General features: G+C 65.7%; 52 protein-coding genes (1 of these 52 running past the window's edge). 25 read left to right on the top strand and 27 right to left on the bottom strand.

Annotated elements, in window-relative coordinates:
• From VRZ08_RS22015 to VRZ08_RS22005, 3 genes are all read left to right on the top strand, one after another.
• Positions 1–912 carry the 3' portion of an efflux RND transporter periplasmic adaptor subunit gene (locus VRZ08_RS22015; RefSeq protein WP_414533902.1) on the top strand. The gene continues 327 nt to the left of window position 1, outside the view, so only the last 912 of its 1,239 coding nucleotides appear in the window; the start codon falls outside the window, past its left edge; its stop codon occupies positions 910–912.
• 159 nt (positions 913–1,071) lie between these two features.
• Positions 1,072–4,194, top strand: a complete 3,123-nt coding sequence (locus VRZ08_RS22010; RefSeq protein ID WP_414533901.1) for an efflux RND transporter permease subunit — start codon at positions 1,072–1,074, stop codon at positions 4,192–4,194.
• A gap of 241 nt (positions 4,195–4,435) precedes the next feature.
• Positions 4,436–4,720 (top strand): hypothetical protein, encoded by a 285-nt coding sequence (locus tag VRZ08_RS22005; RefSeq protein ID WP_414533900.1) that lies wholly within the window; start codon positions 4,436–4,438, stop codon positions 4,718–4,720.
• 204 nt (positions 4,721–4,924) lie between these two features.
• Here the strand turns inward: VRZ08_RS22005 and VRZ08_RS22000 are convergent, their stop codons facing one another.
• The 3 genes from VRZ08_RS22000 to VRZ08_RS21990 all read right to left on the bottom strand — a co-directional run bounded on the left by VRZ08_RS22000 (position 4,925) and on the right by VRZ08_RS21990 (position 8,144).
• Positions 4,925–6,343 (bottom strand): TolC family outer membrane protein, encoded by a 1,419-nt coding sequence (locus VRZ08_RS22000; protein WP_107354970.1) that lies wholly within the window; start codon positions 6,341–6,343, stop codon positions 4,925–4,927.
• A 198-nt stretch (positions 6,344–6,541) separates the two neighbouring features.
• The gene (locus VRZ08_RS21995; RefSeq protein ID WP_107343783.1) at positions 6,542–7,321 is read right to left on the bottom strand and encodes an enoyl-CoA hydratase; all 780 of its coding nucleotides are present in this window, start codon (positions 7,319–7,321) and stop codon (positions 6,542–6,544) included.
• An 85-nt stretch (positions 7,322–7,406) separates the two neighbouring features.
• Positions 7,407–8,144, bottom strand: coding sequence for a hypothetical protein (locus tag VRZ08_RS21990; RefSeq protein WP_414533899.1), 738 nt, complete (start codon positions 8,142–8,144; stop codon positions 7,407–7,409).
• A 254-nt stretch (positions 8,145–8,398) separates the two neighbouring features.
• On the opposite strand from VRZ08_RS21990, the gene VRZ08_RS21985 reads away from it, so the two are divergent.
• From VRZ08_RS21985 to VRZ08_RS21965, 5 genes are all read left to right on the top strand, one after another.
• Positions 8,399–8,944: a sigma-70 family RNA polymerase sigma factor gene (locus VRZ08_RS21985; protein ID WP_107354972.1), complete on the top strand. Its 546-nt coding sequence runs from the start codon at positions 8,399–8,401 to the stop codon at positions 8,942–8,944.
• A gap of 2 nt (positions 8,945–8,946) precedes the next feature.
• A complete protein-coding gene (locus tag VRZ08_RS21980) occupies positions 8,947–9,585 on the top strand; it encodes an NrsF family protein (protein WP_414533910.1) in 639 nt (212 codons plus the stop codon).
• Between the two features lie 115 nt (positions 9,586–9,700).
• A complete protein-coding gene (locus VRZ08_RS21975; protein WP_234822347.1) occupies positions 9,701–10,045 on the top strand; it encodes a DUF2946 family protein in 345 nt (114 codons plus the stop codon).
• Between the two features lie 60 nt (positions 10,046–10,105).
• Positions 10,106–12,331, top strand: coding sequence for a TonB-dependent receptor domain-containing protein (locus tag VRZ08_RS21970; protein WP_414533898.1), 2,226 nt, complete (start codon positions 10,106–10,108; stop codon positions 12,329–12,331).
• Positions 12,332–12,363: 32 nt separating this feature from the next.
• Entirely contained in the window at positions 12,364–14,583 is a 2,220-nt protein-coding gene (locus VRZ08_RS21965; protein WP_414533909.1) for a TonB-dependent receptor family protein, read from the top strand.
• Between the two features lie 19 nt (positions 14,584–14,602).
• On the opposite strand, the gene VRZ08_RS21960 is transcribed toward VRZ08_RS21965, so the two are convergent.
• Both VRZ08_RS21960 and VRZ08_RS21955 read right to left on the bottom strand, forming a co-directional pair.
• Complete coding sequence (locus VRZ08_RS21960) at positions 14,603–15,712, bottom strand: DUF2336 domain-containing protein (RefSeq protein WP_107343789.1); 1,110 nt, start codon at positions 15,710–15,712, stop codon at positions 14,603–14,605.
• 37 nt (positions 15,713–15,749) lie between these two features.
• The gene (locus VRZ08_RS21955) at positions 15,750–16,910 is read right to left on the bottom strand and encodes a GGDEF domain-containing protein (protein WP_414533897.1); all 1,161 of its coding nucleotides are present in this window, start codon (positions 16,908–16,910) and stop codon (positions 15,750–15,752) included.
• Positions 16,911–17,297: 387 nt separating this feature from the next.
• Here VRZ08_RS21955 and VRZ08_RS21950 point away from each other — a divergent pair, with 387 nt between their 5' ends.
• From VRZ08_RS21950 to VRZ08_RS21920, 7 genes are all read left to right on the top strand, one after another.
• A complete protein-coding gene (locus VRZ08_RS21950; protein ID WP_012495371.1) occupies positions 17,298–17,867 on the top strand; it encodes a sigma-70 family RNA polymerase sigma factor in 570 nt (189 codons plus the stop codon).
• Positions 17,864–18,697 (top strand): hypothetical protein, encoded by an 834-nt coding sequence (locus tag VRZ08_RS21945; RefSeq protein WP_414533896.1) that lies wholly within the window; start codon positions 17,864–17,866, stop codon positions 18,695–18,697. The genes VRZ08_RS21950 and VRZ08_RS21945 overlap by 4 nt, the downstream gene beginning before the upstream one ends.
• A 480-nt stretch (positions 18,698–19,177) precedes the next feature.
• Positions 19,178–19,696, top strand: a complete 519-nt coding sequence (locus VRZ08_RS21940; RefSeq protein WP_414533908.1) for a TIGR03809 family protein — start codon at positions 19,178–19,180, stop codon at positions 19,694–19,696.
• Between the two features lie 442 nt (positions 19,697–20,138).
• A complete protein-coding gene (locus tag VRZ08_RS21935; protein WP_414533895.1) occupies positions 20,139–22,205 on the top strand; it encodes a methyl-accepting chemotaxis protein in 2,067 nt (688 codons plus the stop codon).
• A 315-nt stretch (positions 22,206–22,520) separates the two neighbouring features.
• Positions 22,521–22,862, top strand: coding sequence for a hypothetical protein (locus tag VRZ08_RS21930; protein WP_346297030.1), 342 nt, complete (start codon positions 22,521–22,523; stop codon positions 22,860–22,862).
• A 152-nt stretch (positions 22,863–23,014) separates the two neighbouring features.
• A complete protein-coding gene (locus VRZ08_RS21925; protein WP_414533894.1) occupies positions 23,015–25,324 on the top strand; it encodes a TonB-dependent receptor in 2,310 nt (769 codons plus the stop codon).
• Positions 25,325–25,491: 167 nt separating this feature from the next.
• The gene (locus VRZ08_RS21920) at positions 25,492–25,935 is read left to right on the top strand and encodes a four-helix bundle copper-binding protein (protein WP_414533893.1); all 444 of its coding nucleotides are present in this window, start codon (positions 25,492–25,494) and stop codon (positions 25,933–25,935) included.
• Between the two features lie 99 nt (positions 25,936–26,034).
• Here VRZ08_RS21920 and VRZ08_RS21915 read toward each other — a convergent pair whose 3' ends face one another.
• The 19 genes from VRZ08_RS21915 to VRZ08_RS21825 form a co-directional block, all read right to left on the bottom strand.
• Positions 26,035–26,274 carry a PilZ domain-containing protein gene (locus VRZ08_RS21915; protein ID WP_107343797.1) on the bottom strand — a complete coding sequence of 80 codons (240 nt, stop codon included), beginning with the start codon at positions 26,272–26,274 and terminating at the stop codon, positions 26,035–26,037.
• A gap of 129 nt (positions 26,275–26,403) precedes the next feature.
• The gene (locus tag VRZ08_RS21910; protein ID WP_414533892.1) at positions 26,404–27,762 is read right to left on the bottom strand and encodes a TIGR03808 family TAT-translocated repetitive protein; all 1,359 of its coding nucleotides are present in this window, start codon (positions 27,760–27,762) and stop codon (positions 26,404–26,406) included.
• A gap of 104 nt (positions 27,763–27,866) precedes the next feature.
• Positions 27,867–28,145 carry a hypothetical protein gene (locus tag VRZ08_RS21905; RefSeq protein WP_414533891.1) on the bottom strand — a complete coding sequence of 93 codons (279 nt, stop codon included), beginning with the start codon at positions 28,143–28,145 and terminating at the stop codon, positions 27,867–27,869.
• A gap of 66 nt (positions 28,146–28,211) precedes the next feature.
• Complete coding sequence (locus tag VRZ08_RS21900) at positions 28,212–28,862, bottom strand: pyroglutamyl-peptidase I (protein WP_414533890.1); 651 nt, start codon at positions 28,860–28,862, stop codon at positions 28,212–28,214.
• Positions 28,859–29,848 (bottom strand): methylmalonyl Co-A mutase-associated GTPase MeaB, encoded by a 990-nt coding sequence (meaB, locus tag VRZ08_RS21895; RefSeq protein WP_414533889.1) that lies wholly within the window; start codon positions 29,846–29,848, stop codon positions 28,859–28,861. Before meaB ends, VRZ08_RS21900 begins: the two co-directional genes overlap by 4 nt.
• 86 nt (positions 29,849–29,934) lie before the next feature.
• Positions 29,935–30,528: a beta-class carbonic anhydrase gene (locus tag VRZ08_RS21890; protein ID WP_414533888.1), complete on the bottom strand. Its 594-nt coding sequence runs from the start codon at positions 30,526–30,528 to the stop codon at positions 29,935–29,937.
• A gap of 194 nt (positions 30,529–30,722) precedes the next feature.
• A complete protein-coding gene (locus VRZ08_RS21885) occupies positions 30,723–31,508 on the bottom strand; it encodes a DUF3298 domain-containing protein (RefSeq protein WP_414533887.1) in 786 nt (261 codons plus the stop codon).
• A 61-nt stretch (positions 31,509–31,569) separates the two neighbouring features.
• Positions 31,570–31,848: a DUF86 domain-containing protein gene (locus VRZ08_RS21880; RefSeq protein WP_414533886.1), complete on the bottom strand. Its 279-nt coding sequence runs from the start codon at positions 31,846–31,848 to the stop codon at positions 31,570–31,572.
• Between the two features lies 1 nt (position 31,849).
• On the bottom strand, positions 31,850–32,164 hold the full coding sequence (locus VRZ08_RS21875) for a nucleotidyltransferase family protein (RefSeq protein ID WP_414533885.1): 315 nt from the start codon (positions 32,162–32,164) through the stop codon (positions 31,850–31,852).
• A gap of 35 nt (positions 32,165–32,199) precedes the next feature.
• Positions 32,200–32,601 (bottom strand): type II toxin-antitoxin system VapC family toxin, encoded by a 402-nt coding sequence (locus VRZ08_RS21870; protein ID WP_414533907.1) that lies wholly within the window; start codon positions 32,599–32,601, stop codon positions 32,200–32,202.
• A gap of 5 nt (positions 32,602–32,606) precedes the next feature.
• The gene (locus tag VRZ08_RS21865) at positions 32,607–32,864 is read right to left on the bottom strand and encodes a type II toxin-antitoxin system Phd/YefM family antitoxin (RefSeq protein ID WP_164637756.1); all 258 of its coding nucleotides are present in this window, start codon (positions 32,862–32,864) and stop codon (positions 32,607–32,609) included.
• 64 nt (positions 32,865–32,928) lie between these two features.
• On the bottom strand, positions 32,929–35,088 hold the full coding sequence (gene scpA, locus VRZ08_RS21860; RefSeq protein WP_164637754.1) for a methylmalonyl-CoA mutase: 2,160 nt from the start codon (positions 35,086–35,088) through the stop codon (positions 32,929–32,931).
• 62 nt (positions 35,089–35,150) lie between these two features.
• Complete coding sequence (locus VRZ08_RS21855; protein WP_164637752.1) at positions 35,151–35,615, bottom strand: GFA family protein; 465 nt, start codon at positions 35,613–35,615, stop codon at positions 35,151–35,153.
• Positions 35,612–37,483 (bottom strand): methylmalonyl-CoA mutase family protein, encoded by a 1,872-nt coding sequence (locus tag VRZ08_RS21850; RefSeq protein ID WP_414533884.1) that lies wholly within the window; start codon positions 37,481–37,483, stop codon positions 35,612–35,614. The genes VRZ08_RS21855 and VRZ08_RS21850 overlap by 4 nt, the downstream gene beginning before the upstream one ends.
• A gap of 157 nt (positions 37,484–37,640) precedes the next feature.
• Positions 37,641–38,132, bottom strand: coding sequence for a 2-amino-4-hydroxy-6-hydroxymethyldihydropteridine diphosphokinase (gene folK, locus VRZ08_RS21845; protein WP_414533883.1), 492 nt, complete (start codon positions 38,130–38,132; stop codon positions 37,641–37,643).
• A 1-nt stretch (position 38,133) separates the two neighbouring features.
• Positions 38,134–38,499 carry a dihydroneopterin aldolase gene (folB, locus tag VRZ08_RS21840; RefSeq protein ID WP_414533882.1) on the bottom strand — a complete coding sequence of 122 codons (366 nt, stop codon included), beginning with the start codon at positions 38,497–38,499 and terminating at the stop codon, positions 38,134–38,136.
• Positions 38,496–39,353 (bottom strand): dihydropteroate synthase, encoded by an 858-nt coding sequence (gene folP, locus VRZ08_RS21835; RefSeq protein ID WP_414533881.1) that lies wholly within the window; start codon positions 39,351–39,353, stop codon positions 38,496–38,498. The genes folB and folP overlap by 4 nt, the downstream gene beginning before the upstream one ends.
• A gap of 65 nt (positions 39,354–39,418) precedes the next feature.
• Complete coding sequence (locus VRZ08_RS21830; RefSeq protein ID WP_012495381.1) at positions 39,419–39,826, bottom strand: DUF4332 domain-containing protein; 408 nt, start codon at positions 39,824–39,826, stop codon at positions 39,419–39,421.
• 17 nt (positions 39,827–39,843) lie between these two features.
• Positions 39,844–40,212, bottom strand: coding sequence for a hypothetical protein (locus tag VRZ08_RS21825; protein ID WP_107343811.1), 369 nt, complete (start codon positions 40,210–40,212; stop codon positions 39,844–39,846).
• A 369-nt stretch (positions 40,213–40,581) separates the two neighbouring features.
• Between VRZ08_RS21825 and VRZ08_RS21820 the strand changes: the two genes are divergently transcribed.
• The 7 genes from VRZ08_RS21820 to VRZ08_RS21790 all read left to right on the top strand — a co-directional run bounded on the left by VRZ08_RS21820 (position 40,582) and on the right by VRZ08_RS21790 (position 49,464).
• Positions 40,582–42,192 (top strand): helicase HerA-like domain-containing protein, encoded by a 1,611-nt coding sequence (locus VRZ08_RS21820; RefSeq protein WP_107354995.1) that lies wholly within the window; start codon positions 40,582–40,584, stop codon positions 42,190–42,192.
• A gap of 184 nt (positions 42,193–42,376) precedes the next feature.
• Positions 42,377–43,783, top strand: coding sequence for a M20/M25/M40 family metallo-hydrolase (locus tag VRZ08_RS21815; RefSeq protein WP_414533880.1), 1,407 nt, complete (start codon positions 42,377–42,379; stop codon positions 43,781–43,783).
• 343 nt (positions 43,784–44,126) lie between these two features.
• A complete protein-coding gene (locus VRZ08_RS21810) occupies positions 44,127–46,421 on the top strand; it encodes a TonB-dependent receptor (protein WP_414533879.1) in 2,295 nt (764 codons plus the stop codon).
• A 111-nt stretch (positions 46,422–46,532) separates the two neighbouring features.
• Positions 46,533–47,267 (top strand): cobalt ABC transporter substrate-binding protein, encoded by a 735-nt coding sequence (locus tag VRZ08_RS21805; protein WP_414533878.1) that lies wholly within the window; start codon positions 46,533–46,535, stop codon positions 47,265–47,267.
• Complete coding sequence (locus tag VRZ08_RS21800; protein WP_408018765.1) at positions 47,264–47,545, top strand: DUF3649 domain-containing protein; 282 nt, start codon at positions 47,264–47,266, stop codon at positions 47,543–47,545. The genes VRZ08_RS21805 and VRZ08_RS21800 overlap by 4 nt, the downstream gene beginning before the upstream one ends.
• Before the next feature lie 60 nt (positions 47,546–47,605).
• The gene (locus VRZ08_RS21795; protein WP_414533906.1) at positions 47,606–49,180 is read left to right on the top strand and encodes a PepSY-associated TM helix domain-containing protein; all 1,575 of its coding nucleotides are present in this window, start codon (positions 47,606–47,608) and stop codon (positions 49,178–49,180) included.
• The gene (locus VRZ08_RS21790; protein ID WP_263991263.1) at positions 49,177–49,464 is read left to right on the top strand and encodes a DUF3325 domain-containing protein; all 288 of its coding nucleotides are present in this window, start codon (positions 49,177–49,179) and stop codon (positions 49,462–49,464) included. Before VRZ08_RS21795 ends, VRZ08_RS21790 begins: the two co-directional genes overlap by 4 nt.
• A 39-nt stretch (positions 49,465–49,503) precedes the next feature.
• Here the strand turns inward: VRZ08_RS21790 and VRZ08_RS21785 are convergent, their stop codons facing one another.
• Both VRZ08_RS21785 and VRZ08_RS21780 read right to left on the bottom strand, forming a co-directional pair.
• Complete coding sequence (locus tag VRZ08_RS21785) at positions 49,504–51,501, bottom strand: methyl-accepting chemotaxis protein (protein WP_414533877.1); 1,998 nt, start codon at positions 51,499–51,501, stop codon at positions 49,504–49,506.
• A gap of 465 nt (positions 51,502–51,966) precedes the next feature.
• Positions 51,967–52,749, bottom strand: a complete 783-nt coding sequence (locus VRZ08_RS21780) for a class II aldolase/adducin family protein (protein ID WP_107355003.1) — start codon at positions 52,747–52,749, stop codon at positions 51,967–51,969.
• 265 nt (positions 52,750–53,014) lie between these two features.
• On the opposite strand from VRZ08_RS21780, the gene VRZ08_RS21775 reads away from it, so the two are divergent.
• On the top strand, positions 53,015–53,884 hold the full coding sequence (locus VRZ08_RS21775; RefSeq protein WP_414533876.1) for a hypothetical protein: 870 nt from the start codon (positions 53,015–53,017) through the stop codon (positions 53,882–53,884).
• A 186-nt stretch (positions 53,885–54,070) separates the two neighbouring features.
• Positions 54,071–54,487: a MucR family transcriptional regulator gene (locus VRZ08_RS21770; RefSeq protein WP_011157358.1), complete on the top strand. Its 417-nt coding sequence runs from the start codon at positions 54,071–54,073 to the stop codon at positions 54,485–54,487.
• Between the two features lie 7 nt (positions 54,488–54,494).
• On the opposite strand, the gene VRZ08_RS21765 is transcribed toward VRZ08_RS21770, so the two are convergent.
• Positions 54,495–55,235 (bottom strand): SDR family NAD(P)-dependent oxidoreductase, encoded by a 741-nt coding sequence (locus VRZ08_RS21765; RefSeq protein ID WP_414533875.1) that lies wholly within the window; start codon positions 55,233–55,235, stop codon positions 54,495–54,497.
• An 81-nt stretch (positions 55,236–55,316) separates the two neighbouring features.
• On the opposite strand from VRZ08_RS21765, the gene VRZ08_RS21760 reads away from it, so the two are divergent.
• Complete coding sequence (locus VRZ08_RS21760) at positions 55,317–55,949, top strand: TetR/AcrR family transcriptional regulator (RefSeq protein WP_414533874.1); 633 nt, start codon at positions 55,317–55,319, stop codon at positions 55,947–55,949.
• The last annotated feature ends 267 nt before the right edge of the window (positions 55,950–56,216 follow it).

Here is a 56,216-nt window from a genome sequence, read left to right as displayed (position 1 = left end):
GCGCGCCCCGGCGACCACGTCACCAAGGGCCAGCCGCTGTTCTCGATCGAAGCGCCCGACACCGTCCAGGCTCAGAACGATTTCATCACCGCCTCGACCGCGCTCAACAAGGCGAAGTCGCAGCTCGATCTGGCGCAGCTTCAGGACAAGCGCGCCCGCGATCTGTTCGAAGGCAAGGCGGTGCCGCTGAAGGACTATCAGCAGGCGCAGGCGACGCTGGTCACCGCGCAGAACGATTTCCAGTCGGCCACCACGGCGCTCGAAGCCGCGCGTAACCGGCTGCGCATTCTCGGCCTTAGCGAGTCCGCGATCTCGGCGTTCCAGGACAAGGGCAATATCAATCCCGAGACCACCATCGTGGCGCCGATCGCCGGCACCGTTGTGCAGCGCAGGGTCGGTCCGGGCCAGTACGTCAACGCCGGCTCCAGCGATCCCGTCTATATGATCGGCGATCTGTCGACGGTGTGGCTGACCGCTTTTGTCCGCGAAAGTGAAGCTGCCGATGTCGCCGAAGGCCAGGACATCAGCTTCAAGGTGCTGGCGCTGCCGGGCCGTACGCTGACCGGCCGGATCGACTACGTCGCCGCGGCGATCGACCCGACCACCCGTCGGCTGACGGTACGCGCCACCATCGACAATCCAGGCGGGCTGCTGAAGCCGGAAATGTTCGCCAACGTCACGATCTACTCGCCATCGGATCATCCGGCCGTCGGCGTGCCGCGCCAGGCGCTGATCTACGAAGGCGACCAGGTCCGGGTCTGGGTCGCGCATGACGACCGCTCGATCGAGCTGCGTACGGTGAAGCCGGGCCTGTCGGCCGGCGACATGGTCGAAGTCACCGGCAATCTCCGTCCGGGCGAAAAGGTCATCACCCGCGGCAGCCTATTCATCGATCGGGCTGCCACCGGGTAACTCCGGTCTGCACACGACCGTCGCCGCGCGGTCCCGCCGCCGGTGCTCCCGCCCTCAGCCTGCGGTCGCTTGTTCTTCTGAACGGCCTGCGGCATTGATCGACATAATCGCCGGACCAGCGCCTCACAGCCTCCGCCTGCCCTGAAAGGTCCGATCCGCATGGGTCGCCTCGTCGAACTCGCGGTCAACCGCCGTTTCCTGATGCTCGCGCTGTTCTTGCTGGTGCTGGCGGGCGGTGTCGCCGCGTTCGAACATCTCAATATCGAAGCCTATCCCGATCCGACCCCGCCGATGGTCGACATCGTCACCCAGAGCCCCGGGCTCTCGGCCGAGGAGATCGAGCGCTACATTACGATTCCGATCGAGACCCAGGTCGCCGGCATCAAGAACCTGAAGACCATCCGGACGATCTCGTTGTACGGCCTGTCCGACGTCAAACTGCAGTTCTCGTTCGACTACACATATCAGGAGGCGCTGCAGCAGGTGCTCAACCGGCTGTCGCAGCTGCCGCCGCTGCCAGGCAACGTCCAGCCCGGTATCTCGCCGCTCAGCCCGATCGGCGAAATCTTCCGCTATCGGCTGGTCGGCCCGCCCGGCTACAGCGTGCTCGATCTGAAGACGCTGCAGGACTGGGTGCTGCAACGCCGCTTCCGGGCCATTCCCGGTGTGATCGACGTCACCGGCTGGGGCGGCAAGACCAAGACCTACGAGGTCCAGGTCGATTTCAACAAGCTGATCGCCTACGGCCTGACGCTGCCGCAGGTGCTGCAGGCGGTCTCCAACTCCAACATCAATGTCGGCGGCAACACCGTCGACATCGGCGCGCAATCCGCGGTGGTGCGCGGCGTCGGCCTGATCCGTTCGCTCGACGATCTCGCCAATACGATGGTGGCGTCGAACAACGGCAATCCGGTGCTGGTCAAGGACGTCGCCAAGGTCAACGTCGCCGAGAAGCCGCGGCTCGGCATCGCCGGCATCAACAACGACGACGACATCGTCCAGGGCATCGTGCTGATGCGGCGCGGCGAGCAGAGCTCGCCGACGATCGCGCGGGTGGAGCAGGCGGTCACCAAGATCAACGCCTCGGGCCTGCTGCCGCCCGGCGTGCGGATCGAGCGGATCTACGACCGCAAGGATCTGATCGACACCACCACCCACACCGTGCTGCACAACATGGTGGTGGGCATCCTGCTGATCGTGCTGCTGCAGTGGATCTTCCTCGGCGACCTGCGCAGCGCGCTGATCGTCGGCGCGACGATTCCGTTCGCGCTGTTCTTTGCGGTGATCATCCTGGTGCTCCGCGGGGAGTCCGCCAACCTGTTGTCGGTCGGCGCGATCGACTTCGGGTTGATCGTCGACGCCACCGTGATCATGGTCGAGGCGATCTTCAGGCGACTCTCGCACACCACCGTGCTGTCGCCCGAAGAGCGTAGCCAGATCTCCGCCGACACCATCATGGGGATGAAGAAGCACGCGATCCGCTCCGCCGCCGCGGACGTGTCGCGCTCGATCTTCTTCGCCGCGGCGATCATCATCGCGGCGTTCCTGCCGCTGTTCACGCTGTCCGGCGTCGAGGGCAACATCTTCGGCCCGATGGCCCGGACCTACGCCTATGCGCTCGCCGGCGGCCTGCTGGCGACCTTCACGGTGACGCCGGCGCTCAGCGCCATCATCCTGCCGCACCACGTTCAGGAGACCGAGACCTGGCTGATGCGGATGCTGCACAAGGTCTACACGCCGTGGCTCAGCTGGGCGGTGAAGAACCGTCCGGTGGTGATGGCCGGCGCGGCGGGTCTGGTGCTGACTACCCTGATCGCCACACGCTTCCTGGGGCTCGAATTCCTGCCGAAGCTGGAAGAAGGCAACCTCTGGATCCGCGCCACGCTGCCGCCGACGATTTCGCTGACCGAGGGCAACGGCTACGTCAACGATATGCGCAAGCTGATCGCCAGCTTCCCCGAGGTCGAGTCGGTGGTGTCGCAGCATGGCCGGCCCGACGACGGCACCGATGCCGCCGGCTTCTTCAACGCTGAGTTCTTCGCGCCGCTGAAGCCCGCCTCGCAATGGCCCGGCAGCCACGACAAGGACGAGCTGACGGCGCGGATGCTGAAGCAGCTGCAGGCAAAATTCCCAGGCGTCGAGTTCAACTTCTCGCAGTATCTGCAGGACAACGTCTCCGAAGCCGTGTCCGGCGTGAAGGGCGAGAACTCGATCAAGCTGTACGGCAACGACCTGCAGGCGCTGACCGACACCGCCAACAAGATCAAAGCGGTGCTGTCGACGGTGCAGGGCGTGCAGGACCTCGCGGTGTTCACCTCGCTCGGCCAACCGACGATCCAGATCGACGTCAACCGGGCTCGCGCCGCGCGCTACGGGCTGACGCCCGGCGACATCAACGCCACCATCAAGGTGGCGATCGGCGGCGACACTGCCGGTGATTTGTACGAGCCGGGCAGCGACCGGCATTTCCCGATCATCGTCCGGCTGGCGCCGGAATATCGCAAGAGCGCTGAGGCGATCCACAATCTGCGGATCGGCGTGCAGGGGCCGAACGGCATCACCCAGATCCCGCTCAGTGAACTCGCCGACATCCAGCTGGTGTCCGGTGCCGCCTACATCTATCGCGAGGACCAGGAGCGCTATCTGCCGATCAAGTTCTCGGTGCGCGAGCGCGATCTCGGCAGCGCGATCCGTGAGGCCCAGGACAAGGTCAACGCCCAGGTCCGGTTGCCGCCGGGCTCGCGAATGGAATGGGTCGGCGAATTCGGCAATCTGCAAGATGCGATCAAGCGGTTGTCGATCGTGGTCCCGATCAGCCTGGCGCTGATCGGCGCGCTGCTGTTCTTCAATTTCGGCTCGCTCACCGACACGCTGCTGGCGATGAGCGTGATCCCGATGGCGATCTTCGGCGGCGTGATGGGCCTGCTGGTCAGCGGCATCCCGTTCAGCGTGTCGGCGGCGATCGGCTTCATCGCGCTGTTCGGTATTGCGGTGATGGACGGCATCATCATCCTGTCGCAGTTCAATCAGTTGATCGACCAGGGGCTCGATCGGCTGCGCGCGGTGGTCCGCACCGGCGAGCTGCAGCTTCGGCCGGTGCTGATGACCTGCGTGATCGCCGGCGTCGGCCTGCTGCCGGCGGCGATGTCGACCGGAATCGGCTCGCAGGTGCAGAAGCCGTTGGCGATCGTGGTGGTCACCGGCATGATGCTGGCCCCGGGGGTGATTCTCATCACCCTGCCGGTTTTGATCTCGTATTTCTCCCGGCGGCGCGCCAACTAATCGCCCCGCCGGCCATTCGCGCTCCCTCGTAGTAACGCGGGTAGGAGTTCTCCGGGTGGCGCGAGATCGTGCTGAAAATACGCAACAACTGCGCTGTTACCGTGTGACGCCCTGATGACAGAACCGTCGCGGCGATACACCGCAGCGGCATCTTGACCTGAGTCAAGGAGGGCACGCGAGGCCATGGCAACATTCAACCATGGCCAAGCTTCTGGTTTACCGATGCCCGCAGAATGGTCTGATGACTCAGACCTGGCTTGCCGACGAGGTGGTCGGCGAGGATCGGCCGAGCTATGAGCCGGTGTTCTGTCTGGCGTGTTCCCAGCAGCATTTCATCAGCCTGGATACCGGCCGCGCGCTCGGCGACACCGCCGCCACCGTGACCGCGACGCATGGCCCGGCATTCCCGCCGCGCGAGGATCGCTTTCCGCCGCGCGCCGTCCTGCAGCCGGAAGCCGCCAGCTTCAGCGCCCCCGACGTCGACGCATTTAGCGCTTTTAGCGGCAATCAGTTCAAGGTGTATTGAGCGCAGCCAGGCGCTTCGGACCGTCGTTAAGAAACGCGGTGCCTTGCAGGCATTGTGCCCAGGCTCGTCCCGGGCAGCCATGGTTTGCTGAGCGTCTGCGCGAAAGTCGTGGATGCCCGGGTCAAGACCGGCCATGAGGGGAGAGGGGACGTGGGAACGCTGTGTGCGTCTCCCGCAGCGTCGTCAAAGGTTGTGGATCGACGCTTACTGTCCCGACGGGGTGCGCAGGCCGTGCCAAGCGTCGCGGACCTGCTGGTAGTGCACGTCGGGCAGATAGTCCGGGGTGTTCAGGCCGAGGTTCTGGACGTCGAGGCGGCCGATCGCGCTGAGCAGCGTATAGGACGCGACCACGCGGTCGCGCTGCGCGCCGATCAGCCGGGCTTTCGCCTGGATCAGATCCTGCTGCGAGTTCAGCACGTCGACGGTGGTGCGCTGGCCGCCCTGGGCTTCGCGGCTGACACCCTGCAGCGCGATTTCGGCAGCGCGCACTTCGGATTCCGCGGCGCTCACCGCGATCTTGGCGCCTTCGTTCGACACCCAGGCGCCGATCGCCGCAGTGCGGGTCTGGTTGCGCACCAGGTCGAGCACCGAGCGGCTCTGCGCCGCCAGTTCTTTCGATTGCCGGGTCTGCGACGCAGCAGTGCCGCCGTCGTAGATCGGCGCGTTGATCTGGCCGATCACCGAGGCCTGGTCGGTGCCGTAGGTGCCGAGCGTGGAGTCGGTCTGGCTGGCGCGGCTGGCGCTGCCCTGCAATGTCACGGTCGGCAGCAGCGCGCCTTCGGCGACCTTGATGGTGGTGGTGGCGACGTCGACATCGTAGCCCGCCGCCAGCACTGCGGGGTTGCCCTTCGCCGCCTGCGCGATCGCATCCTCGCGGCTCTTCGGCAGCAACCGGTCGACCGGCGTGGCATTGCTCAGCGTGCCCGGCGGACTGCCGATCACCGCCGCGTAGGTGGCTTGGCTGATCGCGAGGTTCACTTCCGCCGCGTTCAGGTCGGCGCGTCCGCGGTTGAGGCGGGCTTCGGCCTGCGCGGTGTCGGTCGGGGTGACGTCGCCGGCGTTCAGGCGCTTCTTGGTGATGTCGAGCGTCTGGCTGAGGAAATCGACGTTGGCCTTCTGCGCCGCCACCAAGGCCTGGTTGGCGAGCACGTTGGTGTAGGCCGTCACCGCGTCAAGCAGCACGCCCTGGCCGACGTTGCGCAGCGCCTCGCGGCCCGACTTCACCTGCAGCTCGGCGACCCGCACGCTGTTGGCAGTGCGGAAGCCGTTGAACAGCGTCTGTGTGACGGTGACGCCGATGGTCCACGGCCGCAGCGTGTCGCCCTGGTAAGTATTGGTGGGGAGCAGGTTGCGCACCTGCTGCAGCCCGGCGCCGAGCGTGGCCAGAAGCTGCGGCCGGTAGCCGGCGAGCGCTTGCGGCACGTTCTCGTCAGTCGCGCGCTGACGGGCGCGTTCGGCAGTGAGTTGCGGGTTGGACTGGTAAGCCTTGACCAGCGCGTCGGATAGTCCTTCGGCCGATACCGGTCCGGCCGCTGCGACGCCGATCGCCGTCGCGACCCCCAGGGTCAACGCCGAGCGATGAGCGCGATACGCACTGCCAACGAGTCTCGTCCACCAAACCATGCGGTCCCGCGCCCTCCTGGACATCCGCCCCGCGATGCCTGCGCGTTTGTAGAACGCAGTGCAACGCGAGGCAATCGACCGGGCCCGACAGCTGCCGTTGCCGCGCGGGGGTGTTGTGATGCGGCAACGCTGCGACGATGAGGCGCGCGGTATTGTGCACGCTTTCCGGCGCAGCGGCCGCGATCTGTCAGCGTGTTGTCAGCGGTTCTGGTTGTTCGGCTTGCGCTTTTCGATGAACGCCGCCATGCCCTCGGCGCGGTCTTCCAGCGCGAAGGTCGACCGGAACAGGTCGCGCTCGATCGCGAGACCTTCGGCGAGCGTGGTTTCCAGCGCACGGTTCACCGCGCTCTTGGCCATCGCTGCGGTGGGGCGCGACATCGTGGCAATCTTCTCGGCGGCCCCGAGTGCTTCTTCCATCAGCTTATCGGCCGGCACGATGCGGCTGACCAGGCCCGAGCGTTCGGCTTCCTGCGCGTCCATCATCCGTCCGGTGAGGCACAGATCCATCGCCTTGTACTTGCCGATGGCGCGGGTGAGACGCTGGGTGCCGCCGATGCCCGGAATGGTGCCCAGGGTGATTTCCGGCTGACCGAACTTGGCGGTGTCGGCGGCGATAATGATGTCGCACATCATCGCCAATTCGCAGCCGCCGCCGAGCGCGTAGCCGGCGACCGCGGCAACGGTCGGCTTGCGGCAGCGTGCCAGCCGGTCGCCGCCGATCGAGGTGAAGTCCTCGTTGAACATGTCGATGAAGCCCTTCGGCTGCATCTCCTTGATGTCGGCGCCGGCGGCGAACGCCTTCTCGCTGCCGGTGATCAGGATGCATCCGATCGCATCGTCGGCCTCGAGATCCTCGACCGCCGCGCCAATCTCGCGGAACACGCCGAACGACAGCGCATTCAGCATCTTCGGGCGGTTGAGCTTGATGATGCCGACCGCGTTCTGACGCTCGACGATGATGAATTCGAATGTGCTCATGATGCATGTCCCCGGAAGGCCGACCGCGGCCGCGGGCAATCTGCCCGCTGCCGCCAGCGGCTTCAAGGGGTGGGCGCGGACGCCCTCAGGCCATGAACATCCGCGCCGCGGAGGCGAGAGTGAGGAGGCCGCCGGCCGCGATGAAGATCTTGCCGATCAGTGACGCCTTGTCCCACGCATCGTCATCGTGGGTGGTGGCTTTGGCCTGCGTCTCGGCTTGCGGCTGCGGGGCGGCTGCGGTCTCGGCGGCGGCAGGCTGTTGCGGCTGCATTTGGGCCTGGAGCTGCGGCGCATCGGTTGTGGCGGCGCGGTCGAGGTCGTTGACCTGGTCGGCGGCAATCACGGCGGGATTGGTCACGCCAGCGGCGGCCGGCGCTGGGGCTTGGTTGGCTTCCGTGGACGGGGTCGGCTGGGCCTGAGCGGCTTCGGCCGGCGTCGCCTGGGCATGGGCGTTGGCGATCGAGGCGGGTAGGGCACCGCTGGCATCGGCGAGCGGCTTCGGCTCGGTCTGGGCGTCGGCGGCGCGGCCTTGCTCGACCGGGGATTTGACCACCGACTTGGCTTCGGACTGCTTGGCCTCGGACGGAGTTGTTTCGGAGGGCTTGGTATCGGAAGGCTTGGCTTGGGCCTGCTTGGCCTTGGCCGGCTTGGCGTGGTGCTTGACGGCCTTTTTCTTCGGCGCCGGCTTGGGTGCGCTTCCGCTATCGCTTGCGGCGGCCTGCGGGGCCGCGAAGCTCGGTGTCGCCGGTGCCACGCACCACAAGCCCACCGTCAATCCTGCTGCAATGATCAGAGCCGAGCGCCCGCTGGCTTTGATGTCCATGACATTCTCCCCATTTGCCAGCCCGCGACCAGAAAGCGCGGGGCGGTGGCGTCAGCGGGGCCAAACCATGAGGAAACATTGCCGATCCGCGGCAACATCTGGGCAGTGGCGCGAAGTGGCTGCGGAGCGTCGTTCGGTGCTATGGCAACGGCTGGCAAACGCCGTCGTCTGGCGGTTTCCCTCACGACTCCGTGATCGCCCCGGTGGGGCGTAACGAACCGCAGTTAGGGCCGAATTGTTGGACGGGAGCGTGCGTGCGCGGACGTGACGACGAATGGACCGACCTGATGCGGTCAGCCAATGCCGGCGACAGCGTCGCGTATCGGCGGCTACTCCAGAGTGTCACGCCGGTGCTGCGCGCAGGGGCGCGGCGCGGTCTCGCCCGCGCCGGCCAGCCGGTCGATCAGGCTGAGGATATTGTGCAAGACATTCTGCTGGCGGTGCATCTGAAGCGGCACACCTGGGATTCGGGCGCGCCGTTCGCCCCGTGGCTGTTTGCGATCGCTCGCAACAAGCTGATCGATACGCTGCGCCGCCGCGGCCGCCGGGTGTTCGTCGATATCGATGATTTCGCCGACACGCTGGCGAGCGAACCGGCACCGGAGACGCTGCCCGCCAGCGAAGTGACGCGGCATCTTGAAGGCTTGCCGCCGCGGCAGCGCGACGTGCTGCAATCGATCGCGGTCGACAGCGCCTCGATCAAGGACACCGCGGCGAAACTATCGATGAGCGAGGGCGCAGTGCGGGTGGCGCTGCATCGCGGCCTGTCGGCGCTCGCCGCCAAATTGAGAACGGTGTGACCATGGAAACCGACCGCCTGATCCAAGCGCTCGCCGCCGACGGTGCCAGCCGCGATCGCCCAGTCGGGCAGATGCTGGCCGCCGCGCTGCTGGTGGCGCTGCCGGTGTCGGCGGCGCTGCTGCTGACGACGCTCGGCCTGCGCCCGGATCTGCACGAGGCGATGCGCAATCCGTTCTTCGACCTGAAATTCGTGGTGACGCTGGCGCTGTCGCTGTCGGCGATCATCGTCGCTCTGCATCTGTCGCGCCCCGAGGCGACGGCGAAAGGCTGGCGCCTGCTGCTGCTGGCACCGCTGGCGATCCTCGGCCTCGCGATCGGCGCCGAAGCGATGCTGCCGCATCGCACCTCGGCGATGACGCGGCTGCTCGGTCACAACTCGCTGCTGTGCCTCGGCTCGATCCCGGTGCTGTCGCTGCCGTTCCTCGGCGCCGCGCTGATCGGGCTGCGCCGCGGCGCGCCGTCGCGTCCGGCGGTCGCGGGTGCGCTCGCCGGTCTGCTGTCGGCCGGGCTCGCCGGCACGCTGTATGCCGCGCATTGCGTCGACGATTCCCCGCTGTTCGTCGCCACCTGGTACACGCTGGCGACCGTGATGGTGGCCGGTCTTGGCGCCGTGCTGGGACCCCGGGTGCTGCGTTACTGAGACACCTCCGGGACGTTACTGATCGCGAATGAATTTGACTCGCTTTGCGCCTGTGGTAGCAAAACACCAAGGGGCGCGGATGAGCGGGTTTTCACGACGGCGGGCGAGGGCATTGGTGGCGGCTTGGGTCGCTGCCTACGCGCTCGTGCTCAATGTCGTACTCGCCAGCACGCTGCTCGCCGGACAGTCTCCGGTTCAACTCATCACCGGTCACGAGTTCTGTATCGCTGCCGTGGATGATGGCGCCGCGGGTGATGCCGGCCAGCCGGCCAAGGCCGTTCCGATTCGCTGCCCGCTGTGCCTCGGCCAGCACGTCAGCGCGACCCCGCCGCCGCTGTCGCCGGCGCTCGCGATCCGGATCGCCTTCAGCATCCGCTACGAAGTCCCGCGCGCGACGCCGTTCGTCGCGCTGCGGCCGTCTCCCGCCCATCAGCCCCGCGGCCCGCCGGTTCTGACCTGACGATCGCGCGCGCGTTGCGCGCGTCCCCCTCATCGTCCGATCAGTTGCCGGAGTTCCGTCATGTCATCCGCATTCCCGCGGTCGCGCAGGCATTTGCTTGTGCACGCCACCGCGCTCGTCTCCACCTGCCTCGTCGCCTTGCCCGCCGCGGCGCAAAGCCGTTCCGACAGCACCCTGCCGCCGGTCACCGTGCAGGCGCCCGATCAAGCCGCCCGTCCGGCGCCGGCGCGTCCGAAGCCGCGCGCTGCCTCGCAGTCCACGCGCGCGGTGCGTAGCGCCACCCCCGCCGTGCAGCCGTCCGCGGCACCGGCCGCAAGCGAGGTCGCGCGCGGGCCGGCGCTGACCGTACTCACCGTGCAGCAGGCGCTGCGCGATATCGAGCAGACGCCCGGCGGCGTCGCGCTGGTGCCGGCCAACGCCTATCGCAACTCGACGGTGGCGAGCACCATCAAGGATATTCTCGACTACGTGCCGGGCGTATTCGCGCAGCCGAAATGGGGCGACGACACCCGGCTGTCGATCCGCGGCTCGGGCCTGTCGCGCAATTTCCATCTGCGCGGCGTGCAGCTCTACATGGACGGCATTCCGATCAACACCGCCGACGGCTATGGCGATTTCCAGGAGATCGATCCGACCGCCTACAACTACGTCTCGGTTTACAAGGGCGCCAATGCGCTGCAGTTCGGTGCCAATTCGCTCGGCGGCGCGATCAATTTCGTCACCAAGACCGGCCGCGATCCGTTTCCGAACGGCGTCAGTGTCGATGCCGGCGCGTTCGGCTATCGCCGGCTGCAGGCCAATGCCGGCGGCGTCAACGGTCCCTGGGATGGCTACATCACGGCGTCGGCGCAGGCCGCGGACGGCTTCCGCAATCACAGCGACGGTCAGGCGTACCGGCTGAGCGGCAATGTCGGCTATCAGATCACGCCCGATATCGAGACGCGGTTCTATCTCAACGCCAACAGCGTCCGGCAGAAGATCCCCGGCACCGTCACCAAGGACATCGCGCTGAATTCGCCGCAGACCGCGGCGGCCGGCAACGTCGCGCTGGATCAGCAGCGCAACATCGACACCGTGAGGCTCGCCAATAAGACCACGATCCGGTTCGAGGACACCGTCGTCGATTTCGGCGCCTTCGGCGTCGACCGCCATCTGATGCATCCGATCTTCCAGTGGCTGGACTATCGCTATCAGGACTACGGCGGCTTCGCCAAAGTCACCGACGATCGCATCATCGGCGGCTATCGCAATCGCCTGGTCGCCGGCGTCAATCTGTTGAACGGCCGGATCGACAACAAGCAGTACGTCAACGTCGCCGGCAACAAGGGCGCGCTGGCGTCGTCGTCGCTCGACAAGTCGACCAACACCAGCGTCTATATCGAAGACTCGTTCTACTTCCTGCAGAACGTCGCGCTGGTCGGCGGCACGCAATTCCTGCACGCCACCCGCGACCGCCGCGATCGCTTCCTGTCGGATGGTGATCAGTCCGGCTCCACCGAGTTCAACCTGTGGAGCCCAAAGGGGGGACTGCTCTGGCAGATCGATCCGAACTGGCAGGCCTTCGCCAACGTCTCGCGCAGCGCCGAGGTGCCGAGCTTCGGCGAGAGTGCGTCGGGCCCCGGCATTCCGACGATCCCGTTCACCAGCATCCGCCCGCAGCGCGCCACGACCTACGAGATCGGCACCCGCGGGCGCCGTCCCGACGTCACCTGGGATCTCAGCCTGTACCGGGCCGAGATCAAGGACGAACTGCTGTGTCTCTACAGCGCGTTCGGCAACTGCAACGTCACCAACGCCGACCGCACCCTACATCAAGGTGTCGAAGCCGGCCTCGGCGTGACGCTGTTCAAGCATTTGTTCGAGCGAGCCGGCGCGCCGGATCGGCTGTGGCTGAACATGGCTTATACGCTGAACGACTTCCGCTTCGACAGCGACGCCAAGTTCGGCAACAACCTGCTGCCCGGCGCCCCGCGGCACTATCTGCGCGCCGAACTGCTCTACAAGAATCCGAACGGCTTCTATATGGGCCCGAACGTCGAATGGGTGCCGCAGGCCTACTACGTCGACAGCGCCAATACGCTTCAGACCGAGCCGTACTCACTGCTCGGCCTCAAAGCGGGAATCGACAATGGCGGGCCGTATTCGATCTACATCGAAGGCCGCAACCTGCTCGACAAGACCTACATCGCCTCGGCCAGCATCATCGACAAGGCGAACGCCAACTCGCCGCTGTTCGAACCCGGTACCGGCCGCGCCGTCTATGCCGGCTTCAAGGCGAGGTGGTGATGCGGATGTCGATTTCATACGTGAAGCACCGGATGTCGTGCATCCTGCCGCTGTCTCGCCGCGTGCTGCTGGCCTCCGCCGCGGCCGTCGCGTCAGCCTCAATGTTCGGCGCTTCCGCGCTGGCGCAGAGCACGTCGAGAGAGCCGCTACCGCCGGTGACGGTGCAGGCGCCGGATCAGGCGCCGCGTTCCGCCGCCCGTTCGAAGCCGCGTGCCACGTCGGGTGGCAGTCGCACAGTGCGCACCGCTAATCGCGGCGCGCCTTCCGCGCGCCCGACCGCAGGTCCGGCAGTCCAGCAAAGCACGGGCTCGACGGCGAGCCTGACGGTGCCGACCACCGAGCAGGCACGCCAGGAAATCCAGCGAGTCCCCGGCGGGGTTGCGCTGGTGCCCGACACGGCGTTCAAGAATTCGCCGGCCAACACCATCAAGGACGCGCTCGGCTGGGTGCCGGGCGTACTGATCCAGCAGCGCTGGGGGCCGGACGCGCGGATTTCGATCCGCGGCTCGGGCTTGTCCCGCGCCTACGGCAATCGCGGGATTAACCCGTATATGGACGGCATCCCGATCAACACTGCGGACGGGCTGTTCGACCTCTACGAGATCGACCCCACTGCGTATCGCTATATCGAGGTGTACAAGGGCGCGAACGGCTTGCGTTACGGCGCCAACTCGCTCGGCGGCGCGATCAATTTCGTCATGCCGACGGGGCGTGACGCACCCGAGTTCGAGGCACGTGTCGACGGCGGAAGCTTCGGTTACTTGAAGTCGCAGGTTGCGACCGGCGGGGTCGCCGGCGCCGCGGATTGGTACATGACGATGTCGGCGCAGCGCGAGGACGGCTATCGCGAGCACAGCAAGACTGACGCCGAGCGGCTGAATGCCAATGTCGGCTATCAATTCTCGCCCGATGTCGAGACCCGGTTCTATCTGAATGTCAGCCGCTGGCGGGCGCAGATTCCCGGTGAGGTCACCAAGGACCTGGCGCTGAACTCGCCGCGTGCGGCGAATCCGGTGTGGGTGCAGCAGGACCAGCAGCGCAATATCGACTCGGTGCGCGTCGCCAACAAGACGACTTTGCGGTTCGACGAGACCACGGTCGATTTCGGTGCCTTCGTCCTCGAACGCCACGTGATGCATCCGATCTATCAGTGGCTGGACTTCCACGTCCACGATTATGGCGGCTTCGCCCGCGCCACCGACGACCGTTTCATCGGTGGCTTCCGCAACCGCCTGATCACCGGCGTCAACATCCAGAACGGCACCATCGACATCAACCAATATTGGAACGTCGGTGCGGCGGTGAAGGGGCCGCTCGCGGCGTCGAATCTTTGGAAGTCGCAGAACATGTCGGCCTACGCCGACAACTCGTTCTACGTGCTGCCCAACGTCGCGGTGGTGACCGGCGCGCAGTTCCTGCACGCGGTCCGCGACCAGCAGGACCGCTTCCTGTCCAACGGCGATCAGTCCGGCCGGCGGACCTACAATCCCTTCAGCCCGAAGATCGGCCTGCTGTGGGATGTCGATCCGACTTGGCAGGTGTACGGCAATATCTCGCGCAGCGCGGAGGTTCCGACCTACGACGTCACCACCTTCGCGTCACCGGCGAGCACGGACATCAATGCCCAGACCGCGACGACCTATGAGGTGGGCACGCGCGGCCGGCGGCCGGATCTGACTTGGGACGTCTCGCTGTATCGCGCCGACATCCGCAACGAGCTCCAGTGTCTTACCAGCCCGGCGACACCCGGCGCCTGCACGATCCGCAATGCGGATCGCACGGTGCATCAGGGCATCGAAGCAGGACTCGGAGTCGCGTTCCTGAAGTCGACCTTCGCGCCGGAGGACCGGTTCTGGTTCAACGTCGCCTACACCTATAGCGACTTCCGGTTCGATAGTGATGCCACCTGGGGAAACAATCGTTTACCGGCAGTGCCCGCGCACTATGTGCGGGCCGAGGTGCTCTACAAGCATGCCAGCGGCTTCTACGCCGGCCCGAACGTCGAATGGATGCCGCAGGCGTTCTATGCCGACAACGCCAACACGCTGACGGTCGATCCCTACGCATTGCTGAACTTCAAGCTCGGCTACGACCACGGCACCGGCTGGTCCGGCTACATCGAGGGACGCAACCTGCTCGACAAGCGTTACATCTCGACCACGATCGCGGTGGAAACCGCCACCGCGGCGTCGGCGCTGTTCAATCCGGGGATGGGGCGCGCCGTGTTTGGCGGTTTGCGCTATCGAATGTGAGGTTTATTCCGCCGGCCGCTCAGGCGGCCGGCGGTGCGGCGGCGGTGGATTGCTGCATGCGGTGGAAGCGCAGCACCTGCTGGGCGGTGGAGGTGCGCAGCCGCTCATAGGTGTCGCGGCATTCCTCGAGGTCGTGCGAGTGGGTGCCGTTGATCTCGTCGCGCATGTCGATGATCTCGCGCACCGTCGCCCATGTCAGGTTGCACACCTTGGCGAGGATCAGCACGCCTTCGTCGCGCGATTCCACCATCATGGCTTCGGCGGTTTCGACCGTGATGTTGGCCAGACAAGCGATCGCCTGATTGGTCTCGTCGAATTTGCGCTGCTGGGCGAAGCTGTGCACCGCGACGGCGTCGATGCGGCCCTCTTCAAACAGCGAGCGCACCAGCCCGTGCGCGATCGAGGTCTGGCGGCTGATGCCGCGCGGCGCCGAGCGTGCCAGCCGGCCGGCCTGGCGCACCGCGTTGCCGACATCGGCGGCAGCGTGCGGATTGGCGGCTTCGAGCTTGCTGCGCACGGTCGCCGAAGCGATCGCGATCATCTTCAGGTACTGCGCCCGCGGAATGGTGCGCTGGCCGAGTGCGTCGGCGAGGCCGTCGTCATGTTCGGCGCGCCGGGCGAGCACGCAATAGCCGTTGTCGGAGAATTCGGCGCCGGGGTTTTTCACCGTGCTCTGCACTACCGCCGGATTGCCGAGTTCGACCAGCACGTCGGTGACGGCACCGCTGAGGGTGCGGCGGGTCGAGATCGCCATCATGTGCTGCTGGCTCTTGGCGCGCACATTGGCGATCAGGGTGGCGTCGTCGAGCTGCTCCGACTGCGACAGCACCGGCGCGGCGATCTCGATCCGATCTTCGAAAGCGAGCTGCCGGATGATCCGCGGCGGTGCCTGCACATTGGCGAGCCGCTGCGCCAGCAGCTCCTTGGCGTTGGATTCGATGTCCTCGACCAGGCAGGTAAAGACGTCGTCGAACACCTCGATCTGCTCGTCGTTGTAGTCCACGCCGTCGAGAAACAGGTCGGTCACGCGGCGTAGCGTCTCGACGCGTCGCGCCACGGTGCCGTGCGCCAGCATCGCCTGCAATTCATCGAGCAGGTGGAGGGCCGGCCTCGTTGGTCTTGAAGTCATTACTCTTTCCTAGAGCGAAGACAGGGCGCCTGTTTCTTCAGGCGCAGGCAACTCGGTTTCGTCCGCCGTGCTTGGCCTCGTAGAGTGCGCGATCGGCGCGTGCCAGCACGGCTTCGGTGGATTCTTGGAGCGTCATGGTGGTGACGCCGGCGGACAGCGTCACCATCATGCTGGGCGAGAACGCGCTCCAGTCGAGATCGGCGACGATCATGCGAAGCCGGTCGAGGATCAGGCGGGCTTCGTCGTCGGAGGTGTTCGGCAGCAGCAGCAGGAATTCTTCACCGCCGTAGCGGCCGAACCGGTCGAAGCTGCGGATGTTGGCGAAGATCGTGATGGCGAAAGTGCGCAGCACCTCGTCGCCGATCGGATGACCAAACGTGTCGTTGATGCGCTTGAACCAGTCGAGGTCGATCAGCGCCAGCGACAGCGACTCGCAGTGCCGCGCCGCTCGTTCCATTTCGTTGTCGAGGTGCCGCATGATGCAGCGGCGGTTATAGGCCCCGGTGAGCTCGTCGAGCTCGGCCAGTTCCTCGATCCGCTGATAGGCCTCGCGGAGCTGGGCGCCGCGCTTGTACAGCGAGTCGCGCAGCGCCTTGGAAAACACCCCGATGAAGGTGCAGCGTCCGACCGTCAGCACCAGCGCCAGCAGGGTGGCGAGCCGTTCGAGCGAATTGTCGTGCGGCATCCCGATCGGCAGATCGGTGAGCAGGAACAGCGGCACCAGCGCGCACAGCAGCGCGGACCACAGGATCAGCGCCTGCCGGCGATCGGCGCGCAGCGAAGCGAAGCCGAACACCACGAACAGTTCGAACAGAAAGAAGGCGCCGATCTGCGGCGCCCACACCGTGAAGCCGATGATCAGCGCCAGTGTTGTGACGGCGATCGGCACCGTCAGATAGTGGTCGGAGAAGCGATCGTTGAACCCGGATTCCGACAGCGCGAACAAAATGCCGCCGACCAGGGCGCCGGAAACGGCGAAGGCCACCACCACGATCGACGGGATCGTGCCGGCCTGGACGTAGATCAGCAGGATCGCAGCATCGATCATGAAGCTGGCGGCGATCAGGTCCAGCATGTGCCGGCGCTGACGCATCCGTCGGCCACGGACGGCAAGGGTGCGCGCGTCTTCTGCCCTGGCGTCTTCAGCCCTGGTTTGAGGGTCGGGCAGGGTGCCCGACAGCGCGGCAGTTGGTCCCATCGTCCGCCCGGTCGATTTTGCTCTTCGGGAACCTACTGGGAAAAGCCTTTCGTTTTGGTATCTGCCAGTTGCTCGCAAGGGTTGATGGAAGCCGCCAGCTGGTTGATTCCAGCGGGTTTTGCGCGGGATTTCCCGGACAGCCAAGGCGACCTGCCAGGATTGAGCTGTGAATATGTCGCGCAAACCGCATCTCGGCTTGGTAACCTTCGGCCAACATGGCGCGGCGACTCACGCTGCCCGCGGAGGTGGGCTGGCGAAGCGATCTTGCTGGGTTAGGCGCCGTTTCGCGCCGGAATCGGGACCTGCGGCCATTCCGAGGATCGAAAATTTGCTTTTATTTATCGAACCTTCTGCGTTGTCCGGCCGACCAAATCCAAGAGACGGCTAGTGAGTACCAAGCAGGCAGCCACCGACGACGTCCTGATCGCCAGGATCGCCCAGGGGGACCGGGTCGCGATGCAAGTCCTGTATGGACGGCATCACGTCAAAGTCTTCCGGTTCGGTCTGCGCCTCGTTCGGAACGAACAGATCGCCGAGGATCTTATCAGCGAAGTCTTCCTCGACGTCTGGCGGCAGGCCGGCAAGTTCGAGGGACGGTCTTCGGTTTCAACCTGGCTGCTGGCGATTACGCGGTTCAAGGCGCTGTCGGCGCTGCGACGGCGTAAGGACGCCGAACTGGACGACGAGGCCGCCGCCGCGATCGAGGATCCTTCCGACGATCCAGAGATCGCGGTGCAGAAGAAGGACACGGGCGAAGCTCTGCGGAAGTGCCTGACCTCACTGACGCCCGAGCATCGAGAGATCGTCGATCTGGTGTACTACCATGAGAAATCCATCGAAGAAGTCGCCGAGATCGTCGGAATTCCGGAGAACACGGTGAAAACCCGTCTGTTCTACGCGCGCAAGAAACTCGCCGATCTGCTGCAGGCGGCCGGCGTGCAACGAGGCTGGCCATGATGGCGATGAGCAACACGATGCCGGATCCCCGGGAGCCGGGCGACGTCGAGGCGCTGCTGCCGTGGTACGCGGCCGGCACGCTGAATGCCCGCGATGCCCGCCGTGTCGCCGATGCGCTCGATCGCGATCCGGCGCTGGCGCGGCAATATGCCGTCATCCTCGAAGAATACGCCTCGACCATCGAGCTCAATGAGAGCCTCGGTGCGCCGTCATCGCGCGCGATGCAGAAGCTGTTCGCTGCGATCGATGCCGAGCCGGCCCGGGCGCCGGGTGCCGGGCAGGGGCTCGGCGCGCGCTTTGCCGGTTTCTTTTCCGGGTTGTCGCCGAAGGCGCTGGCCTGGTCGGCGTCGGTCGCCGGCCTTGCGCTTCTGTTGCAGGCCGGACTGATCGGTGCGCTGCTGACGTGGCCGCATGCGGCTCCGGTGCAGACCGCCGCCTATCAGCCGCAGCGCGAGGTGGCGCGCGCGCCGGCATCGGCTCCGGCTCCCGCGTCGGTTTCGCCGCCCGCGGCGGCGATGGCCGATCGCCCGGCAGAAGCCAGCAAACCGGCGCCGCCGATGGTGATGGCGGAGCGGTCGGGCGGACCGGTGGTGCGGAGCCTTGCGCCGCAATCCGGCCCGCGTGTGCTGGTCAAGTTCGCGCCCGAAGCGCGCGCTTCGGAGATCGCCGCCTTGCTCGACCATTATAACGCCGTGGTGGTCGACAGCTCGCGAGGCGGGCTGTTCCGGCTGCAGTTCGGCACGCAGCCACTGTCGAAGGAGGATCAGGAGAATCTGATCGGCCGGCTGCAAAAGGAGCCGGTCGTCAGCGTGGTGCTGTCGGCTCCCTGATTACTTCGCACTGCACAAAGCAACTGTCTGGGCGCTGTGGTGCGGGCACATCTCTGCCCGCGTCGCTGACGGCTGGCGCGGAGCGTCGCTCACTCCATCTTCACAACCTCGCGCGCGAGAAAAAATCTGCAACCGGATTGAACGTGTGCGCGTTGTCCGCTGACCAATCGTTGTGGGAGCGGACACCACCTCCCAAACGAGGCCAGTCGGCGCGAGCGCCCATCCACCCCTGCGCTGATATGGCTTGTGACCCGCCCGGTTGTCCCCCCGGGCGGGTCTTTCGTTTTCCGGCCTGATTCGGCGGCCAAGCCACTGGGACGCCCTCCAAATACCCGCAGTATTACGAGGTTCGGTCGCGGCGGAGCTCCAAGTTACCGCTGCGCTGGACATGGTAAATTTTTGTTAACAACATTGTTCGTAAGCTTTGCGTCGATTCGTAAGTTGCGTCGCGTTCCTTTTTCCTCTCCTGGCGGACCGACTATGGAACAGACCGACGCAGAGCGTGGGCGTGCGCTCGTCCAGCGCTGGTGCTTGCTCGCAGAACAGCGGCTCGACTACCTCACCGAGCTGTTCGAAACCGGCCGTTGGCGGCGCTTCTTCGGCGAGCTCGAATTTCTTGAAAACGTCCAGGAAGCCAAGGCCGCCGTCGAATCCTGGCGCGGCTTGTTGAATCGCGAAGCGACTCTCGACAATCGTCCGGTCGATCTGTCCTGGCTCGGCCACAATAAGAAAGTCCAGCCGCGGCTGGCGTTCTACTTCGACGGCGAGGTGGTGAACGGCTCGCCCTCGTACACGCTGCCCCAATCGGCACCCAAGCCTGCCCAGGCGCCGCGCGTCACCGCTCCCGCAAAGCCGGTTAAAGCCGCCGAGCCGGTGCGCGCTCCGATTGCGCCGGAGCCGGCCCCGGCGATTGTCCCCGACGATGTCCCGGTGTGGATGCACGCGCTCGATCCGGCGCGGCTCGAGCAACGCTACTCGCTGCTCCGCAAAGCGGGCTGACGCGCACACCCGCCCTGATTCGCGCAAAGGTGTGCGTTCGCGTCATTCATCCACAGCGTGGCCGATGCGACCTTCGTCGTATTGAGTCGTCGGCGCCGATGGCGCGGCGCAATCTGCTTCAGCCCGAGCTCGGCTTACTAACATCAACTGTTAGTTCGGTTTTGCGGCGCCGTTTGACATTGATCAAACTTGAACACAGCAGCCGACGCCGCGATCAGCGCAAACTGGCGTCAATGCGCACCGAATTGCGCCGCTGATATTTAACGGATTGGAACGAATTTTCGCGCACTTATTGCGTGCGAACCGGTTCTGGATTCGCTCATAAGATGAAATCACAGCAGGGGGATTCGCGGCGACGTGCGCGTCCCTGACGTGCTGCGGATCTCTCTTTCATGCGCTGAGTGCAGCCACGCTTTCGCGCGGCCTCGTCGGGAAAGAGATCATGCCTAGTGCTCAATCGTCGCCTGTCCCGCACAGTTCTGCGGGCCTGTTTTCGTTCTTCACCAACCGCAAGATCGGGGTGAAAATCGCCATCGGTTTCGCCGCCGTGCAGGTGCTGATGGCTGTCCTGGCCGTCCTCAACTATTCCAGCTTCGGCAAAGTCGGTGATGCGTTCGCCAAGTTCGATCAGCGCGTCGGCGTCGTCGACGCCGTGCGTGACGTCGAACAGGACTTCAATTCGCTTCGCCGTACCGTGCGCGAATACAGCCTCACCGGCGAAGACTTTATGATCGCCGAAGCCACCAAGCGCCGCACCGAGCTGCAGGATCATATCAAGCAGTCGCTGCAGCAAATTCGCGTCGCCAGCCGCCACGCTGCGATGCTCGACCTCAGCAACAAGGTTGATGCGTATGTCGGCCAGTTCGAGGGGCTAACCAGGCTGCGTCAGGATCAGAACCGTTTATCGCTGACCGTGCTGGGGCCGGTCGGGCAGCGGATCGTCGGCAAGCTCGAGCAGTTGCAATCCTCCACGATGAGCGGCGACGGCAACAGCGATCAGGCGCTTCTGGTCGCGCAATCGCTCAAGCAGTTCCTGCTCCTGCGGCTCGGCGCCGCGAAGGTGCTTGGAGTCCGGCTGGAGAAGTCCGCGCAGGCGAGCGCCGAAAAGGCTCTGGCGGATTTTCGCACCTCGTTGTCGACCATGAAGACCGCGCTGACGGCAGACGCCGAGCGCAAGCAGCTCGCCGCGATCGAAGCCGACCTCGCAATCTATGCGGACGGCTTCCAGCAGTCGGTTCGCGACGTCAACGACATCGACGCGGCGATCGCGTCGATGACCAAGGTCGCGGAGGCGTTGGCAGGTGATGCCGCGGCGATCAAGCAGTCCGGTCTGACCGAATCCAAGCAGATCGGCCACCAGACCGAGGCGCTGATCAGTGAAACCCAAACCCAGATCCTGGTCATCACCCTCGGCGCGCTCGCAGTCGGCATTCTGCTCGCCTGGCTGATCGGCCGTGCAGTGTCGGGCCCGATCGTGGCGATGTCCGGCGTGATGAAGGAGCTTGCTGCCGGCAACACCAATGTCGAGATCGTCGGCTCCGGGCGCCTGGATGAGATCGGGCTGATGGCCTGCACGGTCGAAGTGTTCCGCAACAACTCGCGCGAATTCGACCGGTTGAAGGCCGAGCAGGAGGAAGCCGAACGCCGCGTCGCCGCCGAGCACAAGGCCGAGATGCAGCGCCTCGCCGATCATTTCGAAGGCGCGGTCGGCGAGATCATCGACACCGTGACCTCGGCTTCGACCGAACTCGAAGCTTCGGCCGGTACGCTGACCACCACCGCCGAACGTTCGCAGATGCTTGCCGGCTCGGTCGCGGCGGCGTCCGAACAGGCCTCAGCCAACGTGCAGTCGGTGGCCTCGGCCACCGAGGAGATGGCTTCGTCGATCACCGAGATTAGCCGTCAGGTGCAGGAAGCGGCGCGCATCGCCAACGAAGCCGTCGAGCAGGCGCGCAAGACCAACGACCGGATCGGTACGCTCGCCCAGGCGGCGAACCGGATCGGCGACGTGGTCGATCTCATCAACACCATCGCCGGCCAGACCAACCTGCTCGCACTCAACGCCACGATCGAGGCGGCGCGCGCGGGCGATGCCGGCCGCGGCTTCGCGGTGGTGGCGCAGGAAGTGAAGGCGCTTGCCGAGCAGACCGGCAAGGCGACCGGGGAGATCAGCTCGCAGATCAGCAGTATGCAGTCGGCAACGCAGGAGTCGGTCGGTGCGATCCGCGAGATCGGCGGCACCATCGAGCGGATGTCGGAGATCGCCTCGACCATCGCGTCTGCGGTGGAAGAGCAAGGCGCGGCGACGCAGGAGATCTCGCGTAACGTGCAGCAAGCTGCACGCGGCACCCACGAGGTCTCGTCCAACATCTCCGACGTGCAGCGCGGCGCGACCGAGACCGGTTCTGCCTCGTCGCAGGTGCTGTCCGCCGCACAGTCGCTGTCGCGCGATAGCACGCGCCTGAAGGATGAGGTCGATCGCTTCATGGAGACGGTGCGGGCGGCGTAAGCCGTCACGTTATCGCTAGCAACTTGCAACTGATGTGTCGCGCCCGGGCCTGGTCCCGGGCGCGCGCGTTTGGGTGACCTGTGCTCCAAATGTGACATCTATTCCAAATGACACGAGCTGCGGTATCTCATTACTTCGCCGTATTGTTGCACCTTTGTCGATGTGATTACTTGCTCCCCGCACAGACTGGGGACGAATGTGCTGAGGGCGTTGTGGAGCGGAGTGAAGGCAAGAGCGTCGGCCGCGCATGCGCGCCGTCCAGGCCGGTCGCTCGCGATTCGCAACGAGTCCGCTTGGTTCGGCGCCGCGTTGCGGATGTCGACCAGTTGGATCGTCACCCTCGCGCTGCTGCTGCAGATCGCGCTGTCGGCGATGCCGGCCGCCAGCGCCGCATCGCTCGACGTTCTTGCCAGCGCCGGCATCTGCCATTCGATCGACACCTCCGCGCCGCCCGAGTCGCAGGATCGGGTGGTGGTGCACTTCAAGTGCATCGCCTGCGTCCTGGTCTGCAGCCTGCCGCCGCCGTCGCTGGTCGTCACCGCGGCGCCGAGCTTGGCTTGGGCGTGGCTCGCCCAGCGCTGGCCGCTCACCGAGGCTGCTCCGCGTAGCGCCCCGGTTTCCTCACACTCCGCCCGCGGACCTCCGGACGTCGCGTAACCGCACCCATCGCCGATCGCGCGTTCCTGCGCGGCGGCGATGCTTAGCCGTTTCGCTGCTGTCACCGTCGCGTCTGCTCGTCGCAGCGCACGGCGCCAGATGTCCTGCGCCAGCCAGAGGCTGCGCGCGCTCGCTCTTCCGTGAGTTTCGTCATGTCATCCGTTCTGCCCGCCGGCTTGCGCCGGTCCTTGTTGCTGTCCACCTCGCTGCTGTCGTTGCCGTGCGCGGCGATCGCGTTCTCGGCCGTCTCGCTCTCGTCGGCGCCGGCTTCCGCCCAAGCTGGGAGCAATCTGTCGACCATTGTGGTCGAGCCCGCCAGGCCGCGCGCCAAACCGCGCGTGCGCGCCACCACGCCGTCGCCGCAGCGCGGGCCGGTGATCCGCGATGCTGCCGCGTCCCCGCCGCCCGCCGCGCCATCGTCTGAGCCGGTGTCCGCCTCGGCCACGACGCTGCCGGGCTCGGCTGCGGTGACGCGCAGCCTCGGCACCAGCGACAGCGCCTCGCTGATCACTGACATTCCCGGCGGCGCAGTGTGGGGCGCCGGCGGCGTTTCCAGCCTGCCGGCGCTGAACGGCGTCGGCGCCGACCGCGTGCAGGTGGCGATCAACTCGATGCTGATCAGCCCGGCGTGCCCGAACGAGATGAATCCGCCGCTGTCCTTCGTCAATCCGCAGATGATCGCCAGCATGCGCGCCTATCTGGGCGTCGCGCCGGTCAGCGTCGGCGGCGACTACATCGGCGGCAAGATCGACGTCACCACCGCCCCGCCGCAGTTTGCGACCGGGCCGAGCCTGCTGACCACAGCGACGGTCTCCGGCTTCTATCGCAGCAACGGCAACGCCTACGGCGTCGATGCGCGTGCGACGATCGCCAATCAGGACACCAGCGTCACCTACACCGGCGGCTGGGCCCGCTCCGGCAACTACAAGGCCGGTAACGGCATGACGGTGAAGTCGACGCTGTGGGAGGTGCAGAACCACGCCGTCAGCATTTCGCGGCAGAGCGCCGGCAATCTGTTCACGCTGCAGGTCGGCGGGCAGTTCATCCCGTATCAGGGCTACGTCAACCAGTACATGGACATGGTCTCCAACCGGTCGATGTTCGTCAACGGCCGCTACGACGGCGTGTTCGACTGGGGCAAGCTGGAGACATCTGCGTTCTATCACCGCATCCGGCATACGATGGGCTTCATCGCGCCGGACAAGGTCAGCAACATGCCGATGGACACCCGCGGCACCGACCTCGGCTATAACATCAAGGCCTCGGTGATCGCCTCCGACCACGATCTGATCCGCATCGGCAACGAGACCCATGCGTACCGGCTCGACGATTGGTGGGATCCGGTGCCGGGCTCCGGGATGATGATGTCGCCCAACACCTTCATCAACATCAACGACGGTCGCCGCACCCGGCTCGGCACCTTCGTCGAGTGGGAGCGGCACTGGAACCGGGAATGGACCACGCTGTTCGGCCTGCGTAACGACGTGGTGTGGATGGGCACCGGCAACGTCCAGGGCTACAGCTCGATGTACGCAGCCGATGCGGCGCGCTTCAATGGCCGCGACCGCGATCGCACCGACGTCAATTTCGACGGTTCGGCGCTGATCCGCTACGAGCCCAACGCGATCAGCCAGTTCGAGCTCGGCTTCGCCCGCAAGACCCGCTCGCCGAATTTGTATGAGCGCTACACTTGGTCGAACACCGCGATGGCGATGAAGATGATCGGCTGGTTCGGCGATGGCAACGGCTACGTCGGCAACGTCGACCTCAACCCGGAAAAGGCCCACACCGTGAGCTTCACCGCGGCGTGGCACGATCCGGCGCAGAAGCTATGGGAGGTTCGAGTCACGCCGTATTACAGCTACGTGCAGGACTACATCGACGTGAACCGCTGCTTCATCGCGGGCAGCTCGACCTGCAATGCGGCGAACCTGACCAAGACCAACGCCTTCGTGTTCTTGCAGTTCGCCAACCACGACGCCGAACTCTACGGCGTCAATCTCGACGGCCGGCTGACGGCGTGGGACAATGCGGCTTACGGCCGAGGCGTGCTGCGCGGGCAGTTCGCTTACGTGCACGGCCAGCGCACCGACGGCATCAACTTGTATCACGTGATGCCGGTCAACGCGAAGCTCGGGCTCGATCACGAGCTCGGCGGCTGGGTCAACGGCATCGAGCTGCAACTGGTCGGCGCCAAGACCCAGGTCAGCGAGGTGCACAACGAGACCACGACTTCGGCCTACGCGCTGCTGAACCTCCGCACCGGTTATCGCTGGGAGAACGTGCGGCTCGATGTCGGCGTCGATAATGTTTTCGACAAGTTCTACACGCTGCCGCTCGGCGGGGCGGACCTCGTCGACTACCGCGCGGCCTCGATGATGGGCGGATCGTCGCCGATCTGGGGCTATGGCGTGCCGGGCATGGGGCGGTCGTTCAACACCCGCCTGACCGTGTCGTTCTGATGGTGCGTGGGGCCGCCTCCGATACAGAGAACGGCCCCATTCGCCGGCCTGGAAGCCTGGTATGACGACGAAGGAGAATAATCGACTACAGTCAGGCTGGTGCCGACGTGATTGTATTTTCATCCGGGTGGAGTAGAGATTCGAACTCCACGCAGGGGAATTTCATCATGCTCGACCGTCGCAATCTTCTGACCGTTCTGGGGGCCGCGATCTTTGCGGCTTCGCCCGCGCTCGCCGCCGAGGACCATAGCGCCCACATGCATGCTGCGGCCGCCGGCGCTGCGCCGGCCAACGCCAAGCTGATCGAAACCGCGTCCGATTGCGTCAAGACCGGGCAGGCCTGCATCGCGCATTGCCTGCAGTCGTTCGCGGCCGGCGACACCTCGCTCGCGGCCTGCGCCAAGTCGGTCGACCAGATGCTGTCGGTGTGCGCCACGCTGCAGAAGCTCGCATCGCTCGGCTCTCCGAACCTGCCCGCAATGGCCAAGGTGGCGCTGGCGGTGTGCGAGGATTGCGAAAAGGAGTGCCGCAAGCACGCCGATCATCACGCCACCTGCAAGGCCTGCGCCGACGCGTGTAAAGCCTGCGCCGACGCCTGCCGCGCGGTGTGAGATCGCTTGCCCCGCCACCGAGCCGTGCTTGTGGCGGTGTCGATAAGCAAGCAGGAGAGTAGACGGGCCCGGCTTGCCAGGTCCGGTCCCCGCGCTCGATCAATCGAACGCAACCCCGATCCGTTTCTCTTTTCGCCAGATCACGCGGCTGGCTCGTTTGATCTGATCGCTCGGGACGTAGAGCGTGAATCGGTCGGGGATGAACAGGGGCGTGACGACATCCAGCGCCGCGCCGGCCTCTGAGATATTCCTGACGCTGCAGTCGATCGCGCCGCCGCCGAACTCGATGGTTGCAGCCTTCAGGACGCGCCGCCGAGGCGTTTTTCTCTGCTCATCCATTCGGCCGTTTGAGCATGAGAATTTTATATTTCTGTGAACGCATCCCTCAAAAAACGCCCACAGTGCGGCCATCTACGTACAGCAAAGTACAAAGCCGCCGTTCGCGCGCAGGAAGCCGGGGCCGCGTCGTCACCGGGTGGTGTTGTTGCCGAGCGAGACCTGGGTGAACCGCGTCGCGCCCGGCGTCGTCAGGTCCGGCGTCACTGGTCTTGCGTGGTCGAGACCGACCACCGCGCCGCGCGGAGTTTCGGCGATCACGTTGCCGGTGATCGTCGCGGTGCCGGCGCCGTCCATCACCGACACGCCGATGCCGATGAAGCTCTTGCGCACGACGTTTCCGGTGATGGCGACGTCGCGCAAATAGCGGCCCCAGCCGGCAACGATGCCGAACGACGGCGCGTTCTCGATCACGTTGCCGGAAACCGCGGTGTCGGCTTCGACATAGATTCCGATCCCGGCATCGTCGTCGGGCGCCGTGCCGATCGGTCGCTTCGGCTTGAGGTTGCGGATGATGTTGCCGTGCACCGTGCTGAGCCGGCCGCCCTCATTGAAGTTGCAGACCGAGACCCCGAGTGCTGCGCCGTCCACCGTGTTGTTGGCGATCACCGTGCCTTCGAACGCGAACTCCGAATACAGCGCGACCTCGCGCACGTTCAGCACGCTGTTGCCGGTGATCTGAATATTCGAAGCCGAGTTGCCGCGCACCGCGGAGTAATCGCAATCCTTGATGCGGTTGCCGCTGATCACCACGTTGCCGGCGCGAAACGCGTTGATGGCGTTGCCGTACTGGCCCGAGCCGCCCGGACCGGCCTTGATGTTTTCGATCCGGTTGCCGGTGACGAGTGTGCCGTCATCGCCGAGCGAGGTGCGCAGAATCTCAATGCCGTTGTCGTTGGTATCAATGATGGTGTTGCCGTCGACCCGCAGCCCGTTGGCGTCGAACGAGACGACGCCGGTCACCGCAATCTTGGTCAGGGTGTTGTTGCTGATGGCGCCGGAGCTGGCCTCCAGCCAGATGCCCGAGCCACCGCTGGCGGTGATCGTGCAGTCTTCGATCCGCAGGTCTTGCGCAGCGATACAGTGCACCAGCCCGCGCCGGCTCGGCAGCGGAATTCCGGCGCCGTCGAGCACCAGGCCGGACAGCGTCGCGGTTTCGGCGCCCTGGCTGTCCAACAATGAGGGGCCGCCGGTGAAGATCAGCCGCGTGGCGCCGCGCACACCGGACAGCTGCGCGCCGGACGGCAGCCGCAGCGTGCCGGTCCGATAGTTGCCGGGTGGCAGTGCCAGCGGCACGCGCCGTTCGGCGGCATCGTCGATCGCGCGCTGCAAGGCCGAGGTCTGGTCATCACTGCTATCGGGCCGGACGCCGGACAGCGCGGCGTCGCGACCGCGGCGCGAGGTCGGGGCCGCAGCGAGCGGGGAGGTGGTCAGCGCCAGTGCGCTGGTCGTCGCAAGGGTCGTGAGGAAGTCGCGGCGGTGCAGGGCCATGGCGCGTGCTCTGTGGGCGAAAACCTAATCCTCACAGCTAACGCAAATTCCGTCGAGGCGCGGGCCAAGGCGGCGGACCGGCGGCATGATGTTTCGCGGTAGGGTTAACCCTGCGCGTGGTCTGGCTCCTGCTGGGGCGGTACAAACTGATCACGCCGCGCGGCGCGGGCCTCCCGTTCATTACGCTCCGGGTCTTCGCCCGGCTCCGGCGCGCAGGCACGGATCTGGTAGCCGTTGTCGAGCACGTGGCGCGGAGTTTCGGTTTCGGTGTCAGCGACCGTGTCGATCACCAGCCCGCTCTCCTTGGCGTGCTTCCAGACGTCGGCTTGGGTCGGATAGATCTTGCTGACCCTGGCATCGTCGCAAAACAGCGCGTACGGCATTGGTTCCTCCTCGGACGAGGACAACGCCGGCCGGAACGATGGGTTTCTTTGGTGAGCGATACGATCTCAGCGGGCCGCAACGCGGCGGGCCTGCCGGGTCAGCCGCACCAGCTCCAGCAGCATCGCTTCGCCGGCATCGACCAGTTGCTCGGCGGTGATCCGACTTCCCGGCCAGGCGGTGCCGTCACGGCTGAGCAGCGGCACGTGGACGAAGGCGGCGAGCCGAGGGCCCTGTGCGGCTTGCGTCGCTTCGATCCCGCGCCAGCACAGATAGTTGCACAGATAGCGACCCGCGTCGCGCGACAGCCGCGCATCGATCCCGGTGAGCCGTGCGGCGCGGGCCAGCCGCGCGCCATGGGCGCCGAACGTCCGCGCGTCTTCGCCGGGCGCGATCTGGCCATGGCGCAGCGTCACCTTGTCGGCGTCGGGCCACAGCGTGGTGATCGCGTTGCGGGCGCGGGTCTCGATCCGGACGTGCCGAGTCGACGCGGCGAGGCCGAACATCAGCAGCGCATCGGGACGGTGCTGCGCGAGGAGCGCCGGCAGGTCGCGATCGACCGCACGGTAGCTGACGTTGAAGATATGCCCGACGCGAACCACGTCGTCGAACGCCGGCCGCCGCAGCTTGACGAGGCGATCGACCAATTGCGGAGTCGGATTGTAGGGCGCTCCGGGAAACGGCCCGAAGCCGGTGATCAGGATGCGCAGGCCGCTCACCCGATCAGCTCCGCGACCCGATCGGCGCCGAGCGTGGGCGTGATCGAGCCCTCGGCGACGGCGGCCTCGGTGGATTTCACTTTGGCGCGGATCGCCGGGTCGCTGCGCAGCTTCGCCTTCCAGCGATCCTCCAGCAGCGTCCACATCCACTTCACCTGCTGTTCGCGGCGGCGGGCGTCGAATTCGCCCGACGGTGTCGTCGCAGCGCGATGGTCCAAGACCGCCTGCCACAACTCGGCGATGCCGGTGCCGGTCATCGCCGAATAGGTCTTCACCGGCGGCTGCCAGTTCGGCGAACGCGGAGTGAGGATATGCAGCGCGGCGCGATACTCGCCGGCGGCGAGGTTGGCGCGCTTGATGTTGTCGCCGTCCGCCTTGTTGATGGCGATCATGTCGGCGAGCTCGACCAGGCCCTTCTTGATGCCCTGCAGCTCGTCGCCGGCGCCCGGCAGCATCAGCGCCAGAAAGAAATCGGTCATATCGCAGACCGCGGTTTCGGACTGGCCGATGCCGACGGTCTCGACCAGCACGACGTCGAAGCCGGCGGCCTCGCACAGCAGCATCGCCTCGCGGGTCTTGGCCGCAACGCCGCCGAGCGTGCCGGAGGAGGGCGAGGGACGGATGAAGGCGTCCGGCTCGGCCGACAGCCGCGCCATCCGGGTCTTGTCGCCGAGGATCGAGCCGCCGGTGCGCGCCGAGGAAGGGTCGACCGCCAGCACCGCGACCTTGTGACCTTGCTCGATCAGATACATGCCGAGCGCGTCGATGGTGGTCGACTTGCCGACGCCGGGCGAGCCGGTGATGCCGACCCGGATCGCGCGGCCGGTTTCGGGCAGCAGGTCCTGCACCAGCGCGCGCGCGGATGCCTGGTGGTCGGCGCGGCGGCTTTCGATCAGGGTGATGGCGCGCGCCAGCGCGGCGCGATGGCCGCTGCGGACCTCGCTGGCGAGATGGGCAATGTCGCCGGTGCGTCGGGCTGAATTCATGGCGCCCGTTTACAACGATTGGGCGCCAGGGGCGAGGGGAGTCCGGCGCGGAACGGCCGCGCGCCGATCTCCCTGTTGATGACGCCTCAGGCGGCAGGTTTGCCGGCGGCGCTGGCCTCGGCGACCTCGTCGAGCCGGCCGGTTTTCACGTCGTAAATGAAGCCGTAGATCGGGATGTGCTTCGGCACCAGCGGATGGCTGCGGATCCGTGCGACGTCCTCGGTGACGCTCTTGGCGTTGTCCTGGAACGTATGCCAGTGCACGAAATGACCGGCCACCGAGCCGCCGCCGTGCTTCGGATTGCTCCAGTGATGGCCGTCGAAGTTGGCGGTCTCGAGATTGTCCTCGAGCAGATCGGCAATCACCTCGCCGGTGAACAACTGCATCCCGCAATCGCTGTGATGGATCACGAACCATTCCTGGGTGCCGAGCAGCTTGTGGGAGATCACCAGCGAGCGGATGGCGTCGTCGGAGGCGCGGCCGCCGGCGTTGCGGATGACGTGCGCGTCGCCTTCGGCGAGGCCGGCATATTTGGCAGGATCGAGCCGGGCATCCATGCAGGTTAGGATCGCGAAATGCCGTGCCGGCGGCAGCGCCAGATTGGCCTTGTCGCCGAAGTCCTTCGCATACTGATTGTTGGCCGATAACACGGCGTCGTAATTGCCGGCTGGCTTGGTCATCTCGTCCACTCCGCAACATTGCTGACAGCTTTCCGTTCGCCGCGCGGACGGCGCAGCGAATGGAAGTCGTCAGCAAAAAAGCAGAGTTTGCGCAGAAGCGGCGTTCGTTGTTCGGCGCGGGGCAGAGGAGTTCTGCTGGCAAGCGCGCGCGCCACAGATGGCCTGTTCTAAACCGCCAGGAGACGTACGATGGCCTACTCGGCCTTACGCTCCTGCTTCGGGCGATCGCCACCGAAGATCGCACTGCCGTCGGCCGACAGATAAGGCTTCAGCGCCGTCCACGGCACGAACGCCTCGTATTCACCCTCCGCATAGGCACCGACCGCGTAGGGCGCGTAGTGGAAGGTGAGGCCCGAGCTTTTCCCCGCGGTGGTCGACGGCGCCAGCGTCACCGGCCCGATCTTCAAAAGCTTCGGCTCGATGCTCTTGATGTAGGCGGTGTCCTCTTCATCGGCGCCGCGCTCCTTCTTTTCCGCCTTCAGCGCGGTGACGATGCCGTCGACCATCGCTCGCATCGCCGGGCTGCCGTCGGACAGGTCGGTGAAGAACGGGCGGATGCTGATGCGCCTGGTGAGCTGCTTGTCCCACAGGATCGTATCGATGTCGGTGTTGGGATGAGCGCCACCGGTGTAGCTGTAGTCGGTGCGCAGGATTGAGACGTAGCGATCCGCGACCAGCGAATCCGTCGTGTAGCTGCGCTCGTAGGTCCACGGCCCGTTGCGGAACAGCTCGGGGTCGCTCTTGAATTCCGGCTCGGCCTCGGTGCGCCGCTCGGCGATCCACTTCTTGCCCTCGGCCAGACAGTTCTCGGCGAGCTTGGCATCGGCCTTGATGCCGGCATCGAGCGTCACCGTGCCGTCGACGGCCTTCGTCTTCACGGCGAAGTCAGGCTTCGGCTTCGCCGGCTCGGCGAGGGCGGGGGAGAGGACGCAGACGCTGGCCAGAACCAGCACAGTGCGGAACAGGTTCGAAAAGCTCAACGGTCGGACTCCTTGCGTGCGCGAGAGACGAACTGCCGAAGTGGATCGAGATCACGCTGGATCATTTCCCACAACAGTCGGTACCTGTCGCGTGATAGGCATGCCGAAGCCAGTTGCCAAGGTCGGCCAATCGGCGCCAATTGATGGAGGGCTCGCTCGCCTTCAATGCGTCGGGGATGTGTCTTGAAGCTTCACTAATTCGCTCCAGAAATCTCTCGATTGCCGCCAGTACCAACCGATCAGATTGGAAATCGGCGAAATCCTTATCGCTTAGGACCTCGCGAATATTTTGGAGCTCTGTCTCGATAGGACCCAGCCGATCGGAAATCGTCGGAGGCACCTCAAAACACCTCGACGAGGTCTTGTGCGATCCGTTCCGCGAATGCCGGCTCGATCGATCGGCGGATGGCGGCCTGAGCCCGGAGACCGATCGCGTCGCTGACGATGTGCTCGACGCCGATGAGGTCGAGCAGGGAGAAGCGGGCCCCCGGAGCAGTGTCCACCAGCACGTCGAGGTCGCTGTCGGGGCGCCCATCGCCGCGCGCTCGAGAACCGAACACAAACAGCTTGGATACGCCTTCCGCACGCAATACGGCGGCCTGCTCGCGCAGCTTCGCGATGATCTTGTCCAGCGGTATGTCGGCGACGGCGGTCATAGTGTCAGTATAGCAGATTGCCCTTGGCGCTGCAGTCACACGGGAAGAATCTCGACGCCGCGCTGACGCGCCGCCTTTCTCATCTGGCTGTCGAAGGTGAAGAGCGGAAGATTCCTGACTTCGGCCAGCCGGACATACAGCTCCTCGTAATAGGTCAGTCCGGAATCCAGCGCCCTACGGACCATACCGGCGACTTCGTCAAGTTCCGGAGGTGATTGCGTGATCACCTCGAGAATCTTCAGGTTGTGCAGCGCGTATTCGAGCTTGTCGGAAGGGAGCCGGCCGCGGCGAACGTTCGTGGTAAGCGCATTGCCGATTTCAGCATGCCAATGCGCCGGGACGACGAATTGCTGGTCCGCCAAGCTTTCAAACACCTCATCGTTGGCGAGGTGCTCGCGCTCATCCAGAAACATCGCCAGGGCGGCGGATGCATCCATGACGATCAACGGCGTCCCTCGTTGATCCAGCTCTTGATCTCGTCGTGGGTCGGATTCAGCTTCAGGTCGCGCGCCAAGCTGCGCAAGTTGCGGATCGCCTGACGCCGTCGCGCGATCGTATCGGCCGACAGCTCATTACTCGCCTGAACCAGCCGCGCGACAGGCTTGCCGTGCCGCGTGATTGTCACTTCGGCGCCGTTTTCGACCTCGTCGAGAAGGCTCGACAGGTGGGTCTTTGCTTCGAAAATGCCGACCTGCTTCATGAAGACAAACTAGTCTGGTTAGACTAGTTCGTCAATCAAGCCGGCATTGTCTTGAAGCTGGCGGCTACTCTGCCGCTTGGCTGGAATGGCCGAGCCGGGCGTTGAGCTTGTGGATCAGCTCCTCGGCGGCGTCGGCGATCACGGTGCCGGGCGGGAAGATCGCCTCGGCGCCGGACTTGACCAGCGCGTCGTAGTCCTGCGGCGGGACCACGCCGCCGACGATGATCATGATGTCGTCGCGGCCCTGCTTCTTCAGCGCGGCCTTCAGTTCCGGCACCGCGGTGAGATGCGCGGCGGCGAGCGACGACACGCCGAGGATATGGACGTCGTTTTCGACCGCCTGCCGGGCGGCTTCCTCCGGCGTCGCGAACAGCGGCCCGATGTCGACGTCGAAGCCGATGTCGGCGAACGCCGAGGCGATCACCTTCTGGCCGCGGTCGTGGCCGTCCTGGCCGATCTTGGCGACCAGGATACGCGGGCGACGGCCCTCGGCATCCTCGAACGCGTCGATCAGCGCCTGCACCTTTTCCATCCGGTCCGCCATCGATGCGACCTCCCGCTTGTAGACGCCGGTGATCGACTTGATCTCGGCGCGATGCCGGCCATAGACCTTCTCGAGCGCGTCGGAGATTTCGCCGACGGTGGCCTTCTTGCGCGCGGCGTCGATCGCCAGCGCCAACAGGTTGCCGTTGCCTTCCGAAGCCGAGCGGGTCAGCGCCGACAACGCGGCGTCGACGTCGGCCTGGACGCGCTCCTTCTTCAATCGGCCGAGCTTGTCGATCTGCAGCCGGCGCACGGTCGAATTGTCGACCTTGAGCACGTCGATCGGAGCCTCGTCGGTCGGCTTGTACTTGTTGACGCCGATCACCGACTGCCGGCCGGTGTCGATGCGCGCCTGGGTCTTGGCGGCGGCTTCCTCGATGCGCAGCTTCGGCACGCCGGCTTCGATCGCCTTGGCCATGCCGCCGAGCGCTTCGACTTCCTGGATGTGAGCCCAGGCCTTGACGGCGATGTCGTGGGTCAGCCGCTCGACGTAGTACGAGCCACCCCACGGATCGATGATCCGGGTGGTGCCGCTCTCCTGCTGCAGGAACAGCTGGGTGTTACGTGCGATCCGCGCCGAGAAGTCGGTCGGCAGCGCCAGCGCTTCGTCGAGCGCGTTGGTGTGCAGCGACTGGGTATGGCCCTGAGTGGCGGCCATCGCTTCGATCGTGGTGCGCATCACGTTGTTGAACACGTCCTGCGCGGTCAGCGACCAGCCGGAGGTCTGGCAGTGCGTGCGCAGGCTCAGCGACTTTTGCTGTTTCGGGTCGAACTGCGTCAGCAGCTTGGCCCACAGCAAACGCGCGGCGCGCATCTTGGCGACTTCCATGAAGAAGTTCATGCCGATCGCCCAGAAGAACGACAGCCGCGGCGCGAACTTGTCGACGTCGAGACCGGCCGCGATGCCGGCGCGGACGTATTCGACGCCGTCGGCGAGCGTGTAGGCGAGCTCGAGGTCCTGCGTCGCGCCGGCTTCCTGCATGTGATAGCCGGAGATCGAAATCGAGTTGAACTTCGGCATCTTCTGCGACGTGTAGGCGAAGATGTCGGAGATGATCCGCATCGAGGGCACCGGCGGATAGATGTAGGTGTTGCGCACCATGAACTCTTTCAGAATGTCGTTCTGAATGGTGCCCGACAGCTTCTCCGGGGAGACGCCCTGTTCTTCGGCGGCGGCAACGTACAGCGCCAGGATCGGCAGCACCGCGCCGTTCATGGTCATCGACACGCTCATCTGGTCGAGCGGGATGCCGGCGAACAGCGTGCGCATGTCGTAGATCGAGTCGATCGCCACGCCGGCCATGCCGACGTCGCCGGCGACGCGTGGATGATCGGAGTCGTAGCCGCGGTGAGTGGCGAGGTCGAACGCCACCGACAGGCCCTTCTGACCGGCGGCGAGGTTGCGGCGATAGAACGCGTTGGAATCTTCAGCGGTCGAGAAGCCGGCATATTGCCGGATCGTCCACGGCTGGTTGACGTACATGGTCGGGTAGGGGCCGCGCAGGAACGGTGCGACGCCCGGCCAGGTGTCGAGAAAATCGATGCCGGCGACATCCGCCTCGGAGTAGCCCGGCTTGACCAGAATGCCTTCGGGCGTCAGCCACGGCTGGGCCTCACCTGCAGGAGCAGGGGCGGCAGTGGGCTGGAATGCGATCTCGGCGAAGTTCGGAATCTTGCTCATTTTTATCTGATCTCACTACAGCCCATCGTAGCACGGCTGCCGTTTCTCGTCATTTCGTCGGGTTAATCGTGGTCCGGCTGCTGATAGCTGAACACTTGCGCCAGCCTGTCGGGCCCGTAGTTCTGCAACGTGGTCTTGCTCGGCAGGTTCGCGATCGTGCCGGTCCAGCCGAGCCTCGCTTCGGTGCCGTATTGCATGGTCGGGACCACCCGGTCCGGCCGATCGAAGGTTCCGGTCAGGATCTCGATGCTGTCGGAGAACTGCAGCCGATAGCCCAGCGGGGTGCCGCAGTCCTTGCAGAAGTCGCGCTCGGCGACCGAGGAGGAGCGGAACGACGCAGGCTGGCCGCGGGTCCAGGCAAAGTTGTCCTTGGCGACCTCGGCCATCGAGGCGAACGGTGCCCCGGTCGCCTTCTGGCACATTCGGCAATGGCACAGCGCCGTGCTCAGCGGCGGGGCCGACAGCGCGTAGCGGATCGCGCCGCACTGGCAGCCGCCGGAGAGCACCGCTTTGCCGGTCCCCGTCATGCCGCTTCGATGCCCTTCCAGGCATCGCTGAGCGTCGCCAAGGCGTCGCCACCGGCGAACACGAACTCCTGCACCCCGGCTTCGCGCAGCGCGCTCTCCTGCTCGCCGGGGCGGCCGGCCAGATAGATCCGCTTGGCGCCCGCGGCGCGCAGTGCCTGGGCGGCGGCGGCCGCATAGGTCGGGTAGGCCTTGTCGGACGAGCACAGGCACGCGAACGCCGCACCGGATGCCTTGAAGGCGTCGGCGAGCGCAGCCGCGTCGGTGAAGCCTTCGCTGTCGACTGCCTCGATGCCGCCGGTCTCGAAGAAGCTCTTGGTGAAGGTGGCGCGCGCGGTGAAGTCGGCGGGCGTGCCGAGATTGGCCAGGAACACCTTCGGCCGCGACGCCTTCGCGGCCAGCACGGCGTCGGACTTGTCGCGCAGGCTTTCGAACGGGGTCGCCAGACGAATGGGTGTCAGCGCCGTGAAGCTGATCTTCGCCTCACCGGCGGGCGGCACCGCGGCCGGCTTGACGTCGAGCACCTTGGCCTGTGCCTCGTGCAGGTTCGGGAATTCGGAGGCGCCCGTCAGAACGTCGCGACGCTTGGCGATCGCCTTGTCGCGGGCCGCGCGGCTGGCCGCGACCTTCGGCTGGATCAGCCCGGCCTGCAGGGCGGCGAGGGTGCCGCCGGCGCGCTCGATCTCCTGGAACTGGGCCCAGGCGGCGTCGCACAGCTCCTTGGTCAGCGCTTCGATGCCGCCGGCACCCGCAGCCGGATCGGCGACCTTATCGAGGTTGGACTCTTCCAGCAGGACCAGCTGCGTGTTGCGGGCGACGCGGCGGGCGAATGCGTCGGGCAGGCCGAGCGCCAGCGTGTGCGGCAGCACCTGCACCGAATTGGCGCCGCCGAGCGCAGCGGCGAAGGTCGCCATCGTGGCGCGCAGCATGTTCACGTAAGGGTCGCGCTGGGTCAGCATCCGCCATGCGGTTTCGGCGGCGACGAACACCGGCTTCGGCGCTACGCCGCAGGCCTGCTCGATCCGCGCCCACAGCAGCCGCAGCGCGCGGAACTTGGACATCGTCAGGAACTGATCGGTATCCGCGGACAGACGCGCGTAGATCATGCCGCGGGCGGCATCCAGCGCGACGCCGGCGGACTCCAGTGCGCGCAGATAGGCGACGCTGCAGCCGAGCACGTAGGCCAGCTCCTGCGCCTCTGAGCCGCCGGCATCGTGGATCACGCGGCCGTCGGCGACCAGGAACGGGCCCTTGAAGCCGGCGTTGGCGAGGCCGGCGGCGACGTCGCCGAGGCCCTTGGCGATCTCGCTCCACTCGGTGGCGCTCGCCCCCTGCACGGCGCGCGCGCCGAGCGGATCGATGCCGAAGCGGATGTCGCAGGCGGCCGGATCGGTGCCGCGGCTCTTGATCAGGTCGGCGAGGTGGCGGACCACGTCGCAGGATTGCGGCGGGAACTGCAGTTCGATCGCGATGCCGGCGTCGAGGTGGACCCCCTCCAGCACCTGCGCGATCGCTTCCTGAGTGGACGGCAGACCGAAGCCGCGCGCGCCGACGCTGCCTGCGAACACCAGCGTCAGGCCGGTGGCGCCGTTTTCGAGGTCCTGCAGAGCCTGCTTGTTGGCTTCCTTCGGCTCCGGGTGATCGACCCGCTGCATGATCCGCCACGGTGCCGCGGGAGCGCGGCCGGCGATCGGCGCGGCGTCGCGCGCCCGCACGTAGATCGGATCGATCTGGATGCCGTCGTAGCTCTTGCTGATCAGCTTCTCGAACGGTGCGCCCTTCAGCACGCCATCGACCAGCTTGCGCCAGTCCTCATAGCCGGCCGGGGCGAAATCGGCGGCGAGCCGCAGCTCTTGGTTTGCAGAAGACATCGGTGAAATCGAACTCCCAGAATACCGGAACGTGATTTGGCCGGAAAATGCCACGTGCGGACGGCGATGCCAAACAGTTGTTTGAGGCAATAAGGACGAGATTGCGCCCTGTGCACTGCGGCGGACCGTGTTGCGGGATATTCCCAGAAGCGGCGGCTCAGCCGCGGTCCGGCAGCCGTTCGATCCCGGCGGTCGACAGCCCGGCGAGGGCGTCTTTCAGCGAGCGGCCGGCGATCACCTGGTCCGGCACGATGTCGAGCAGCGGCACCAGCACGAAGGCGCGCTCGAACAGCCGCGGATGCGGCAGCGTCAGGTCCGGCCGATTGATCTCGGCGTCGTCGTAGGCGAGCAGGTCGAGATCGAGCGTCCGCGGACCCCAGCGCCGTTCGCTGGCGCGGTCGCGACCGAAGCGCTTCTCGATCTTGTGCAGCGTAAATAAGAGCGCATGCGGATCGAGCGCAGTTTCGATCGCCACGCAGGCGTTGACGAAGCGGTCCTGCTGCTCATCGCCCCATGGTGGCGTCGCGTAGTCCGGGGAGCGCGCGATCAGTTCGGCCTGGGTCATGCCGCAGATGTTGGCGATCGCCTTGTCGAACGTGGCGCGGACGTCGCCGACATTGCCGCCGAGCGCGATCAGAGCGCGCGGCATCTCAGCTCCGCCTGCGGGTGATGATCACGCCGACGTCGTCGAAGATCGCCGGGATCGGTGCGTGCGGCTTGTGCACCGTCACCTTCACCGCGGTGATCTTGTCGAAGCTCGTCAGGATCGCATCGGCGACCGCGCCGGCCGCGCGTTCGAGCAACCGGTAGTTGGCATCCTTGAACGCCGCGGTGGTACACGCCACTACGTTCGAATACGACACCGTGTCCGACAGCCGGTCGGTGCGCGAGGACTCCGACAGATCGGCGGTGAGTTCGAGATCGATCACAAAACGCTGGCCGACTTCGGTCTCGTGCTGCATCACGCCGTGGCGGGCGTGCAGCACCAGGCCGGAAATGAAGATGGTGTCGTTCATCGGCTGTCCCTGATGGCGTGGGCGACTTTCAGTGCCTGCGAGGTCGCGGCGACGTCGTGCGCGCGGATGATCTTGGCGCCGTTCTCGACGGCGATCAGGTGCGCGGCGAGCGAACCGCCGAGCCGCTGCTTCGGTTCGCTCGGCACGATCGTACTAATAAAACGCTTGCGCGAGGCGCCGACCAGCAGCGGGTGGCCGAAGCTCGCGAACTCGCGCAGCCGCGCCAGGGTGATCATGCTCTGCTGCGGCGTCTTGCCGAAGCCGATGCCGGGATCGAGCACGATCAGCTCATCAGCGATCCCGGCCTTGGTGGCGATCGTCAGCGAGCGCTCGAAGAACGCGTTGATGTCGGCGACGATGTCGATGGCTGGATCGGCGGCGTCGCGATTGTGCATCACGATCACCGGGGCGCGGCGCGCAGCGACGACGCCGGCCATCTCGGGATCGCGCTGCAATCCCCACACGTCATTGGCGATCGCGGCACCATGGTCGAGCGCCCAGGCGGCGACTTCGGCCTTCATGGTGTCGATCGACACCGGTGTGCCGAGCGCGACCACCGCTTCCAGCACCGGCTGCAGCCGCCGCAGCTCTTCGGCCGCGGTCACCGGCTGCGAGCCGTAGGGACGGGTGGACTCCGCGCCGATGTCGATGATCTCGGCGCCATCCGCGATCATCTCGGCCGCATGGGCACGCGCCTGCTCGGGCGCAAGATAATCGCCGCCGTCGGAGAACGAGTCCGGCGTGACGTTGAGAATGCCCATCACCGCCGTGGCGGGACGCGCCAGCAGATCGCGCAGCTGTGGCGGCTTGGCCGGAGCGGCGGGCGATGCGGTCAGCGATGGGGAAGCGGTCATGCGCCAGCGCTTTGCGCGGTCCGCGAAAGCCTGTCAAGCGGCGGGCTGCACCGGCGCACCGGACCTTAGTAGGTGATTTTCAATGGCAGCTTGCGCGCCTGCTCGATCAGTTGACCGACTTCTTTCTCGGAGGGCAGCGCGCGCACCAGTTTGCGCTTGAGATTGGCTTCTTTCATGTTCTGCGCCAGCCGCGCCGGATTGCGGTGGGTGAACTCGCGCAGCGTCGAGACGCCGGCGGCGCGCAGCAGATCGGCCTTTGCCTTGCCGAGACCGGGAACCCGCATGCAATCGGCGAGGTTGGCCCATTGCAGCAATTGCTGCTCGGTGAGGCCGGTCTTCGCGGCGAGCGCCTTGCGGCCCTTCACGGTCCGGGCGGCTTCGAGCAGCGCTTCGGTGGTGCGAATTCCTACCGATTTCAATTTGCTCGCGGCAACCTCGGTGATGCCGTCGAGCTGAGCGATTGGATATGTCATGGCACTCGATACTAGGTTCAGGTGAACTGGCGGAGGCCGGGCGTGCCTTCGATGATGGCGCCCATCTTCTCCGCGCCAATTCTGTCGCGGCCGGCCTTGAACAGTTCGCGGGCGATCGTCTGGATCTGGGACATGCCGAGGCCGAGGCCGAGCAGCTTCGTCCCCATCGCCATCACGCCGCCGCCGATCAGGCGGCTCAGCCCGCCACGCGAGGAGCCTGCCGCTTCGATCGCAGCCTCGGCGCCCGGAATGCTGTCGATCAAAGCCTGGACCGGCTCCTGCGGTCCTTCATTGCGGAGAAAGGCGAGAATGATGCCGATCGTCTTGTCGGCAACAGATTTGTCCAGACCGGCCTTGTCGGCCAGTCTTTCAATCAACTCGTCCATAACGCCCCCGCCACGCCGGTTCTTATCACCGGTCCATGTTCTAAAATCATCCTGATCCGCTCCGCAACGAAACACAAGCGACCCTCGTCATCGAGTCAGCGACTCGGCGGCATTTCGCTCCGCAAGTGTTGCAACATTGCAAAGGCGACGACGCGAGATATGCTGCTGAGGCACCGCGAAGCCACGCATCGAGCGTCGTTTGCGCGCAGTAGGGTGAATATCGCGCCAACGTCTCGCCGCGATCGTCGTTGAATGGTTCCATTGCGATTGGCAGGATGAGTGTTGCGCCGGGCGATCGATCGCCGGTTGGAATGTTCTGTGCGAGGAAACTAAGACCGGTTGGAATGTTCTGTGCGAGGAAACGAAGAAATGGCGGCGAGCGGCATCGCGAGCGGTGATACCGAAGACAAGATTTTTATCGGTCAGGGCGAACAGCCGGCGTGGTTGACGTTGGCGCTCGCCAATCGCCACGGCCTGGTCACCGGCGCCACCGGTACAGGCAAAACAGTGTCGCTGCAGGTGATGGCGGAAGGCTTTGCGCGCGCCGGCGTGCCGGTGTTTGCGGCCGATATCAAAGGCGATCTGTCGGGCATCGCCGAGGTCGGCGAGGCCAAGGACTTCATCCTCAAGCGTGCCCAGGAGATCGGGCTGAAATTCCAGCCGGACCAGTTCACCACGGTGTTCTGGGATGTGTTCGGCGAGCAGGGCCATCCGGTGCGCGCCACCGTTTCCGAGATGGGACCGCTGCTGCTGTCGCGGATGCTCGATCTCAACGACGTGCAGGAGGGCGTGCTCAACGTCGCATTCCGTGTCGCCGACGACATGGGCCTGCCGCTGATGGACATGAAGGATCTGCGCGCGATGCTCGATGCGATCGCGCCGATCGCGCAGAAGGTCGCCGAAGCCGGCGACGTCAATGCCGATATCCGCCAGGCCGCGCAGTCGCTCGGCAACGTCACCAAGCAGACCGTCGGCACCATCCAGCGTCAGCTTCTGGTCCTGGAAAATCAGGGTGGCGAGAAATTCTTCGGCGAGCCGGCGCTGCAGCTCAAGGACTTCATCCGCACCGACAGCCAGGGCCGCGGCCTGGTCAATATTCTGGTCGCCGACAAGCTGATGACCAATCCGCGGCTGTACGCGACCTTCCTGCTGTGGATGCTGTCGGAGCTGTTCGAGGAGCTGCCGGAAGTCGGCGACCCCGACAAGCCGAAGCTGGTGTTCTTCTTCGACGAGGCGCACCTGCTGTTCAATGACGCGCCGAAGCCGTTGATGGACAAAATTGAACAGGTGGTGCGGCTGATCCGCTCCAAGGGCGTCGGCGTGTACTTCATCACCCAGAACCCGATCGACGTGCCGGACCGGGTGCTGGCGCAGCTCGGCAATCGGGTGCAGCACGCGCTCCGTGCCTTCACGCCGCGCGACCAGAAGGCGGTGGCGGCCGCGGCCGACACTTTCCGGCCGAACCCGAAGCTCGATACGGCCAAGGCGATCACCGAGCTCGGCAAGGGCGAAGCGCTGGTGTCGTTCCTCGAAGGCAATGGCACGCCCGCGATGGTCGAGCGCGTGCTGGTGCGGCCGCCGTCGGCGCGGATCGGACCGATCACGCCGGAAGAGCGCAAGGCGATCATCGCCGCGAGCCCGGTGCGAGGCAAATACGACACCGCGGTGGATTCCGAATCCGCCTACGAGAAGCTGCGCGCCCGGATCGACGGCAAGTCGGCGAATGAAGATGCGGCACCGGGCGAGGGCGGCATTCTCGGTCAGCTCGGCGGGCTGTTCTCGACCGTGTTCGGCACCAACACGCCGCGCGGCAAGCTCACCACCGGCCAACTCGTCGCCCGCAATGTTGCCCGCACCGTCGCCACCACGGTGGTCGGCGGCGTCGCCGCCGAGCTCGGCAAGAAGGTCGGCGGCTCGCTCGGCAGCTCGGTCGGTCGCTCGATCGTGCGTGGCACGCTCGGCGGAATGCTGCGACGGTGAGACGAGAGGATCGCGGTTTGCAGACGCGCGCTGCATCCTGACGTCTTCATAGTTCGAGCTATTTGCCTATCATGCGTCATGGCCGGGCTCGTCCCGGCCATCCACGTCTACCGGCGGTGCCTGCCGCAAGACGTGGATGCCCGGCACAAGGCCGGGCATGACGAGTTCACACAAGGAACACAGCATGTCCGCCAGCTCTCACGTTCAAACGGTGCTTGCCCGCGCCGATGCCGATTTCGACTCTGCGCTGCAGCGGCTGTTCGCACTGCTGCGGATCAAGTCGATTTCGGCCGATCCGGCGTTTGCGGCGGACTGCAAGGCGGCGGCTGAGCATCTTTGCGCCGACATCGCGTCGATCGGATTTGATGCCGAGGTAAGGCCGACCGCCGGTCATCCGGCGATCGTGGCGAAGGCCAAGAGCAACACCGGCAACCGGCCGCACGCGCTGTTCTATGGCCACTACGACGTGCAGCCGGTCGATCCCCTGGAGCTGTGGCATCGGCCGCCGTTCGAGCCGGTGATCGCCGACCATGCCGACGGCCGCAAGATCATCGTGGCGCGCGGTGCGCAGGACGACAAAGGCCAGCTCTCGACCTTCATCGAAGCCTGCCGGGCGTGGAAGGACGCCACCGGCGAACTGCCGATCGACCTGACCATCGTGATCGAGGGCGAGGAGGAAGTCGGCTCGAAGAACTTCGTGCCGTTCCTGGATGCGCATAAGAAGGATCTCGCCGCCGACTTCGCGCTGGTGTGCGACACCGGAATGTGGGACCCGGCGACTCCGGCGATCACCACCTCGCTGCGCGGTCTCGTCTATGAAGAGGTGAAGATCAAGGCGGCGAACCGCGATCTGCATTCCGGCGTCTATGGCGGCGGCGCGCAGAATCCGATCCGGGTGCTGACGCGGATTCTCGGCGGCCTGCACGACGAGCACGGCCGCATCACCATTCCGGGCTTCTATGACGGCGTGAAGGATTTGCCGCCGGAGATCCTGGCGCAGTGGAAGGGACTGAACCTGACCGCCGAGAGTTTTCTCGGCCCGATCGGGTTGTCGATTCCGGCCGGTGAGGACGATCGTCTGTTGATCGAGCAGCTGATCTCGCGACCGACCTGCGACATCAACGGCATCGTCGGCGGTTACACCGGCGAGGGATCGAAGACCGTGATCGCGGCGGAAGCCTCGGCCAAGGTGTCGTTCCGCATCGTCGAAGGGCAGGACCCGAACAAGATCCGCGATGCGTTCCGCGCTTATGTCACCGCCCGCCTGCCGGGCGATTGCCACGCCGAGTTTCTCGATCACTCCAACGGCGCAGCGATCGCGCTGCCGTGGGACATGAAGCCGCTCACCGCGGCGAGCCGCGCGCTGACCGAGGAGTGGGGCAAGGAAGCGGTGCTGATCGGCTCCGGCGCGTCGATCCCGATCGTCGCCGATTTCAAGCGCACGCTCGGGCTCGACAGCGTGCTGATCGGCTTCGGTCTCGACGACGACAACATCCATTCGCCGAACGAGAAGTACAACCTCACCAGCTTCCAGAAGGGCATCCGGTCATGGGTGCGGATTCTCGGTGCGCTGGCTGACGCACCGCGCTGAAACACCTCCGCGTCAGATCGTCACCTCGCATTGCGCGAGGCCTGCTCCGGATTTGCGCCACTGCGCGCAAATCCGGAATCCTTCCAAATCGGTTCCATGGCCGTTTCGCTTCCGCGTGGTGAGTAGCAAACTGCGCGAAGCTGCGATGCGTCAAGGTGTTCCTTGTCGCCGGGTCGCCGCGTTGCATTCACTGGCGTGATACCGAGCGGAGAGGTCGTTTACTAGACTCGTTCTAAGCACCGCGCGCTTGCGATGGGCGCGTGTATATCAATTCTAAATCGCATCCGTTGCCTCACCATCCCTCATCTCCTACCCGGACACCGACGAGTGACGGGGGCGTGGTGTGAGCAACTTCAAGGCTAGCAACAATCGTTTGTATTTGGGCGTCGCGACCGGCGTGCTGACGCTGTGCGCGGCCGGCCTCGCGCCATCCTCGGCACCTGCCCAGGAGTCCGAAGCGCGCGTGTTGCCGCCGGTCTCGGTCGACGCCCCGCAGCAGCGCGCGGCGACCCGCACCGCGCAGCCACGCGCCACGCCGCAGCGCGCCGCGCGGGTAGCGCCGCGCCGCGCCGCCGAGCCGCCGCCCCCACCGGCCGCGCCGCCGACAACGATGGGCTCGACCCGCACCATCGGCGCGCCGGCGCCGGCCTATGCGGGCGGCCAGGTGGCGCAGGGCGGCACGCTCGGCCTGCTCGGCGCGACCAGCGTGATGAACACGCCGTTCTCAACCGTCAACTTCACCTCGCAGCTGATCGAAGACCAGCAGGCGCGCACCGCCGCCGACACGCTGATCAATGATTCGTCCGTGCGCACCACGACCAGCAGCAACGGCTTCGACGATACCTTCATCATTCGCGGTTTCCCCGTGAATGCCACCGACGTCGGCCTTAACGGTCTGTACGGGTTGTCGTCGTCGCAGCGCGTTCCGGCCCAGATCATCGAGCGGATCGAGTTGCTCAAGGGTCCAGGCGCGCTGATCAACGGCATCGCGCCGAGCGGAGCCGTCGGCGGCGGCATCAACATCGTCACCAAGCGTGCTACTGACGAGCCGTTCTCGCGACTGACGCCGTTCTTCATGAGCGCGGCGAATTACGGACTGCATCTCGAGACCAGCCAGCGGTTCGGCGCCAACAAGGAGTGGGGCGTTCGCTTCAACGGCGTTGGTCGTAACGGTGAAGCCTCGATCAGAGACGGAAATTTCCAGTCGGGTCTGGGCGCGGTGGCGATCGACTATCGCGGCGATCGGCTTCGCTGGACGCTCGATCTATTCTCGCAAAACGACAACACCGACAACTTCCGCCCGCAAATCAGCCTGCTGCCGACCGCCACTGCGATTCCGGCGCCTCCTGATGCACGCAGCAACTGGTATCCCGACACGAGGCTGCGCCAGAAGGACAACACGGCCGCAACCGCTTTGGAATACGACCTGACCAACTGGCTGACCGCCTATGCAGGCGTTGGCTATCGTGATGGCTCGAACTACCAGACCTTCCCGCGCTCGGCGACGGCGGTGGATGCGCTCGGCAATTTCAACGTCCAGAATACGTATTACGATTCTTACACCAAGACGGTTAGCGGCAATGTCGGCTTCCGTTCGCGGTTCGACACCGGGTTCATCGGTCACAAGCTCAACGTCGCCTATACCGGGTTCTTCCAGGAGGCGGGCAACGCCTACATCCAGGGCGGCACGACCGCGTCCAACATCTACAACCCAGCGCCGCTTCCGGCAGTGACACTCGACCGATACTCGCCGCGGCACGCCTCCGACAGCACGCTGACCAGCGTCGCGGTGGTCGACACCATGTCGTTCCTGAACGAGTCAGTACTGCTGACGCTCGGCGGTCGTCATCAGATGGTGAAGCAGGAGAGCTACGCCACCACCGGCACCAACATCGGTGCGTTGACGTCGACTTACGACGCCAGCGCCACGACACCGCTCGCCGGTATCGTCGTCAAGCCGTGGACCAATGTGTCGTTGTATGCCAACTACGCCGAGGGTCTCACGCGCGGCACCATCGTCGGCGGCAACTTCTCGAATGCTGGCACGATCCTGGCGCCGTACAAGTCGAAGCAACAGGAGGCCGGCGTCAAGGTCGACTGGGGCACCATCACCACCACCGCCGCGGTGTTCCAAATCACCCGCCCGAGCCTGATCACCACGGCCGCCAATGCGCAGGCCTATGATGGCGAGCAGCGCAACCGGGGCCTGGAGCTAAACGTCTATGGCCTGATCCTGCCAGGCCTGCGCGGCATGGCGAGTGCGACGTTCATTAATCCCGAACTCACCAATCCGACCGACCCGACGCAGCGTGGCAACGCCGCGGCCGGCGTACCCGACAAGACGTTCTCCGCCGGGCTTGATTGGGATACGCCATGGGTCCACGGGCTCGCGCTTAACGGTCGAGTGATCCACACCGGCAGCGCCTATCTGACCACGGCCAACACGCTGAGCTTCCCGGGTTGGACCCGTCTCGATATCGGCGCGCGCTACACCACGACGGCGCTCACCGGCAAGCCGGTCACCTTCCGCGCCAATATCGAGAACGTCACCGGCGAGACCTATTGGCTCACCACCGGCACATACGTCACCGTGGGTGCGCCGCGCACCTATCTGCTCTCGGCGGCGTTCGATTTCTGATCGAACGCGTGCAGCGCACGCAACGACTTCATGCCCGGCCTTCGTGCCGGGCATCCACGTGTCGGAGGCCTGTCGTCCGGCACGCGATCTCAAGCCAACAAGGAGCACCACATGAACAAGCTCTCTCTCGCGATCGTTGCGCTGCTCGGCGCCGCCGCGCCTGCGCAGGCGCATCAGATCTGGATCGAGCAGGCGGACGACCAGACGGTGGTTCGGTTCGGCGAGTTCGGCGAAAACCTGCGCGAAGCCTCGCCCGGGCTGCTCGACAAATTCGGCAAGGTCACCGGCACGCTGTTGTCTGCCAAGGGTGAACAGAAGGCGGAGGCGAGCAAGACCCCGACCGGGTTCAAGCTGCCGTTCACGGCTGCGGCCGGTGACAGCATCGTGGCCGAGGACGCGAACTATCCGCTGTACACCTGGAAACAGCAGGATAAGGACGTGCGGAATTGGTTCTATCCGGCGGCGCGGCTGATCACTGGCTTTGCCCCGCAGCAGCCGAAGCTGGTGCTCGACCTGGTGCCGACCGGGCAGCACGGCCAGTTCAAGCTGGTGTTCAAGGATCAGCCGAAGCCGAAAACCAAGGTCACGCTGACGACGCAGTCGGGTTGGGCCAAGGAAGCGCACACCGACGCGCAGGGGCTGGTCAGCTTCGACATGCCGTGGAAGGGCGTTTACGTCGCCGAAGTCAGCCTCAACGACAAAACCGCTGGCGAGCGCACCGGTGCCAAGGGTTCGGAGCCCTATGATGCGGTGAGCTACGCCACCACCGTCACTTACGAGAAGGCTGACGGCCTTCCGCCGCTTCCGTCCGGTCCGCCGGCGACGCCGGCCGCACCGAGCAAATGACCGCGCGGGTGCACCGCGCGCGGACGATCGGTCCGTTGATCGCGCGCCTCGTCGCGGCGGCGGCCGGCGGCTACGGGATCGCGGCGCTGCTCAGCGTCGCAGTGCTGGCGCTGCCGATCAGTAAGCCGCAGGCGGTGCTCACCGGTCAATTGGCGAGCTTCGCGGTGTGTACGGCTGTGGTGATCTGGGTGTTCGCGGCGCGGAGCGCGCTGAGAGCTTGGATCGGCCTAGCCGTCGTCGCCGCGGTGCTGGCGCCGCTGGCGTGGTTTGCTTCCTGAGGGGCGCATCGCGTGACCAAGCATGATCGACAAGACGCCCATCGCGGCATCCGGCAGAGCATGTCGGGCTTGCACACCTGGACCGGGCTGCTGCTCGGCTGGGTGCTGTATGCGATGTTCCTCACCGGCACCGTGTCGTTCTTCAAGGAGGAACTGTCGCAGTGGATGCGGCCGGAGTTGCCGCGCGTGACGCAGGCGCTGGATCCGGCGGTGGTGGCGCAGCGCGTCGCCGATGAGATCGGCCGGATTGCGCCCAGCGCGACGCAGTGGAGCATCAAGCTTCCCGAGGGGCGCAGCAACAGCGTCTATGCGTTCTGGCGGCTCCCCGTCGCGCAGGATGCGCGTGGCTTCGGAGAAGGGCACTTCGATCCGGTGACCGGCCGTCAGGTCGAAGCTCGGGAGACGCCAGGCGGCGACTTCTTCTACCGCTTCCATTTTCAGTTCTATTACATGTCGCCGTTTTGGGGACGGCTGCTCGCCGGTCTCGCGGCGATGTTCATGCTGATTGCGATCGTCGCCGGCGTGATCACCCACAAGAAGATCTTCACTGACTTTTTCACCTTCCGCTGGGGCAAGGGCCAGCGCTCCTGGCTCGACGCGCACAACGCGCTGTCGGTGTTCGGCTTGCCGTTTCATGTGATGATCACCTACACCGGGCTGGTGACGTTGATGGCGCTGTACGTGCCATGGGGCGAACGCGTCGCCATCAAGACGCCGGCCGAGCGCCAGCAGCTGATGGCGGAGCTCAATGCCTTCATCCCGCCCGGCAAACCCGCCGCAGACGCGGCGCCGCTCGGCTCGATTGAAGCGATGGTGCGGCAGGCGCAGGTGCGTTGGGGCACGACCGATGTGGGGCGCGTCAACGCGGCCAATCCGGGCAATGCGGCAGCCCGTATCGCGGTGACCCGCGGCGATGCCGGACGCGTATCGATGAGTCCCGACTACCTGGAATTCGACGGCGTCACCGGCAAATTACTCTCTGTGCACGATCGCGTCGGTGCGGCGGCCGAAACCCGCGGCGTGCTCTACGCGCTGCACATCGGACGGTTCAGCGACCTCGAGACCCGGTGGCTGTACTTCATCGTCAGCTTCATGGGCACCGCGATGGTCGGTACCGGCCTGGTGATGTGGACGGTGAAGAGGCGGCAGAAGCTGCCTGATCCGGAGCGGCCGTATTTCGGTTTTCGCCTGGTCGAGCGGCTCAACATCGCCAGCATCGCAGGCCTCTCGATCGCCATGATGGCGTTCCTGTGGGCGAACCGGCTGTTGCCGACTGCGATGGCGGACCGGGCGTTCTGGGAAATCCATGTGTTCTTCATCGTCTGGGCGCTGACCTTGCTCCACGCTCTGCTGCGGCCGGCGCGAGCGGCCTGGGTCGAGCAGCTGTGGGCGGCCGCTGCATTGTTGGCGTTGATCCCGGTGCTCAACGCCATGACGACCCAGCGTCCGTTGTGGCACAGCTTCGCGGTCGGCGATTGGGTGTTCGTCGGCACCGACCTGATGTGCTGGACGCTGGCGCTGCTGCACGCCGTGCTGGCCATCCGCACTGCGCGTCACGGCGCGCGGGTTCGCCCGCCGCGCAGCTCGGCGAAGCGCGACGCGCTCCCAACGATGTCGGGCGAGGCGGCGACATGAGCCACGCACTCGCTCAAGCCCTGTGTCTGCTGGGCTTCACTGCGCTCGCATTTGCCATGCGCCGGCCTCAGCACGACATCCTGCGTCGCTCGCTGCGGCGGCCGGTGGTGATCGCCCTGCGCGCGATCGGCGCTTGCTTGCTGACGCTCGCGCTTGCCGTGCTGGTCGACGTATCCGGCTGGGGCTTCGGCCTGGTCAAATTCAGCGGCCACACCACGCTGGCGGCCGCTCTGGTGTACTGTGCGCTGATCGGCTACGGCCGCCGGGTCGGATTGCGCCAGTGAGCCCGCGACTCCGCCCCCTTCGCTCGCGGCCGCCGGCGCCTAGGCCGAACGTACCGAGCCCAGGAAGTCGGCGACTTCCCGCCGCAGCACGTTGCTGTCGTTCGCCAGCGACTGCGCCGCAGCGAACACTTCGCGCGAGGCGTTTTCGACATGTTCGGCGCCGCGCTGCACCTGTTCGATGCTGGTCGCGACATGGACGGTCTCGCTCGCAGCTTTCGCCACGTGGTCCGACATGGTCCGCGTCTCCAGGCCCTGCGTCTCGATCGCGGCCGAAATGGTCGCGATCGTTTCCGAGACCCGTTCGATCAGGCCGACGATCTGGTCGATCGAGCCGGCCGACGAACGTGTCGCTTGCTGGATATCCGCGACCTGCCGCTGAATATCGTGCGTCGCCTTGGCGGTCTGCTCGGCAAGGGCTTTGACTTCGAAGGCGACCACGGCGAAGCCGCGCCCCGCGTCGCCAGCCCGTGCGGCTTCGATGGTGGCGTTCAGGGCGAGCAGATTGGTCTGGCGGGCGATGGTCTGGATCATCCCGACGATATCGCCGATGCGATCGCCGGCGCGTGCGAGCTGCAGCACGTGCTCGCTGGTTTGCCGTGTTTGCTGCACGGCTGCGGCCGTCATCGTCGTCGACTCCTCGATCCGCCGGCCGATGTCGTCGACCGAGGCGAGGAGTTGCTCGGCCGACGCCGCAACTGTGCCGAAACAGGCGCTCACCTCGGACGAGACCGACGCTGTCGCGATCGTGAGCTGGCGTGACGTCTCGGCGGTGTGGGTGAGCGAGCCCGCCGATGACTCAAGCGAGCTTGACGCCAGAAACACGGTTTCGATTACCTTGCCGACCGCGACCTCGAAGCCGTCGGCGAGCTTGTGCATGCCGTCCCTGCGGAGCTCGGCCTCGATCTGCTGCTGCGCGATCTGAGCGTCAGCCTCTTCGCGCGCGGCGCGCTGCGACGCTGCCTTGAAGGCTTCGACAGCGCGCGCCATCTCGCCGATCTCGTCGCGCCGCTCCAGTCCCGGCAGCACCACGTCGAAATCCCCAGCGGCGAGCCGCTGCATGGCCGCGGTGGTCCGCGTCACCGAGCCGGCGATGCGTTGACCGACCAGGAGAGCGAGTGTCGCCACGCCCAAGGTGACGCCACCGATGATCCAGTTGAGCAGTTTTCGGACTTGGGCCGCGCTCGATTGGGAAGCCCGATAGCGCGCCTCTGCGCTCGTCATCAGCGCGTCCAGCGTCGGCCGGGTGCGGGCGAACACCGAACCGAAGTCTTCGATCTCTTCGTTCAGACTCTGTTGGCTGACCATGAAAGCGAGGAAGCTCGATTTGTAGCCGCCGATCAGCGTCGTCAGCTCCTTCTTCTGGTCGGCGGCAAGATCGCTCTTGGCCAGCGCGTTAGCGAAATCGGAGGCGCGTTCGATCAGATCGTCCCCGTCCTTCTCGCGGCCCTTCTGGATGAAATCCTTCTCCAGGCGACGCATCGTCAGCATCAGCACCGACAGGCGGGGATCGTCGATCTCAGCCAGATTCGCTTCGAGCCGCCTGGTCGCTTCGCGCAGCTTGCCCTGCAATCCGTCCTGCTCCGTGAGACCGAGCACGCGTTTGGCCGACAGCAGATTCTGGAAACGTGTGAGATAGAGATTGAGGCCCGTGAGCAGTGCCGTCGATTGCTTCGCCGCCGCGTCGCTGTCGGTTCGGCCGAGCCGCTGCTCGATGTCCTGGAGCCGGTGCTTGGCCGCCGTCGCGACCACCTCGTGCTTTGCGATCAGCTTGTCGTCCGACGTGCGCAGGAATTCGTTGGCGATCAATCCCGCCTGCAGGTAGTCGGCCGACAGCTGCATGACGTCAAAGCGCAGCGCCACGCTGGCTCCCGATCTGCGCTCCGCCTCGGCTGCCTCTCTCAGCCCGAGCAGGCAGGCGGAGCCGACCAGGGCTACGCCGATCAAACCGAGCACAGCGATCTTGAAGCGGAGACCGATCTTGATGCGGTTGAACGGAGATTTCAGAACGTGTTTCGAAGCGGAATACAACTGACGCATCGGGCGGCCGAGGTTGGTGACAGTTCTGCGAAGGTTATTTTGTTCGCGAGTCGCCATCTGTTAGTTGGCGGCGGCGCACACATGGACGGCAGAGACCAACATTCGGTAAATCTACGAGGTGGAATTTTCAGAAGCAGAGATATCTTTCGGGGGGCGATTACTTGCGCGCGCGGCGCGGCGTTGATGAGCGCGATGGTGGTGATGAAAAGCGCCGCGTAATAATTACGTCACAAATCGATGTCGGCGGCCGATGGCCGCGTGCCGACGCAAAAACGCCGCCCGGAATTGGGCGGCGTTTGAATTCCAATAGCGTAGAGGGTGATGCGGAAAGAATAGCATCGCCGTTGCAGATTTCAATCGCGAGTTCAGCCGTCATTGCGAGGAGCGCAGCGACGAAGCAATCCAGCTCGGTGTGCTGAGCCTCGGGATCGCTTCGCTGCGCTGGCAATGACGGTGTTGGCCCGCTCAGCTCCGATAGCTCGGATCGATGCGGTCGAGTTTGCGCAGCAGCGGCGGCCACACCAGCTTGGTGGAGCGCAGCTCCATCGCGTCGCGATTGGCGATCAGGTCGTGGTTCTTGTCGATCACCATCTGCTCGAGCGGGTACGCCGTCGGGCCGAGCATCTTGGTGCGGACCTGCATCGTGCAGGAGCGCTCGAGATGATACATCCGCTCGAACGCGGAGGCGACAGTGCGGCCGACCGTCAGCGTGCCGTGATTGCGCAGCAGCATGTGGTTCTTGTCGCCGAGGTCGCGCTGCAGCCGGGGGCGCTCGTCGTGATCGAGCGCGACGCCTTCATAGTCGTGATAGGCGAGGTCGCCGGTGACGAAATGCGCGGTCTGGTTGATCGGCAGCAGGCCGTCCATGCAGCTCGCCACCGCGGTGCCGTCCGGGGTGTGCAGGTGAATGACGCAGCCGGCGTCCTCGCGGACCTCATGGATCGCCGAATGGATGGTGAAGCCGGCCGGGTTGATCTTGTACGGGCTCTCGGTGAGCTGGTTGCCGTCGAGATCGACCTTCACCAGGCTCGAGGCGGTGATCTCGTCGAACATCAGCCCGTAGGGATTGATCAGGAAGTGATGCTCGGGGCCGGGCACCCGGGCCGAAATGTGGGTGTCGACCAGATCGTCCCAGCCGTACAGCGCGACCAGGCGATAGCAGGCGGCGAGGTTGACCCGCTGCTCCCACTCGGCCTCGGTCATGTCGGAGGGGACTTCTCTCAGGCGTGCGGCTTCGGCTGGGGACATGCGCTTCCTCTTCGGTGTGGGCGCCGTTGCCCGGCGCGTTGACTTGGCGGAAGCCTAGTGCTGCGAATGCCTTGCAGCAAGCGCCGACCGGAGCTGAGCAGGCATGTGGCGGGGCGGTGCCCCAATCCTGCCGGGAAGGCGGCAGGGTCCGCAACCGCGCGCCAACAAGTTGTTCGCAAAGGCCTGAGGCGATTGCCGATCTAGGACGGATGACGCTATCGTAACGCGGGCTACCGAGGCGCTCCGCCCCGGAGTGGAGTACAGCATGATATTGCTTCTGGTCGCCGGCATCGTCTTCCTGCTGGCCGGAGCGGCGTCGATCATCGTCGGCGTCCCGGTCAAGGAATTCAGCTTCGGCAACACGTTGATCCTGTCCGGCGTGATCGGCTTCTGCACCGGTGCGCTGCTGCTCGGCCTGTCGGCGGTGATCCGTGAGCTGCGGTCGATCGGCGCCGGCCTCGGCGCCGAGGACATCGAGACCAGCGTCACCAGGGCTCCGGAGCGGACCGCGTTTCCCCAGCCGCCGGCTGCGGGCGCCGACAGTGATGCCCTGTTCCCCGGCGATCGGTCGGAGCCTCCTACGCCGCCTCAGCCGCTCTCGCCCGCTTCTGAGCCCGCAGGCGTGATGCCCTGGCAGGAGGAAGCCGCAGCGCGCGACCGGCTGCGCCAGCGGGCCGCGGCGCCGCTCGAGATCAAGCCACCGCCGCCACCGCCTTCTGCGCCGCTCGACACGTCGTCGCCCGAGCCCGAGGACGAGCAGACGCCGCCGAAGCGGCGCAATCTGCTGTTCGCCTCGTCCCGCCGCGAGCGGGAGCGCGCGGCCCAGGCCGGCGGGGAGGCGCCGTCCGGCGATCTGCTGGGTGGCGCCGCGCGCAATTTCGAGGATGCCTGGCCGCGCAAGCGATCTGCAGCGGCGGGCGACGAGACGCCGCCGGAACGGTCCGGCCTGCTGGAGCCGACACCGGCTCCGCGCAGTGAGGAGATGCAGCAGGTCACCGTGCTGAAATCCGGCGTGGTCGATGGCATGGCGTATTCGCTGTATTCCGACGGCTCGATCGAGGCGCAGATGCCGGAAGGCATGATGCGGTTCGAGTCGATCGACGAACTGCGCGAGCATCTCGAACAGCGCAGCTAACGCGCGGGTTCGTCTGTTGGTCTACCTTGCTGGACTGCACCACCCTAAATAGACTTCGGTATTGGCAAGGTTAGATTCGCCGCGTGGCGGCGATCTGCAAAATACCACCGAGTATCCCAACAATTTGACCAACGCGCCCGCGGCCTGCCGCGCGGCGCGTTTCGAACCGACGACGAAGGACGGCCGATGAGTGACACCCCAGGCAAGAGCTACATCGAGCTGACCGCGTCGATCGTCTCGGCTTATGTCAGCAACAATGCGACCCAGGCGAGCGAGATCCCGGCGCTGATCGGTCAGGTCCACGCCGCGCTGCAACGGCTGTCGGCCGGTCGCCCCGAGGTGGCGCCGCAGGAGCCGGCCAAGCCGGCCGTTCCGGTGAAGAAATCGGTAACGCCGGAATATCTGATCTGTCTGGAAGACGGCAAACGCTTCAAGTCGCTGAAGCGGCATTTGCGTACGCAGTACAAGATGACGCCGGAGCAGTACCGCGAGAAGTGGGGACTTCCCGCGGACTACCCGATGGTCGCACCGAACTACGCGGTGGAGCGCTCGCAACTGGCCAAGAAGATGGGGCTCGGCCAGCAGCGCCGCCGGCGGAAGTAATTCTGAATTAAGCCGAGAAGCCGGCGTCCGCGGTGATCATTGCGCCGGTGATCAGGGCTGCGGCCGGACTGGCCAGGAACGCGGCCACGGCGGCGATCTCCTCGGGCTTGCCATAGCGCCCGAGCGCCGTCAGGGCGCGGAGCTGGTCGGCCTGCTCGCCACTCGCCGGGTTCATGTCGGTGTCGATCGATCCTGGCTGCACCAGATTGACGGTAACGCCCTGCGGCCCGAGCTCGCGCGACAGGCCGCGCGTGAATGCGTGCAGCGCCGACTTGGTCATCGCGTAAACGGTCGAGCCGGCGAACGGCACCCGCTCGGCGAGCGTCGAACCGATCGAAATGATCCGTCCGCCCTGTCCGAGGTGAGGGATCGCGGCTTGCGACGCGAGCACCACTGCGCGCACGTTGATGTTCAGCAGCGCATCGATGTCGGCGAGGCTGAGCTCGGTGATCGGACCGACGCGGCCGATACCGGCATTGTTGACCAGGATGTCGAGGCCGCCGAGCTTGGTCGCAGCCCCGTCCACCGCGGACTTCAAGGCCGCCGGATCGGCACTGTCCGCCTGAAGCGCGAAGCCGCGGCGTCCTTCGCCCTCGATCAGGCGCACGACCTCGGCGGCGCGTTCGGCTGAGCGTTCATAGGTGATGGCGACGTCCGCGCCGTTGGCGGCCAGTTCCTTCGCAATTGCGGCGCCAATGCCGCGCGAGGCTCCGGTGATCAGCGCCCGCTTGCCCGTCAGCTCAACCATGTCGTCCTCTTTTTTGTAGTAATCGATATATAATTCCTAGGCGAATTGCCGGAGGTGGGCAAGCGATTTATATAGCGATTAATGCAGAAATCAGATCCGCCCTTCGACGATCGCCCCGCACGGCCACGCGGAAGGCCCCGAACCTTCGACCGCGCACGTGCGCTGGCGGAGGCAACCCGGCTGTTCTGGATCAAGGGTTATGAGGCGACCTCGATCGCCGATCTGACCGAGGCGATGGGAATCGGAGCGCCAAGCCTTTACGCAGCATTCGGCTCCAAGGAGGCGCTCTACGCCGAGGCGCTGCGACACTACGAAGCCAATTACGAGCAACTGGTCTGGGGCCGGTTTCACACTGCGCAGACCGCGCGCGAGGCGCTGGAAGCTTTTCTGCTCGACTCCGCCTCCGCGCTGACCGGGGCGCCTGACGATCATCCGCTCGGCTGCATGGTCACGTTGTCCGCCGTGGGCAGCGAGGGACACGCCGAACTGGGCGAGATGGTGCGCAGCGCCCGTGCAGTCACGCTGCAGCGCCTTGAAGCGCGCCTGGGCGAGGCCGTTGCGGCAGGCGAGTTGCCGGCGTCGGCCGACATCCATGCGGTCGCCCGGCTCTATCAGGCCGTTCAGGCCGGCATGTCGATCCTGGCCCGCGATGGTGCCAGCCGCGCCGAGCTGGAGGCGGCGGCCCGCCATGCTCTGGCGCACTGGGGCGCATGATGGCCGCGCGGGTTGCCGGATGAGGAAAAAAATCCGAAAATGAGGGCTCTGCGCTGTTGCCGTCGTGGCTTCGATGTGTGAATATTTTCCTAGATTGGGAATCTGGGAAAGGTCGGACCGAGATGCAGGTCAAACGTCGCGGACGGAAGTCCACCACAGCACGCGCGCAGGGCAGGGCCGAAGTCGACGGCTTTCGTGCCAGTCATCTGGAGCTCACCGAGCGCGACATCATGACGGCCGAGGGGCTGGCGCGCGTCACCATCGACG

Source organism: Rhodopseudomonas sp. G2_2311, from assembly GCF_047501505.1.
Lineage (GTDB): Bacteria > Pseudomonadota > Alphaproteobacteria > Rhizobiales > Xanthobacteraceae > Rhodopseudomonas > Rhodopseudomonas palustris_H.
This window is presented reverse-complemented; position numbering and strand designations above follow the sequence as displayed.

What these genes read in the sequence shown, in the direction of transcription:
- VRZ08_RS21925 (WP_414533894.1), top strand. Translation starts at nt 23,015, where the DNA reads ATGTCATCCGTTCTGCCCGCCGGCTTGCGCCGGTCCTTGTTGCTGTCC.
- VRZ08_RS21915 (WP_107343797.1), bottom strand. Translation starts at nt 26,274, where the DNA reads ATGGATGAGCAGAGAAAAACGCCTCGGCGGCGCGTCCTGAAGGCTGCA.
- VRZ08_RS21910 (WP_414533892.1), bottom strand. Translation starts at nt 27,762, where the DNA reads ATGGCCCTGCACCGCCGCGACTTCCTCACGACCCTTGCGACGACCAGC.
- VRZ08_RS21785 (WP_414533877.1), bottom strand. Translation starts at nt 51,501, where the DNA reads ATGCGTCAGTTGTATTCCGCTTCGAAACACGTTCTGAAATCTCCGTTC.
- VRZ08_RS21805 (WP_414533878.1), top strand. Translation starts at nt 46,533, where the DNA reads ATGAACAAGCTCTCTCTCGCGATCGTTGCGCTGCTCGGCGCCGCCGCG.
- VRZ08_RS22000 (WP_107354970.1), bottom strand. Translation starts at nt 6,343, where the DNA reads ATGGTTTGGTGGACGAGACTCGTTGGCAGTGCGTATCGCGCTCATCGC.
- VRZ08_RS21865 (WP_164637756.1), bottom strand. Translation starts at nt 32,864, where the DNA reads ATGAAGCAGGTCGGCATTTTCGAAGCAAAGACCCACCTGTCGAGCCTT.
- VRZ08_RS21905 (WP_414533891.1), bottom strand. Translation starts at nt 28,145, where the DNA reads ATGCCGTACGCGCTGTTTTGCGACGATGCCAGGGTCAGCAAGATCTAT.
- VRZ08_RS21830 (WP_012495381.1), bottom strand. Translation starts at nt 39,826, where the DNA reads ATGACATATCCAATCGCTCAGCTCGACGGCATCACCGAGGTTGCCGCG.
- VRZ08_RS21825 (WP_107343811.1), bottom strand. Translation starts at nt 40,212, where the DNA reads ATGGACGAGTTGATTGAAAGACTGGCCGACAAGGCCGGTCTGGACAAA.
- VRZ08_RS21815 (WP_414533880.1), top strand. Translation starts at nt 42,377, where the DNA reads ATGTCCGCCAGCTCTCACGTTCAAACGGTGCTTGCCCGCGCCGATGCC.
- VRZ08_RS21790 (WP_263991263.1), top strand. Translation starts at nt 49,177, where the DNA reads ATGAGCCACGCACTCGCTCAAGCCCTGTGTCTGCTGGGCTTCACTGCG.
- VRZ08_RS21855 (WP_164637752.1), bottom strand. Translation starts at nt 35,615, where the DNA reads ATGACGGGGACCGGCAAAGCGGTGCTCTCCGGCGGCTGCCAGTGCGGC.
- VRZ08_RS21960 (WP_107343789.1), bottom strand. Translation starts at nt 15,712, where the DNA reads ATGACTTCAAGACCAACGAGGCCGGCCCTCCACCTGCTCGATGAATTG.
- VRZ08_RS21795 (WP_414533906.1), top strand. Translation starts at nt 47,606, where the DNA reads ATGTCGGGCTTGCACACCTGGACCGGGCTGCTGCTCGGCTGGGTGCTG.
- VRZ08_RS21995 (WP_107343783.1), bottom strand. Translation starts at nt 7,321, where the DNA reads ATGAGCACATTCGAATTCATCATCGTCGAGCGTCAGAACGCGGTCGGC.
- scpA (WP_164637754.1), bottom strand. Translation starts at nt 35,088, where the DNA reads ATGAGCAAGATTCCGAACTTCGCCGAGATCGCATTCCAGCCCACTGCC.
- VRZ08_RS21760 (WP_414533874.1), top strand. Translation starts at nt 55,317, where the DNA reads ATGCAGAAATCAGATCCGCCCTTCGACGATCGCCCCGCACGGCCACGC.
- VRZ08_RS21940 (WP_414533908.1), top strand. Translation starts at nt 19,178, where the DNA reads ATGGAACAGACCGACGCAGAGCGTGGGCGTGCGCTCGTCCAGCGCTGG.
- VRZ08_RS21800 (WP_408018765.1), top strand. Translation starts at nt 47,264, where the DNA reads ATGACCGCGCGGGTGCACCGCGCGCGGACGATCGGTCCGTTGATCGCG.
- VRZ08_RS21965 (WP_414533909.1), top strand. Translation starts at nt 12,364, where the DNA reads ATGTCGTGCATCCTGCCGCTGTCTCGCCGCGTGCTGCTGGCCTCCGCC.
- VRZ08_RS21955 (WP_414533897.1), bottom strand. Translation starts at nt 16,910, where the DNA reads ATGGGACCAACTGCCGCGCTGTCGGGCACCCTGCCCGACCCTCAAACC.
- VRZ08_RS21970 (WP_414533898.1), top strand. Translation starts at nt 10,106, where the DNA reads ATGTCATCCGCATTCCCGCGGTCGCGCAGGCATTTGCTTGTGCACGCC.
- VRZ08_RS21870 (WP_414533907.1), bottom strand. Translation starts at nt 32,601, where the DNA reads ATGGATGCATCCGCCGCCCTGGCGATGTTTCTGGATGAGCGCGAGCAC.
- VRZ08_RS22010 (WP_414533901.1), top strand. Translation starts at nt 1,072, where the DNA reads ATGGGTCGCCTCGTCGAACTCGCGGTCAACCGCCGTTTCCTGATGCTC.
- VRZ08_RS21920 (WP_414533893.1), top strand. Translation starts at nt 25,492, where the DNA reads ATGCTCGACCGTCGCAATCTTCTGACCGTTCTGGGGGCCGCGATCTTT.
- VRZ08_RS21775 (WP_414533876.1), top strand. Translation starts at nt 53,015, where the DNA reads ATGATATTGCTTCTGGTCGCCGGCATCGTCTTCCTGCTGGCCGGAGCG.
- VRZ08_RS21765 (WP_414533875.1), bottom strand. Translation starts at nt 55,235, where the DNA reads ATGGTTGAGCTGACGGGCAAGCGGGCGCTGATCACCGGAGCCTCGCGC.
- VRZ08_RS21875 (WP_414533885.1), bottom strand. Translation starts at nt 32,164, where the DNA reads ATGACCGCCGTCGCCGACATACCGCTGGACAAGATCATCGCGAAGCTG.
- VRZ08_RS21980 (WP_414533910.1), top strand. Translation starts at nt 8,947, where the DNA reads ATGGAAACCGACCGCCTGATCCAAGCGCTCGCCGCCGACGGTGCCAGC.
- VRZ08_RS21935 (WP_414533895.1), top strand. Translation starts at nt 20,139, where the DNA reads ATGCCTAGTGCTCAATCGTCGCCTGTCCCGCACAGTTCTGCGGGCCTG.
- VRZ08_RS21820 (WP_107354995.1), top strand. Translation starts at nt 40,582, where the DNA reads ATGGCGGCGAGCGGCATCGCGAGCGGTGATACCGAAGACAAGATTTTT.
- VRZ08_RS21890 (WP_414533888.1), bottom strand. Translation starts at nt 30,528, where the DNA reads ATGACCAAGCCAGCCGGCAATTACGACGCCGTGTTATCGGCCAACAAT.
- folP (WP_414533881.1), bottom strand. Translation starts at nt 39,353, where the DNA reads ATGACCGCTTCCCCATCGCTGACCGCATCGCCCGCCGCTCCGGCCAAG.
- VRZ08_RS21770 (WP_011157358.1), top strand. Translation starts at nt 54,071, where the DNA reads ATGAGTGACACCCCAGGCAAGAGCTACATCGAGCTGACCGCGTCGATC.
- VRZ08_RS21990 (WP_414533899.1), bottom strand. Translation starts at nt 8,144, where the DNA reads ATGGACATCAAAGCCAGCGGGCGCTCGGCTCTGATCATTGCAGCAGGA.
- folB (WP_414533882.1), bottom strand. Translation starts at nt 38,499, where the DNA reads ATGAACGACACCATCTTCATTTCCGGCCTGGTGCTGCACGCCCGCCAC.
- VRZ08_RS21780 (WP_107355003.1), bottom strand. Translation starts at nt 52,749, where the DNA reads ATGTCCCCAGCCGAAGCCGCACGCCTGAGAGAAGTCCCCTCCGACATG.
- VRZ08_RS22005 (WP_414533900.1), top strand. Translation starts at nt 4,436, where the DNA reads ATGACTCAGACCTGGCTTGCCGACGAGGTGGTCGGCGAGGATCGGCCG.
- meaB (WP_414533889.1), bottom strand. Translation starts at nt 29,848, where the DNA reads ATGAATTCAGCCCGACGCACCGGCGACATTGCCCATCTCGCCAGCGAG.
- VRZ08_RS21945 (WP_414533896.1), top strand. Translation starts at nt 17,864, where the DNA reads ATGATGGCGATGAGCAACACGATGCCGGATCCCCGGGAGCCGGGCGAC.
- folK (WP_414533883.1), bottom strand. Translation starts at nt 38,132, where the DNA reads ATGCCGCGCGCTCTGATCGCGCTCGGCGGCAATGTCGGCGACGTCCGC.
- VRZ08_RS21930 (WP_346297030.1), top strand. Translation starts at nt 22,521, where the DNA reads ATGTCGACCAGTTGGATCGTCACCCTCGCGCTGCTGCTGCAGATCGCG.
- VRZ08_RS21850 (WP_414533884.1), bottom strand. Translation starts at nt 37,483, where the DNA reads ATGTCTTCTGCAAACCAAGAGCTGCGGCTCGCCGCCGATTTCGCCCCG.